Source organism: Streptomyces sp. NPDC041940 (genome assembly GCF_055589465.1).
On record NZ_JBVJBP010000014.1, the window covers coordinates 57,243 to 114,913 of the forward strand.

Consider the following 57,671-nt stretch of genomic DNA (forward strand, 5'->3'; position numbering starts at 1 on the left):
CTGTGGTGGGCTCCACCTCGTTTTGGATGGTGAGCGGCCGCCCCCAGAGAACGTAGGGGCGGACACTCCGTGATCCATCCTGGAGCCTGCCGCAGTGACCGCTGTGGTGGGCTCCACCTCGTTTTGGATGGTGAGCGGCCGCCCCCAGAGAACGTAGGGGCGGACACTCCGTGATCCATCCTGGAGCCTGCCGCAGTACCCCCTGCGGTGGGCTCCACCTGTGTCCGTAAGGTACCCGCGCCGCACGCCGCATGCCACCAGCCCTCAGGGTTCACGCACCCCACGCGCCCCCTTTCACAACCGATGCGCCGCCCCCGCAGGCGTCGCCCCCCGCGTGTCCAGGAGCAGCTGAGCCTTCACCGACAGGCCCTGGAGGTCGTACGTGCGGTGCTGCTGGAGGAGGATGGTCAGGTCCGCGTCGGCGGCCGCTTCGTAGAGGGCGTCGGCCCGGGGGACGGGGCGGTCCAGCACGCTCCAGGCGGGGATGTACGGGTCGTGGTAGCTGACCGACGCGCCCAGGTCCATCAGGCGCAGGGCGATCTCCTGGGCGGGTGTGCCCTCCAGGTCGGCCAGGTCGGGCTTGTAGGTGACGCCTAGGAGCAGCACGCGTGCGCCGCGCGCCGATTTGCCGTGCTCGTTGAGGAGCTGGGCGCCGCGCTTGACGACGTAGCGGGGCATGCGGCTGTTGACCTTCTGGGCCAGTTCCACCATGCGCAGGCTGCGGCCGCCGTGGGCGGTCAGGTCCTGCGGGAGGGTGTGGCCGCCGACGCCCGGGCCGGGGCGGAAGGCCTGGAAGCCGAACGGCTTGGTCTCCGCGCAGCGGATCACGTCCCACAGGTCGACGCCCAGGTCGTGGCAGAGCGCGGCCATCTCGTTGACGAGGGCGATGTTGACGTGCCGGTAATTGGTCTCCAGCAGCTGCACGGTCTCCGCCTCGCGCAGTCCACGCGCGCGTACCACCTTGTCCGTGAGCCGTCCGTAGAAGGCGGCGGCCGACTCGGTGCAGGCCGGGGTGAGGCCGCCGATGACCTTCGGGGTGCCGGCCGGGGTGAGGTCGCGGTGGCCGGGGTCGACGCGGCTGGGGGAGTGGGCGAGATGGAAGTCGCGGCCCGCCCGCAGGCCCGAGCCCTCTTCGAGGAGCGGGCGCAGGAATTCCTCCGTCGCCCCGGGGTACACAGGTGACTCCAGGATCACGGTGGTGTGCGGGCGCAGATGGGCGGCCAGGGTGCGGGCGGCCGTCTCCACCTGGCTCAGGTCGAGCCGGCCGTCCGTGCCCGGCGGGGTCGGTGCGCAGATGACCGCGGTGCGCACCCTGCCGAGCTCGGCGGCGTTCGTGGTCGGCCGGAAGCCCTTCGAGAGCATCCGGCGCAGTTCGGCGGCGCTGAGGGAACCGGTCTCGGGTCCGGTCCGGTAGCCGATGGTGGGGACGCCGGCGGCGACGGCGGCCTGAGCCAGGGGCAGGCCGTAAGGGCCGAGTCCGATGACGGCGAGATCTGCGGGCACGGCGTGGCCGTCCTTCCCGTAGCCGAAGTGGGACAGGTGCGCAAGCCCTGTGGACAGGACGGGCGAGTGCAATGTCAGACTAGGAGTAAATATGACCGATATGTGGGATTGCCTGGCCGAGTTTCGGTGAGTGTTCCGTGCGGGTTGTCCACAGGCTGAGGGCTCGTGGTGCTGAAGCCGGGCAACCCGGTCAGAATTTGGGCATGGGGGATACGGACGGGGCCTCACCCGACGGGTGCGGCCGGCGCGACCGATGAGCGGGAGGCAGCGTGAGGACAGCGACACTCGGGCCGGCGCAGCGAGCCGAGTCACTTGCATCCATGGCCGAGCGAGAGCTGGACGTGCTGGTCGTGGGCGCGGGCGTGGTCGGAGCGGGCACCGCCCTCGACGCCGTGACCCGGGGTCTCGCCACGGGCCTGGTCGAGGCCCGCGACTGGGCCTCGGGTACCTCCAGCCGGTCCAGCAAACTGATCCACGGTGGCCTGCGCTATCTGGAGATGCTCGACTTCGCGCTCGTCAGGGAGGCGCTGAAGGAGCGCGGCCTGCTGCTGGAACGGCTCGCCCCGCACCTGGTGAAGCCCGTGCCGTTCCTGTACCCGCTGCAGCACAAGGGCTGGGAGCGCCTCTACGCCGGGTCGGGCGTCGCGATGTACGACGCCATGTCCATGGCGCGCGGCCATGGCCGGGGCCTGCCGATGCACCGCCACCTGACCCGCTCTCACGCCCTGCGTGTGGCGCCCTGCTTGAAGAGGGACGCGCTGGTCGGGGCGCTCCAGTACTACGACGCCCAGATGGACGACGCCCGCTATGTGACCAACCTGGTGCGCACGGCGGTGGCGTACGGCGCCAAGGCCGCCAACCGCGCGAGGGTGACGGGCTTCCTGCGCGAGGGCGAGCGGGTCGTCGGCGCGCGGGTGCAGGACCTTGAAGGGGGCGGGGAGTACGAGATCCGCGCCAAGCAGGTCGTCAACGCGACCGGCGTGTGGACGGACGACACCCAGGCCATGGTCGGGGAGCGCGGACAGTTCCACGTCCGGGCCTCCAAGGGCATCCACCTGGTCGTGCCGCGCGACCGGATCCACTCCACGACCGGGCTGATCCTGCGCACGGAGAAGTCCGTGCTGTTCGTCATCCCCTGGGGCCGGCACTGGATCGTCGGGACCACGGACACCGACTGGGACCTCGACAAGGCCCACCCGGCCGCGTCCAGCGCGGACATCGACTACCTGCTGGAACATGTGAACTCGGTGCTCGCGGTGCCCCTCACCAGGGACGACGTCCAGGGCGTGTACGCGGGCCTGCGGCCCCTGCTCGCGGGCGAGTCGGACGCCACCAGCAAGCTGTCGCGCGAGCACACCGTGGCGCACCCGGTGCCCGGACTCGTCGTCGTGGCGGGCGGCAAGTACACGACATACCGGGTCATGGCCAAGGACGCGGTGGACGCTGCGGTGCACGGGCTCGACATGCGCGTCGCCGAGTGCGTCACCGAGGACGTGCCGCTGCTGGGCGCCGAGGGCTACCGGGCGCTGTGGAACGCGCGGGCCCGGATCGCCGCCCGGACCGGACTGCACGTGGTGCGGGTGGAACACCTGCTGAACCGCTACGGGGCGATGACCGAGGAGCTTCTGGAGCTCATCGCCGAGGACCCGTCGCTGGGCGAGCCCCTGGCGGCGGCCGACGACTATCTGCGCGCCGAGATCGTGTACGCGGCCTCGCACGAGGGGGCGCGGCACCTGGACGACGTGCTGACCCGGCGGACGCGCATCTCGATCGAGACCTTCGACCGGGGCAGCCGCAGCGCACGCGACGCCGCCGGGCTGATGGCGCCCGTGCTCGGCTGGGACAAGGACCAGGTCGAGCGCGAGGTCGAGCACTACCAGAAGCGGGTGGAGGCCGAGCGGGAGTCGCAGCGGCAGCCCGACGACCTCACGGCGGACGCGGCGCGGCTGGGGGCGCCGGACATCGTGCCCCGGTAGGCACCCGCCGCTTCGGGGCCCTCTCCCGACGTCACTCGAACGAGTGTCGCGAGCGGGGATCTCCGTTCGGGGCCCGGTCGTTCTACGAGGTGCGGGGGCAGAACTCGGCCGCGAGCACCGCGGGTTCGAGGTCGGGATCGGCGATCGCGTCCGTGTTCACGCGGAGGGTGAGGACACGCCGGCCGTCGAGGGTGGCTGCGGTGCGCACGTAGCTGCCGGATATGTGCCCGTTGTGCCCCCACACCGTGGTGCCGCACGGAAGTTTCTCGGGGAACAGCCCCATGCCGTACGCGCCGTGTGCGGCACGGGTGTCGAGCATCTCGCGCAGCCAGTGCGGGGGCAGCAGCCGCCCGCCGAGCAGGGCCGCGTAGAAGCGGTCCAGATCGGCGAGCGTGGTCACCAGCTCGCCCGCGGCTCCGGCCACCCGCGGGTCGAGAGCGGTGACGTCGGTTCCGTCGGCGGCGTAGGCGCGGCCGTGCGGGGAGGGCAGCGAGGAGCGGGAGCCGGGGAAGGAGGTGCCCGTCAGGCGCAGGGGGGTGATGATGCGGCGCTCGGCCTCGGCGGCGTACGAGTCGCCGGTGACCTGCTCGACGACCAGGCCGAGCAGGACGTAGTTGGTGTTCGAGTAGGAGAAGCGGCCGCGCGCGGCCGGAGGGTGGGTGAGTGCGATGCGTACGGCCTGACGGGGAGTGACGGGTGCCGATCCGCCGGTGGCCGCGGTGAAGTCGTACAGGCCGCTGGTGTGGGTGAGCAGGGAGCGCAGGGTCAGCGCGCGGCCGTCGTTGCCCGCTCCCCGCACCAGGCCGGGCAGGTGCCGCTCCACCGTGTCGGACAGCGACAGCCGGTGCTCGGCGGCCAGTTGCAGCACGACCGTGGCGATGAACGTCTTCGTGAGGCTGCCGGCGCGGAAACGGTCCGACCGGGCGATTCCGGGACCCGCCTGGGCATAGCGGGTGGTGCGCCCTTCCCGGGCCAGCAGCGCCGCGGCGGGAGCCTTGCCCCGGGTCACCAGCAGCGGCAGTACCGCGTCCGTGGGCGGGGCCGAGAGGGCCGAGGAGTCGGCCGGGGGCAGACCGAGGAGGGCGACGGACACCGGCAGGGCCAGCAACGTCCTAAGCGGCGGCATGCGAGCTCCTCCCTCGTCAGGGCCCATCATGCAAGGCGGCGAGGGGTGCGGCACACCCGGGTTCCGGGGGGACGGGCCCGGCGCCCCGTGCCCAGGGGCCCCCTGGGCACGGGGCACTTGTCGGGTGAGAGACAATGGAGGCTCTGTCAGGGCGGGTTGTATGAGGGGACGCATGTCGGAGGCGGAGCGGGCGGCGGGCACATCTCGTCAGGACACTCGTCAGGACAACAGGGAGCGTCTCCTGGCCGGGCGGTACCGGCTGGGCGAGGTGCTCGGCCGCGGCGGCATGGGCACCGTGTGGCGTGCCGAGGACGAGACGCTGGGGCGGACGGTCGCCGTCAAGGAACTCCGGTTCCCGACGAACATCGACCAGGAGGAGAAGCGGCGGCTGATCACGCGGACGTTGCGCGAGGCCAAGGCGATCGCGCGGATCCGCAACAACAGCGCCGTGACCGTGTTCGACGTGGTCCAGGAGGACGACCGGCCCTGGATCGTGATGGAGCTCGTCGAGGGCAAGTCGCTCGCCGAGGCCATCCGGGAGGACGGCCTCCTCGAGCCGAAGCGGGCCGCTGAGGTCGGGCTCGCCGTCCTCGACGTGCTGCGGTCCGCGCACCGCGAGGGCATCCTGCACCGCGACGTGAAGCCGTCGAACGTGCTGATCTCCGAGGACGGCCGGGTCGTGCTCACCGACTTCGGTATCGCGCAGGTCGAGGGCGACCCGTCCATCACCTCGACCGGCATGCTCGTCGGCGCGCCCTCCTACATCTCCCCGGAGCGGGCGCGCGGGCACAAGCCGGGCCCGGCCGCCGACCTGTGGTCGCTCGGCGGGCTGCTGTACGCGTCGGTGGAGGGAGCGCCGCCGTACGACAAGGGGTCGGCCATAGCGACCCTCACGGCGGTGATGACCGAGCCGCTGGAGGAGCCGAAGAACGCGGGCCCGCTGACGGACGTCATCCACGGGCTGCTCACCAAGGACCCCGCCAAGCGGCTCGACGACGCGGGCGCCCGGGCGATGCTGAACTCCGTCATCCACGCGCCGGAGAAGACCGAGCCGGAGCCGATGGACGCGACGAAGGTCGTGCCGCTGCCCGCGCAGCCGGACAAGGCGTCGCGCAAGGGCAGCCCGTCGGGTGCCGGGAGCAAGCGGGGCGAGGAGGCCGGGGAGCGACTGCGCGGGGCGCTGCGCTCCGTGCGCAAGGCCGCGTCCGGACCGGCCGCGGCGTCGGCGGCGCCCCGTACCGGGACCGAGGACGCCAAGGCCGCCACCGCACCGAAGGACGAGGCGGCCGCCGGGGGCGCGGGTGCGTCCGCGTCGCAGTCGGGTCCGAAGCAGGCCTCGGGGGCGGCGGCCTCCGGGTCCGGTGAGCGGGGCGCGCAGGACGCGAAGGCGACCTCCGAGGGACGGAGTTCGGGGTGGCCCGTCATGCCGCCGCCGGATCTGCCGCCCCGGCAGGTGCCCCGGGCGCCGCTCACCGACGTGGTGTCACGGCGGACCCTGATGATCATCGCCGTGGTCGTGGTGCTCGCCGTGCTCGGCACGGTGCTCACCATCGCGTTCAGTGGGGACGACAAGGGCTCGAACGGAGCGGGCGAGAGCGGCGGCAAGACCGTCGCCACCGCGTCGGGCAGCGCCGACACCAAGGGCGACGAGAAGGGCGGCACGAACACCGACGACACCGCGACGCAGCCGTCGCCGTCGGGGCCCTCCTCGAACACCGAACCGAGCGGCGGGACGAGCGGATCCGCCGGCGACGGTGACAGCGGGTCCGCAGGGAAGGGCACCGCGGCGAAGTCGACTCACCAGGGGAACCAGGGGTACTCGATAGGCCTGCCCAAGGGGTGGAAGTTCCAGTCCACGGGCTCCGCCGGCGACCGGTTCACCGGGCCCGACGGGCAGAAGCTGCTCATCGCCTGGACGTCCACGCCCAAGGGCGACCCGGTGGCGGACTGGAAGAGCCAGGAGCGCTACATGCAGCGCGCGGAGTACAAGAAGATCCGAATAGAGAAGGTGGACTACCGCGGCTGGAACACGGCCGACTGGGAGTTCACCTACCGGGAGAGCGGCACCGAGTACCGCACCATCGACCGAGGGTTCGTCGTCGACGACTCCCAGGGCTACGCGCTGATGTACACGGCGAAGGCGGCCGACTGGGACGGCGACTCACGCAAGGACACCTGGGCGACGCTGACCAAGACCTTCGAACCCAAGTCCTGAGCATGAGGGTCCTGGGGTTTGGGGAGGCAGATCTGGCATCCCCACATTGCGGGTTGCCTGGGGCACGTATCGTAAATATTTGCGGTCCGTGCGCAGCCGGAACGGACCGTGGGGCGAACGGATGTGACCGACCGGGCTGACGGGGGAGGCAACGTGGACGACTATGCGGGCCGGGTACTCGCCGACCGCTACCGCCTGCCGCTGCCGCCGTCCGACGAGTACGAACTCACCGAGACCCGGGCCTTCGACACCTACAGCGGACAGGAAGTCCTGGTCAGGCAGGTGCCGTTGCCGGAGGTGGTCGAGGCGGAGGTCCTCGACGCGGAGGGACTGCCCGACGGCTTCACCGCGCGTGACGGCGGCGCGCGGCGGTCCGGCACGCGTCCGGGCCCCCGGCGGCCCACGGACCCGGTGGTGCGGCGCGCGGTCGACGCCGCGCAGGCCGCAGCGGCCATTCCCGACCATCCGCGGCTCGACCAGGTCTTCGACGTGTTCGCCGAGGGCGGTTCGCTGTGGATCGTCAGCGAGCTGGTGTCCGCGCGTCCGCTGGCGGCGCTGCTCGCCGAGAAGCCGCTGACGCCGTACCGGGCCGCCGAGGTCGCCTCCGACGTCCTCATGGCGCTGCGGGTGCTGCACGCCCACGGCTGGGTGCACCGGAACGTCACCGCGCGGACGGTGCTCGTCTGCGACGACGGCCGGGTGATGCTGACCGGCCTCGCGGTGGGCGCGGCCGAGGAGGCGCTGTGCGGGTACGACCCGGTTCCGGCCTCCGAGGAGCTTGAGCGGGGACCGGGTCACGAGGACGGCGGTGGTGACGTCCGAGGCCCGGGAGGCGGCACCCCGGCCGGCCTCGGTGGCGCGGCCGACCCTGAGGCCGCGCGGCGAGCCGCCATAGAGGCGCGGGAGTCCAGGGGACTGCCCGCGGCCGGAAGCGACACGGCGGGCCGGGGCACGGCCGTGCCGGCCCGCAGGAGTGTGGACGACAGCGGTGACCCACGGGTCGCGCGAGCCGGGGCGATCGCGGCCTACCGGGCGGGTGCCCGGGCCGCCGCACGCGTCCAGGAGGCGCAGGAGGGCGGGCGGGCCGCACTGCCCGGTGCCCGGTCCGCCCCGGACGGCGGGCCCGCGCCCCACAGCAACGGCTCGGCGCAGTCGCCGTACATCCCCGGGCAGGGCACGGCACCCGGTGCGGCCCCGCCGGGCCGGATAGCCGACCCCTACGGCGTGGGCGGAGCCCCCCGGACGGCCGGCTGGCACGGCGCCACGCCCCGGGGCGGAACCGGCGGCGCGACCTTGCCGCAAGGGCAGGGCCAAGAGCAGGCGGCTCTCCCGCCGGCCCCGGACCCCTCCGCCCAGGGCTCGCCCGCCCGGTGGGACGAGCTGGTCGCCGACACCCCCGCACCCCGGCGCGGCCCGGCCACCGCCCTGGCCGCCGAGCGGGCGCGGCAGGCGCGGATGGCCGTGGTGGGTCCCGTGACGGAGCGCTGGGCGCCCGAGCAGGCCGGACCCGTCCACGAGAACTGGCAGTTGGCCGCCCCGATCGGTCCCGCGACCGACCTGTGGGCGCTCGGCGCGCTGCTCTTCAGGGCCGTACAGGGGCATGCGCCCTACCCGGAGGAGTCGACGGCCGAGCTGGTGCAGATGGTGTGCGCCGAACCGCCCGCCTACGCCGAGGAGTGCGGGCCGCTGCGGCCGGTCGTGGAGTCGCTGCTGCGTCAGGACCCCACCGAGCGCCTCGACTTCGAGGAACTGCGCGGCTGGCTGCGCTCGCTCGTGCGTTCGGCGCCCGAGCCGGAGGCCGGGGTGCATGTCGTCGCGGCGCCGCCCGCCGACGCGAGCCGGCTGCCCGTCGTACGCCGCCGGGGCGAGCTCGTGCGCCGGCGCAAGGCCGGACTGCCCGCGCACCACGGGCGGCACAAACGGGCCAAACACGAGTCCCGGTCGGCGAACCGACTCGGCCGCACCCTGCTCCTGCTGGTGCTGCTCGTGATGGCCGCCGCGATCGCCTACGCCATGCTCTTCATGCCCAAGTCGAAGACCGACGGCGCGGAAGGCACGGGCGGCACGGACCGCACCGGTTCCGCCGGTGAGGTCAGCCAGGCGCCCGAGCCCGACGCCAGCAGCGAGCCCCGGCCCGACCAGACGTCGCCCGAGCCGGAGAAGAGCCCGTCGACGTCGGCCGGTTCCGCCGAGACACAGACCGCGGGCCCCGGTGCCGCAGACGGCTTCACCCTGCGCAAGGACGCGGCGGGGTTCCAGGTCGCCGTCGCCAAGGGCTGGGGACACACCCCGCGCAACGGCAGCGGCCAGGTCGTCTACGCGAAGGGCGACTTCGAGCTCATCGTCGTACCGGGCCGGGACAGCGCCGCGGAGTTCGGCCGTGACCCGATGGCCTACCAGCGGGAGAGGGAGCGCGAGTTGCAGCCGTACCGCGACTCCAGCTGGGCCACCTCCACCGGGCTGAAGACGATCGAGGTGGGCGGGCGGACCATGGCCGAGGGGCAGTTCACCTGGACCGGCGGCGACGGCGGCGAGCTGTATGTGCGCAACCTCGCGATGCTGGTCGACGGGCGGTACCACGTGGTCCAGGTGCGCGGGCCGGAGGCCGAGCGGGACGAGGTGACGCGGCTGTACGAGCAGGCGGCGGCGACCTACAAGGCGACGGGCTGAGCGCCCGGCGCGCCGCCTGTACGCGGTAGTTCAACCTCTGGTTGCCTCGCGTCCCGACAGGCGACAACCGTCACAGTGCGGTCACCGTGGTACCCCGCTTGTTCCCTGGGGAGGGGCGGGTCCTTACGCTGACCCTGTCAAGACCATTGCGGGGCAACGTGAATCAGATGCAGGGCCAGCTCGTCGCGGGCCGCTACCGGCTCGCCGACTCCATCGGCAGCGGCGGCATGGGCCGGGTGTGGCGCGCCCATGACGAGGTGCTGCACCGGTCCGTCGCCATCAAGGAGTTGACGGCAGCCCTCTACGTCTCCGAGAGCGAACAGGCCATCCTCCTGGCGCGCACCCGGGCGGAGGCGCGGGCCGCCGCGCGGATCAACCACTCGGCGGTCGTCACGGTGCACGACGTGCTGGAGCACGACGGCCGCCCGTGGATCGTGATGGAGCTGGTCGAGGGCCGCTCGCTGGCCGACGCGGTCAAGGAGGAGGGGCGCGTCGAGCCGCGCGAGGCGGCACGCATCGGCCTCTGGGTGCTGCGGGCCCTGCGCGCCGCGCACACCGCCGGCGTCCTGCACCGCGACGTCAAGCCGGGCAACGTCCTCCTCGGCCGCGACGGACGCGTCCTGCTCACCGACTTCGGCATCGCCCAGATCGAGGGCGACACCACCATCACACGGACCGGGGAGGTCGTCGGCTCCGTCGACTACCTGGCGCCCGAGCGGGTGCGCGGCCAGGACCCGGGCCCGTCCTCCGACCTGTGGGCGCTCGCCGCGACGCTCTACACGGCGGTGGAGGGCCGGTCGCCGTTCCGCCGCACCACCCCGCTGACCACCATGCAGGCGGTCGTCGAGGAAGAGGCCGCCCAGCTGGAGCACGCCGGTCCGCTCGCGCCCGTCATCAACGCCCTGCTGCGCAAGGATCCGGCCACCCGGCCCGACGCGTCCCAGGCCGAGCAGATGTTCGCCGAGGCGGCGGAGGGGCGGCGGCCGAGCGGGGCACAGGCGTACGTCCCGACGCAGTACGGGGGGACGCCGTACCGGGACGTCCACAGCGGCACGGGCACGGCGGGCACGGGCACCACCGGCACGGGCACGGGCCCGTCCGGCACCGGCTCCGGGTCGCACACCCGGACCCCGCTTCCGCCACTGGCCGGCACCCCTGCCACCGGCACCCCTGCCACCGGCACCCCCGCCACCGGCACCCCGGCCCCCTGGGAGCCGGCGTCCGGAACCCCCGTCGCCGGCCACCCGACGACCGGTCCCACCACCATCGGTCCGACGGCGACTGGCCCGCAGGGCTCCGGGCCGCGGCAGACCGGTTCGGGCCGGCGCCGCCGCCGGCTGCGTACGCTCGCCCTCGTCGTCGCGCTCGCGGCCATCATCGGCGGGGGCACCGCCGTGGTGCTCCAGCAGTGGGACGACGGCCGGCAGACGCCGGGCGATGCCTCCGGATCGGCGAGTCCCACGATCACGCAGCAGCCCGGGGGAGTTCCCGACAGCTGGGTCCGCCACGACGACCCCGCGGGTTTCAGCCTCTCCCTGCCCAAGGGCTGGAAGCGCAAGCCCTTCGGCCCGCAGGGCGAGCTCAAGCAGATCGACTACACGCCCGACGGCGGACGGCACTTCGTCCGCATCGCCATCGACACCTCCCCGGACTTCGCCGACCCGTACGCGCACCAGCTCGACCTGGAGCAGCAGATCAAGGATCTGGTCGATTACAGACGGATCACGCTGGAGCGCAACATCTACCGTGACCGGGACGGCGCCCTGTGGGAGTACACCTGGACCGCGCGGGCGAAGGACACCCCGTTCCCCGGCCCGCGCCGCGCCATCGAGGAGACCTACGTCGCCCGCGACGGCACCGAGTACGCGCTCTACATGTCGTCGCCGGTGAAGGACTGGGCGAAGGCGCGCAAGCAGTTCACCTCGCTGCTCCAGGGCTGGCAGGAGAAGACCTCCTGACGCGAGGGCCTCCTGACGTGGAGCCCCTCTGACGCGGGCCGTCTGTTTCGGCCACCCGCGGCCGCGGCCCCGGAGCCATTCCGTCCGGTGGGGCATGATTGCCGCATGGGGACCGAGGGGCACAACGCGCGTGTCATCGCGGGCCGCTACCGGTTCGAGGAGAGACTCGGGCGCGGTGGCATGGGCGTGGTGTGGCGGGCGACCGACCAGCTGCTCGGCCGGGGCGTGGCCGTCAAGGAACTCCCCTACGACGAGACGCTCTCCGCCGCGGAGGCGCGCCGGCAGCGGGACCGTACGCTGCGCGAGGCCCGGGCCGTGGCCCAGCTGAGCCATCCGCACATCATCGTCGTCCATGACGTCGTCGAGGACGACGAACGCCCGTACATCGTCATGGAGCTGATCGAGGGCGGCTCGCTCGCCGACCGGCTCGCCCACCAGGGCCCGGTCGACGCCTCCGAAGCGGCCCGCATCGGCATTGCCCTGCTCGGCGCGCTGAGCGCCGCGCACGCGGCCGGTGTGCTGCACCGCGACCTCAAGCCGGACAACGTGCTGCTGGAGACCGGTACCGACCGCGTCCTCCTGACCGACTTCGGCATCGCCCAGGTCGCCGGAACCCCCACCCTCACCGAGAACAACTCCTTCGTCGGCTCGCCCGAGTACACCGCGCCCGAGCGGATGTCCGGGGCCAGGACCGGGCCCGAGTCCGACCTGTGGTCGCTGGGCGCGCTGCTGTGCGCGGCCCTCAGCGGCGAGTCGCCGTTCCGACGCGACTCGTTGGGCGGCATCCTGCACGCGGTCGTCGCCGCCGAGATCCGGCCACCCGCGCAGGCCGGGCCGCTCCTGCCCGTCGTACAGGGCCTGCTCGAACGCGACCCGGACCGGCGGCTGGACGCGGACCGGGCGGAGCGGATGCTGCGGGCCTTTCGCGACACGGGCCGGACGCCGGAGGCGCCGCCGCCCGGCTACGTGCCGACGGTCCGGGACGCCCCGCGCGGCCGGTCGCGCGGAACACCGCAGGACACCGCGGGCCGGCAGCCGTTCGCACCGCCGGCGGGCATGCCCGCACCGGGCCGGCTCGCCGAGCAGCTGATGCGGCAGCCCACCCGGAGGGTGCTCGTGGCCGCGCTGCTGGTCGCCGCGATGGCCGGGGCGGGGGTGTCCGCGGCGGCGCTGCTCATGGACGAGGGCGGCGAGCCGGGAGGCGGCCCGACGCCGACGAGTTCGGCTCCCGGGACGCCCACGCCCCGGCCCTCCTCCCCGAGCGCCCCCGCCCCCACGACCCCTCCTGTCAGCTCCTCTACCGGTACAAACGGGAGATAAGCCCCAGTCGGGGTCACGGGTCTGTGACCGGTTCGCGGCCTTGGTTGCTACGTAAGCGCTTGGCGCGTTTTGTTCTGCAACCGCCCAACCCGCCGGCACCGGTACCGGGCAACCCCTACGCGACGCCCACCCGGGTCGCGACGCCCCGGTCGGAGGCCGCGGCACCGGCAGTGACGGAAACGGCCGAGGATCCCGGTGCAGGGCGCCTCATCGCCGGGCGATACCGGCTGATCGCCAAGCTCGGGCACGGCGGCATGGGCACGGTGTGTCGGGCCCAGGACGAGACGGTGGACCGGGAGGTCGCCGTCAAGGAGCCCCGCGTCCCGGATCGCGTCCGGCTCGGCCGCCGGGCGTGGACCGGCCTCGGCGCGGCGGTCGTCGCGGCGGCGGTGACGGCGTACCCGCTCATCGCGGACCCGTTCGCCGGGCCCTTGCCCGACGGCTGGCAGACCAAGCGGGAGAAGGGCCTCGCCGCGTCGCCGGCGGTTCCCGGCGGCTACCAGCGGACCGTGCCCGACCGGGAGCGGGACCAGGGGCACTGGGTGACGTACACCGACCTGGACATGCCGGAGAACCTACAGGACTGCCGGCGGCGACATGTACAAGCTCACCGTCAGCTGCCCGGGCGAGGGCGACTTCACCGAGCGCGGCCGTGAGGTGGCGAGCACGGCGATCGCGAACCTGGACATCGACTCGACCTGAACCCGCCGCTCCAACACCCCAGGAAACGACCCGCGTCGACAATCGCCCGCCCCGCACGGTACTGATGGGGCATGAGTAACGACGGGGGCGGGACGGGCGCCCAGGGCCGGCTGATCGGTGGGCGCTACCGGCTGATCGAGCGCATCGGCTCCGGCGGGACGGGCGCCGTCTGGCGGGCCCGGGACGAACTCGTACAGCGCGAAGTCGCCGTCAGGCAGCCCCGGTTGCCCGGCGGCCCTCAGGACGAGAGCCACCGGCGGGCGGCCCACCGGCTCCACCGGGAGGCCCGGGCCGCCGCCCGCGTCGACCATCCCGCCGCCGTCACCATCCACGACGTGGTCGTCGAGGCGGAGCGGCCGGACGAGGGCCCGCGTCCTTCGGGCCCCGACGAGCTGGACGCGGCCGAGGCGCTCGACGGACTCCCCTGGATCGTCATGGAGTCGGTCCAGGGCGAGTCCCTGGACGAGACGCTCCGGCGCGGCCCCGTCGAGGTGCGCGAAGCGGCCCGGATCGGCCTCGCCGTTCTCGGTGCCCTGCGCGCCGCGCACTCCGTCGGCATCGTGCACCGGGACGTGAAGCCCGCCAACGTCCTGCTCGGTCCCGGTCGGCGCGTCGTCCTCACGGACTTCGGCATGGCCCATGTCCAGGGCGAGGAGGCCGGCACGGGCAGCGGGGAGTTCGCCGGCTCGCCGGAGTTCGTCGCCCCCGAGCGCATGTCCGGCCGCACCGCCGGGCCCGCCTCCGACCTGTGGTCCCTGGGCGTCCTGCTGTACGCCGCCGTGGAGGGCTCGTCGCCGTTCCGCCGGACCACGCCGGAGGCCACCCTCGCCGCGATCCGCGCCGCCGAGCCGCCCGAACCGGAGCGGGCGGGACCGCTCGGGCCGCTGATCGTCCGGCTGCTGGCGCACGACCCCGACCGGCGGCCGGACGCCGAAGAGGTCGCGAAGGAACTGGAAGCGGTGGCGGGACCGGCAGCGGCCGGGGAACCTCAGGAGGCCGAGCCCATACGGGAGTTCACGCAGGACGTCGGCACAGCAGGGCCCGAGGAGGGCGCCGAACCGCCGGAGGCCGGCCCCGCGGAGACGCACGACGCACCACCGAAGCGCCAGAGCCTCCTCCGCCCCGCCCCCCTCGCCCTCCTCAGCGCACTGCTCGCCGGCGGCATGGGAGCCGCGACCCACGTCGACGGCGCCGGCAGCGCGGAGAGCGCCGAACAGACCGCCGACACGACGGACACCTGGACCCCGCACCACGAGCCGGACCTCGCGGCCGTCCTCCATCTCCCGCGCCACTACCGCGAACTCGACCGGACCGGCAGCGCGACCGGCCGGCCCCGCACCGTGCTCTACGGCGACGAACGGGGCGGCACCGTCCAGGTCCGCCTCCTCCTCTGGGACCGGGCCCCGGGCTCCCCGATGGACCAGGCCCGCAAGGTACCCGTCGTGCCAGGGGACACCCACTACACCCGCACCGGCGTCCAGGGCCACGAGGCCGTCCTCGCCGACACCGCCTACCACGCGGACGAGGGCCCCAGGCGGGTCACGCGCGTGCTGATCCGCACCGGCGACGACCGCATGTACGAACTGCGCGTCGACATGCCCAGGGGCACGCCGGAGGAGGAGGAAGGCACCGCGGTGTTCCAGGGCGCCCGGGACCGGCTCGGGCTCGGCACGGGATCGTAAAAGGCTGAATTACACCGACTGTCACCGCACAACGCCCTGATCAGGGTGTTTGTTGCCAGCAGCCACTGGCGTCGTGTGTGTACTCGGTGAAGCCGTATTACCGACGGGTACCCAAAGCCTCCGCCGGGGCATACCCTGCGGCTCATGACGGACGCGCACGCCCCGGAGAAGACCGGCACGGCACAGACCGGCACGAACCCCCTCGCCCCCGCCCCGGAGGGCGCCCGCACCGCCGCCGACGTGGTCACCCCAGAGCTGGTCGCCCAGCTCACCAAGGGCGTGGCCGGTTCCGGTCGCACCGCCAACCACACGCCGTTCACCGGGGAGAAGCTGGCCGACCTCCCCGAGTCGACGCCCGAGGACGTGGCGAAGGCCTTCGAACTGGCCCGCACCGCCCAGGCCGTGTGGGAACAGACGCCCGTACGGCAGCGCGCCGCCGTCCTGCTCCGCTTCCACGACCTGGTGCTGGAGCGCCAGGCCGAGGTGCTCGACCTGATCCAGCTGGAGACCGGCAAGGCCCGGCTGCACGCCCACGAAGAGGTCCAGGCCGTCGCGGTCGCCGCCCGGCACTACGGCCGCAAGGCCCCCGCCTACCTCCGGCCCAAGCGGCACGCCGGCGCCATGCCGACCCTCACCAAGGTCACCGAACTGCGCCACCCGCGCGGTGTGATCGGCCAGATCGCCCCCTGGAACTACCCGCTGGAACTGTCGGTCGGCGACGCGATCCCGGCCTTCGTCGCGGGCAACGCGGTCGTCATGAAGCCGGACACCGAGACCTGCCTCACCGCCCTGTGGGCCCGTGACCTGCTCATCGAGGCCGGCCTGCCCGCCGACGTCTTCCAGGTCGTCCTCGGCGACGGCTCGGTCGTCGGCCCCGAGGTCGTCCGGCACGCCGACTACGTCTCCTTCACCGGCTCCACCCGCACCGGCCGCGAGGTCGCCCAGGGCGCCGCCGCCCGGCTGGTCGGCGTCTCCCTCGAACTCGGCGGCAAGAACGCCATGCTGGTGCTGGAGGACGCCGACATCGAGAAGGCCGCCGCCGGCGCCGTCCGCGCCTGCTTCTCCTCCGCCGGCCAGCTCTGCATCTCCATCGAGCGGCTGTACGTCCACGAGTCGATCGCCGACACCTTCCTGGACCGCTTCGCCGCCCGTACGAAGGCGATGCGCCTCGGCACCTCGCTCGCGTACGGCGCCGACATGGGCTCCCTGGTCGGCGAACGCCAGCTGGAGACCGTCACGCGGCACGTCGAGGAGGCGGTCGCCAAGGGCGCGAAGGTCCTCGCCGGCGGGACGGCCCGCCCGGACATCGGCCCGTACTTCTTCGAGCCCACGATCCTCGACGGCGTCGAAAAGGAGATGTCCGTCTGCGCCGAGGAGACCTTCGGCCCGGTCGTCTCGATCTACCGCTTCAAGGACGAGGACGAGGTCATCGAGCGCGCCAACGCCACGGCCTACGGCCTGAACTCCTCGGTCTGGACGAAGAACGGCCGGCGCGGCCAGGAGGTCGCCGCCCGGCTGCGCACCGGCACGGTCAACATCAACGACGGCTACGCCCCCGCGTACGGCAGCGTCCAGTCGCCCATGGGCGGCATGAAGGACTCGGGCCTCGGCCGCCGCCACGGCTCCGAGGGCATCCTCAAGTACACCGAGGCCCAGACGGTCGCCCACCAGAGGGTTCTCCCGATGGCCCCCTCCCTCGGCATGGACGACGAGAAGTACGCCCAGTTCATGAGCAGGAGCCTCCGCCTGATGAAGGCATTCCGGTTCCGGTGATGTCTTAGGGGCGCGAGGAACCGCGCGATCAACCACTGACGGCCCGCACGCGAAACTCAACGAGGAGAACACGTGCCTCAGGACGCTCACGACTACGACGTCATCGTCGTAGGATCCGGCTTCGGCGGCTCCGTGACCGCCCTGCGCCTCACCGAAAAGGGCTACAAGGTCGGCGTCCTGGAAGCAGGCCGCCGCTTCACCCGCGAAACCCTCCCCAAGAACTCCTGGGACCTCAAGAACTACCTCTGGGCGCCGAAACTCGGCATGTACGGCATCCAGCGCATCCACCTGCTGGGCAACGTCATGGTCCTGGCGGGCGCGGGCGTCGGCGGCGGCTCCCTCAACTACGCCAACACCCTCTACGTCCCGCCGAAGCCGTTCTTCGAGGACCCGCAGTGGCGGGACATCACGGACTGGCAGGACGAGCTGAAGCCGTACTACGACCAGGCCCGCCGCATGCTGGGCGTACGGCTCAACCCGACCATGACCCCGTCCGACGTCCACCTCAAGGCAGCCGCGGAGAAGATGGGCTGCGGCGACTCCTTCCACCTTGCCCCGGTCGGCGTCTTCTTCGGCGACGGCGAGGACGCCGACGGCACGGCGAAGGCGAAACCGGGCCAGGAGGTGCCCGACCCGTACTTCGGCGGCGCGGGCCCGGCCCGCAGGGCCTGCGCGGAGTGCGGCGAGTGCATGACCGGCTGCCGCCACGGCGCGAAGAACACTCTCAACGAGAACTATCTGCACCTGGCCGAGAAGGCCGGCGCCGTCGTCCACCCCCTGACGACGGTCGTCTCGGTCACCGACGACTCGCGCGGCGGGTACGCCGTCGCCACGCTCCCCACCGACGACCGCCGCACGGCGAAGGGCCGCACCTACACGGCCCGCCGGGTCGTCCTCGCCGCCGGCACCTACGGCACGCAGACCCTGCTGCACCGCATGAAGGCGGGCGGCCAACTGCCGTACATATCGGACAAGCTGGGCGAGCTGACCCGCACCAATTCCGAGGCCCTGGTCGGCGCCCAGACCGACGACCGGCGCTACCGCAAGGCCCACGGCGCGCGGAAGGCCGACTTCACCCGGGGCGTGGCCATCACGTCCTCGATCCACCCGGACGAGAACACCCACATCGAGCCGGTCCGCTACGGCAAGGGCTCCAACTCGATGGGCGGCCTGTCCATCCTCCAGGTTCCCTACGCCGGCCACGGCTCGGGCACCTCGCGGGTCCTGGGCTTCCTCGCCCACGCGGCGAAACACCCCTTGCTGGTGCTGCGTTCCCTGTCCAACCGGCGCTGGTCGGAGCGGACCATCATCGGCCTGGTGATGCAGTCGCTGGACAACTCCCTGACGACGTATCTGAAACCGTCGGGCGCCGGCCGCGGCCTGCTCACCGCACGCCAGGGTCACGGCGCCCCCAACCCCAAGCAGATCAAGGCCGCCACGGACAGCGCCTCGGCCCTGGCCGCCGAGATCAACGGCTTCGCGGGCTCCAACGTCGGCGAACTGATGGGCACCCCGCTCACCGCCCACTTCCTGGGCGGCTGCCCCATCGGCGCCTCCCGCGAGACCGGCGTGATCGACCCGTACCACCGCCTCTACGGTCACTCCGGCATCTCGGTGGTCGACGGCGCCGCGGTCTCCGCCAACCTGGGCGTCAACCCGTCCCTCACCATCACCGCCCAGGCCGAGCGGGCGATGTCGTACTGGCCCAACAAGGGCGAGCCCGACCTCAGGCCGCGGCAGGGCGGGGCCTACGAACGTCTCCAGCCGGTCGAGCCCAAGCACCCGGCGGTCCCGGCGGACGCGTTCGGCGCACTGCGGCTGCCGTTCCTGGGCATGCCGGCGGTGCCGCCCAAGAACTGAAGCCGCTGGGCAACAGAAGTGGGGGGGGGGGGGGGGGGCACCCCCCCCCCCCCCCCCCCCCCCTCTTCCCCCCCCCCCCCCTTCCCTCACTCCCCTCTCCACCACGTCCAACCCCCCCCCCCCCCCCCCCCCCACCCCCCACACCCCCCCCCCCCCCCCCCCCCCCCCCCCCCCCCCCCCCCCCACTTCCGTCTTGCGTAAAGCTCTGGCGTGTTACGCCTCGACACCGGCCTTGCGGCGACGCACCACGAAGATCGCACCGGCACCGGCGACGACCGCGGCACCGCCGACGAGGCTGATCATCGGCAGGGCGGAGCTGGAGCCCGTCTCGGCGAGGCTGCCGGTGACCTCCGGCGTGGTGCCGCTCGGCTTCTTGTCGGTGACGGGCGCCTTGCCGCCTTCCTGCGGCTTGGTGCCACCGGTGTCCGTACCGGCGGAGACGATCTGGAACTTGTACGAGATCTCACCGACGCCTGTGCACTCGGCGTCGTGGTCGCCGTAGATCGTCGCGCCGAGCGAGAAGCCGGCGCCGACCGGGGCGGACTTGCTGACGTTGAGGCGCAGCGGGATGTTGACCTGGTAGTCGGGCCTCAGCTCGTCGGTGTAACCGACATAGCCGACCGCGAGGCCGCCCTGGTTGAGGTCGACCCAGATCTTGTCCTGGGGGTCCCAGGCCTGGAGCTGGACCTGCTTGCTGGAGAACAGGTCCTGGCCGTACTTGTCGGCGGAGGCGCCGGCGTAGAAGTCGAGGTCGTTCAGCGTGGAGTCGGAGTTGTTGAGCACGTTCAGCGAGAACTTGTGCCAGCCGCTGCCCGCCGAGATCTTGCCGGGCAGACCGCTGATGCTGACGTCGAGCTTGGTGTCCTCGCAGACCGAGGGCTCGGGGGCCGGGGACTCGGACTCCTCGGGCTCGGAGGTGGTCGGCGCGGGCGAGGACGGGCTCGTGGAGGTGCTCGGCGAGGTGGACGTCTGAGGAGCGGACTCGCTCACGGACGTGCTCGGGGCCGGCGTCGTCTCGGCGGGCTCGGACTCGGTCGCCGACGGCGAGGGGCTGTTGCTCTCGGGCGCCGACTCGCTCACGGAGGTGCTCGGCGTGGGCGTCGGTTCGTCGGTCGCGTACGCGGCCGGTGCCGCGAGCAGTGCCACCGGGGCTATGACCGCCGTAGCGGCCGCTGCTGCCATGGCGCGGCGAAGCTTCATGAAGACCTCGGGGAGTCCGGCGTACCGCAGGGTGCGGCACGAACGTTGCGGGAGGCCTCCGCGTGTGGGGCGCGGGAGTGCCCGTGGTTCTGCAGGTTTGATCCGTGAAACCTGTGAATGGTTGCGCTGGCATTCACAAAATTCTTATGTGGCCTGAGTCACATCCATGACCTTCTTGTGAAGGCGCTTGCCGAACGCCTAGAACTGTCGCTCGTGTCTGACAAACCGTCCGACGATCATCCGTCGGCCTCCGAGATCCCCGACGACGTCTGGGAACAGTTCATCCGCGACTCCGAACGGGACATCCGCGGCTCCGCCCCGAAGGAGCCGTCCGCGCGGGCGCGCATGGTGACCGAGCGGTTGCGCCGGCAGGAGGAGCGGGGTGAATCGCCCCCGGGCTGGCGTACCGGCCCCGTGTCGCCGGAGACGAACCGCCGGGCGGGTCGCCGCCGCACCCTGTGGACCGTTCTCGGTGTGGCGGTCGCCGTAGCCGTGACCGTGGTGGCCCTGAAGCCGTCGCTGCTGCCCGGTGACCCTTTCGGCACGGGTGAGCCCGGGGCGGCCGGGGCCTCACCTCTGCCCGCCGAGACGGCGGCGCCCACCGCCGCACCCGGGGCGTCGGACCCCGAAACCCCCACCCTGGACGAGCCCTTCGCCGGTTCCCCGGCGCTGCGCTGGGCCGACGGTGAGGCCGGCATCGTCCTGCCCGAGGCCAAGGCCGTCGGCCCGGTCTCGAAGGACCGTGTGGAACAGGCCCTGAAGCTGACGAAGAAGCTGCTGGTCGCCGCCAACCTCGACCCGGCGACGGTACGCGGCGAGCGTCCCGGGGCGGCGCTCAATGTGCTCGATCCCAAGCAGCCGGGGCTCCTCGACGATCTGAACACCGCCCTGCGCTCCCCGAGCGACAAGCACGACCCGTTGACGATGTTCAGCCGTTTCGACCCCGACGAGATACGGCCGGCCGGTGACGTGATCAAGACGCGCGGGCGCATGACGTTCGAGAAGGGCTCGCACGCGGGGGTCGCCGTGCGCGCCGACTACACCTTCGTCTACCCCGTCACGCGCGCCGACGGTTCGACCGAGGTCGCCCGCACGATCGTGCGCAGGGTCCTCGACGTCGAACTCGCCGACCCCGTTCGCTACCGGGCCACCGAGGGCCGGCTGATCGTCCGGGAGTACGACGAGGAGGTCGGCAACACCGCCTGCGACATCCACGACGGCTATCTGCACCCGCAGTTCCGGACGAGCCGGGACGAGGGGGCCGACCCGACCGGTCCGACGACGGATCCGTACGACCGCAGCAGGAGCATCGACGACGGTGGCCCCTGCGGAACGGTGACCCGCACCTGAGCAGGCGCGGCAAGCATGAGCGAAGGGCCCCGCGGGATGGAGCCGCGGGGCCCTTCCTCTCGTCAGCACCGACGTCAGGGCAGCGCCGGTGCCTGGAAGCGGCGCCGGGGGGTTGCGCCGCTGGTCTCGACTTCTGGCAGTCTCCGCCGGGCGGCCCCGGGCGTCCCCGGAGCCGTCCGTTCTCTTGGGTGACCGGGCTGCTGTCCCCTGCCGTCCGGTCACTTCCCTGGAGCGAGGTCCCACGACGCACGGCACGACCCGTACGTCTCATCGCTCCAGTGAGCCACGCGTGGTTCTTTCGGGCCCGCCCCTGGCTGGCACGGACAACGAGACCAACGAGGGGGCCCGGGGCCGGTCACGCGCCGTACGGGTGAGAGGCGTGCGTACGTCTGTCCCGGGAACGCGGATTCCTCCGGCGGATTCAGATCTTGCGGATTCAGATCTTGCCCCGGCACAGCTCCAGCAGGGTCATCGCGAGGGCCGTGCCCGGCTTGCCCAGCGCGTCCCTGTAGTGGCCGAGCACCTCCATCTCGCGGGAGAGGTTCACCCGCCGGCCTCCGGAGGTGATCCGCGCCTCCTGGATGACGGCCGAGACGGCCACCCGTTCCTGGATCAGGCCGATGATCCGGTCGTCGAGCGCGTCGATCCGCTCACGCGCGCCGGTGATCACCTCGGCGGCCTCGGGGCTACGGGCGCCGGTCACGTCGGTGGCGGTCGTGGGAACGGTCATGGGAAAGGCTCCTCGTCGTCTGGGGGTGCCCCGGAGCGGCAAGGCCCGGACGACGACAGACGCCCCGGGCCTTGTCGGCCCGGGGCGCCTGGGAAGTCGCTTGTCAGTTGCTCAAGCAGCACGACCATGGCAGCCGGCGGGCCGGATGCCATAGGTAAAGCGGAAGGTCTGGTGCGTGAGCATGGCGCCCAGTATGCCCCGGGGCGGCGCGGCGTCCAAGCGGGCGTCCGAACGGTTCGCATGGTGAGACACGGGTGCCGGAGCCCGGACCGTCCGTGAGTGGGACGCTCCCCACGAGCACCTCGGTAGAATCGGGTGGCACAAGACCCCCGCCCCACCGCCGGAAGGCACCCCGTGTCATCAGCGACTCCCGCTGCGAACGCCCCCGACACCGTTCTGGTCGTCGACTTCGGCGCGCAGTACGCCCAGCTCATCGCCCGTCGTGTCCGCGAGGCGCGGGTCTACAGCGAGATCGTGCCGAGCACCATGCCGGTCCAGGAGATCCTCGCCAAGAACCCCGCGGCGATCATCCTCTCCGGCGGTCCCTCGTCGGTCTACGAGGAGGGCGCCCCGAGCCTCGACCGCGCGATCTTCGAGGCCGGCGTCCCCGTCTTCGGCATGTGCTACGGCTTCCAGCTGATGGCGCGCACCCTCGGCGGCACCGTCGACAACACCGGAGCCCGCGAGTACGGCCGCACCGGCCTGCACGTCTCCAAGTCGTCCTCCACCCTCTTCGAGGGCACCCCCGACGAGCAGGCCGTCTGGATGTCGCACGGCGACGCCTGCTCCGCCGCCCCCGAGGGCTTCTCCGTCACGGCCTCCACGGACGTCGTCCCGGTCGCCGCGTTCGAGAACGACGAGAAGAAGCTCTACGGCGTCCAGTACCACCCCGAGGTGATGCACTCCACGCACGGGCAGCAGGTGCTGGAGCACTTCCTGTACCGGGGCGCGGGCCTCACGCCGAACTGGACGACCGGCAACGTGATCGAGGAGCAGGTCGCCGCGATCCGCGAGCAGGTCGGTGACCGGCGCGCCATCTGCGGCCTGTCCGGCGGTGTGGACTCCGCCGTCGCCGCCGCCCTTGTCCAGAAGGCCATCGGCTCCCAGCTGACCTGCGTGTACGTCGACCACGGCCTGATGCGCAAGGGCGAGACCGAGCAGGTCGAGAAGGACTTCGTCGCCGCGACCGGCGTCCAGCTCAAGGTCGTGGACGCCGAGGAGCGGTTCCTCAAGGCGCTCGCCGGGGTCTCCGACCCCGAGGAGAAGCGGAAGATCATCGGCCGTGAGTTCATCCGGGTCTTCGAGCAGGCCCAGGCCGAGATCATCGCCGACCAGGGCCCGGCGGTGGAGTTCCTCGTCCAGGGCACCCTCTACCCGGACGTGGTCGAGTCCGGCGGCGGCACCGGCACCGCCAACATCAAGTCCCACCACAACGTGGGCGGCCTCCCCGAGGACCTCGAGTTCAAGCTGATCGAGCCGCTGCGCCAGCTGTTCAAGGACGAGGTCCGGATGGTCGGCCAGGAACTCGGCCTGCCGGACGAGATCGTCCAGCGCCAGCCGTTCCCCGGCCCGGGCCTCGGCATCCGCATCGTCGGCGCGGTCAGCAAGGAGCGCCTGGACCTGCTGCGCGAGGCCGACGCCATCGCCCGCGAGGAACTGACGGCGGCCGGCCTCGACCGGGACATCTGGCAGTGCCCGGTGGTCCTGCTCGCGGACGTCCGCAGCGTCGGCGTCCAGGGCGACGGCCGTACGTACGGCCACCCGATCGTCCTGCGCCCCGTCTCCTCCGAGGACGCCATGACGGCCGACTGGTCGCGTCTGCCGTACGACGTGCTGGCGAAGATCTCGACCCGGATCACCAACGAGGTGCGCGACGTCAACCGGGTCGTCCTCGACGTGACCTCGAAGCCGCCGGGGACCATCGAGTGGGAGTGACCCCCGGGCCTATGTGCGCTTGATCGTGCGCAGGGCCTCGCCGGGCGTCCAGACCTGGACGACGAGATACGTCTCGTCCTCCACGTAGGTCCGCACGACCTCCGTCAGCTCGGTGCGGAAGAGGTGGAACGGCTCCGGCGGTTCCACCTCTTCGACGTACCCGGCCTTGGTCCGGGCGTCGTCGACCTCGACCGCCCGGCCGCTGATCCGGACGTCGCCACCGCCCATCCGCGTGCCCTCCCCGGTGTTCGCCTGGAGCGCGAAGCGCGGGTCGCGGCGCAGGTCGAGCGCCTTGAGCGAGTCCGGCATCATGCCGAGCCACAGCTCGCCGTTCAGGAACCGCACCTCCAGGCCGCTGGTGCGGGGCGAACCGTCCTTGCGGAGAGTGGCGAGGACATGGTGGGTGTAGGCGCCGAAGCGCTTCTCGATCGTGTCGGCCAGGTCCGGTTCGGCGGTGGCGAAAGCCGCCCAGTTCGCTGTCATACGGAGAGTGTGGCGCCGAAATCCGACATCTTCTGTCGGCTATTCGTGGGGTAGGGGAGACCGGGGGCACAAGGGTGCGCACAGGGTGGTCACAGGGGCGCTCGCCGCATCTTTACGAATCGGTTCTGTTCTTCCCTGCCTCACCGACGGTAACTTCCGCCTCGTACGAAGAATCAGCGCTGGAGGACCTATGCACGGGCCCACCCCGCCCCTGCCGCTGCCCACCGACCGGCTGCGGTTCGCGATGCCGCCCATGCACGAGTCGGTCGAGGACGAACGCCGGCACCGCAAGGAACGGCTCGCGGGCGCCCTCAGGATCTTCGGGCGGCTCGGCTTCGAGGACGGCGTCTCCGGTCACATCACCGCCCGCGACCCGGAGTTCACCGACTGCTTCTGGGTCAACCCGTTCGGGCTGCCCTTCCGGCACGTCACCGTGAGCGACCTGGTCCTCGCCAACCAGGACGGCCAGGTCGTCGAGGGCCGCTACCACGTCAACCAGGCCGCGTTCACCGTGCACGCCCAGGTGCACGCCGCCCGCCCCGACGTGGTCGCCGTCGCCCACTGCCACTCGGTGCACGGCCGGGCGCTCGCGGCCCTGGGCGGGCTGCTGGAGCCGATCACCCAGGAGAGCTGCGCCTTCTACGAGGACCACACCCTCTACGACGCCTACACCGGTGTCTCCGTCGACGCCGAGGAGGGACGGCGCATCGCGGACGCGCTCGGCTCCCGCAAGGCACTCGTGCTGCGCAACCACGGCCTGCTGACCGTCGGCGACTCGGTGGACGCGGCGGCCTGGTGGTTCGTGTCGATGGAGCGGTCCTGCCAGGTGCAGCTGACGGCGCAGGCGGCCGGGCGGCCGGTCCGGATCGACCACCGGATGGCGGTGGCGACGCGGGAGCAGCTGGGCGGCGACCTGGTGGCGTGGATCAACTACCAGCCGATGTGGCAGGACGTCAGCCGGAGCGAGCCGGATCTGCTGAGCTAGGTGGCTGTGGCTGTGGCTGTGCGGATGATCTAGGCCATAGGGGAATTCTCCCGGTCAGGTCAACACGGCACGCCGAAGTTCACCCGTGTTGACCAGACCGAGCGGACGCGAACCGGCTGGTGTAGGGCACAATTCGCTGTCGTCGCAGGGGAGTTGTACAGCGGTGTTTCCGGGGTCCGGAAGGCCGACGGTGGTTGGGTCGCGGGAAGGCGGGCGTCGGGCGTGGCGGTGCGCGAGGGACAGGGCGGCGCGGACGCGGGTGGGTACGCGGACGCGGGGGCGTATGCGGGCCGGTACGCGAGCGGACACGGCAGTGCTTATGGGAGTGCTCACGCAAGTGCCCATGGTGGTGCCCACGGCAGTGCTCATGAAGGCGGGTGCGCCTGTGGGGACTGCCCGCACGGGGCGCGTGAGGGGCACCGGCGGGCCGTCGCCGCGTTTCTGCGCAGGCGCGACGAGTTCGCGGCCGGGCAGGGGCTGCCCGCCGCGGTGGCCCACTCCGCCTCGGCTTCCCGGCAATGGGTCTCGGAGGAACTGGCGCAGTCCGCGGAGTCCGTCGCCGAGCGCGGCCGGGCCGAGGGCCGGGCCTGGCTGACGGGCCTGTGGCGCCGCACGGCGGCTGTGGTGTGGGCGGCCGTCGTGCTGTTGCTGCTCGGGCAGTGCCTCACCGCGGTCGGTGCGGGCTGGACGGCGGCGCGTACGGCCGGGCTGGCCGCGGCGCTGGCGGTGGCCGGTGCCGTGACCGCGGCGTCGTGGTTCCACCGGTCGAAGGGGGGTGCGCTGGCGCCCGTGATCGGCGACGACAACCGGCTGTCCACCTCCCGCACGGTCGCCGCGGCGTGGGTGCTGTTCGTGGCCTACGCGGTGCTCGTCCTGGCGGGGCGGCTGGCGGCCGCCTCCCGGCACCGCGAGCGGGACGCGCTGATCTCCGGGCTGGAACTCGCCCGCGGCGCCGGGGTCGTGACCGTGCTCGCCGTGGTGTGCGGGATCGCCGTGCTCGTGCGGCGGGTGGTCGGGCTGCGGGTGCTGGGGCAACGGCTGCAGAAGACGCGCGCCGACCGGCCGCGCGCCGCCGACCTGCTGACCGACGACGCGGGCCGGGGCACCTTCGCCGACATCCAGTACGTCGTCATCAGCGGTGTCGCCCTGGTCTTCGCGGCGGTGCGGCTGGCCAGGCGCCCGGACCAGTTGCCGGACCTGCCGTGGGGTCTGGCGGTCGTGGTCCTGGTGTCGGCGGCGACCTATCTGGCCGGCAAGTACGCGGAGGGCGGCCGGCCGGTCATCCTCTCCGTGGTCCGGGCCCGGGAGGCGGGCGACCTCGACGGGCCGATCCGCACGGGCGACGACATCGAGATCCGGGGCGCCGGATTCGTGCCGCCGGGTGCGCAGGGCGCCGACCGGCTGGCCCGGATGGTCGTCCGGGTGGGTGCCGTGCACGTCCACGTCCCGCTGGTACCGGTACCCGGCGGCTTCAGCAACCCGGCGGACACCCTGCTGACGGTGCCGGTGCCGGCGGATGTGGAACCGGGGCGGGTGGACGTACAGGTGGTCACGGCGGCGGGGGTGGAGACGAATCGGTACGCGGTTGACGTGACGGAGTGACGGTCGCCTGCGGCGGTCGGGCCAAAACGTGAGCGCGGTCTGTTCGTCGTACGTATGGTCTGTTGAGGGGGTCTCGGCACCGGCGGCGAGAGGCGGCTTGCAGCGATGACTCACAGTATGCGAACGGACACGAACGCCCCCCACTTCCGAGGCGACGGAGGCTGGCGGGACACCCTCGGCCGCTATGCCCTCATCCCTCTGCGCATCTTCCTCGGCGTCACCTTCATCTACGCCGGCCTGGACAAACTCACCGACAGCGCCTTCATGAAGGACTCCGGCGCCGGGTCGATCGGCGACATGATGCGTGCCGTCCGCGACTCCTCCGCCATTCCCGCCCTGGTCGACCTCTCCCTGAAGAGCCCGGTCGGCTTCGGCTACGCCATCGCCTTCGGAGAACTGGCCGTCGGCATCGGCACCCTGCTCGGTGTGCTCGCCCGTCTCGCCGCACTCGGCGGCGCGCTGATCTCCCTCAGCCTGTGGCTGACCGTGAGCTGGGCCTCCGATCCGTACTACTACGGCAACGACCTCCCCTACCTCATGGCCTGGACCCCCCTCGTCCTGGCGGGCGCGCCCCTGCTGTCCGTGGACGCCGCCCTGCGGTCGCGACGACGGCAGAGGCGGGAGTACCGGTAGCCGGAATGCCGGTGGCCGGGGGGCCGGGGCACGGGTGACCGGTGCCCCGGCGGGCACTAGTCGGTGGCGGTCCGGTCCGTCGTGCGGTGTCGGCGCAGCCGGCCCGTCAGGAACGCCACCGCACCGGCCAGGAACAGTCCGCCCGTGACGAGGGGGATCGCCACGAACCACGGGATCTCCCAGGCGCCGCCCGCGTCACCGGCGTAGAGGACGCCCGTCAGGACGAGGACGACACCGGCGACCAGCTGCCCGGGCCGGGGCTCATGACGCAGCACGGGTCACCTCCGCCTGTCCCATGCCGACCTGGAGGTCCAGGTCGATGGTGCCGGACCTCTCGACGCCCTTGGCGGGGGAGAGGGTGATCCGCTTCTGCTGGCCCGGTCTCACGTCCACGTCCTTCGTGTCGTCGCCCGGCAGCTGGAGGTCGCCGAGCCCCACGTCGACGCTCAGCCGCACGGTCACGTCCTCGGGCACGAGCACCTTCACCCGGCCGATGCCCACATCGGCGCTTGTCGTCACGGTCTGTCTCCCGGCCACGTCCAGCCCGGTCAGGTCGAGGGTGCCGACGCCGATGCCCAGTTCGTACTGCTGCCGTACGTCCGCCACCGTGGCGGGCCGCCAGGTCGTGCGGGCCCACTGGGTGCCGATGTCCTTGGGCAGTGCCGCCGAGGCGGCGAGCAGTCCGGCCGTGATGATCGCCAGGAGGATCGAGCCCGCCCCGGTCCGTCCCAGGAAGGCGCTGACGGCTATGCCCAGGCCCAGGACGGCGAGCGCGCAGGACAGACCCGTCTGCAGGCTGGTGCCCAGCGGGTGATCGTCCCAGGTCAGGTCGGTGCCCAGGGCGCCGGCGAGCAGGGCCAGCAGGAAGACCCAGCCGCCGATCCAGCGGGGGCCGCGTGCCGCGGGTGGCCGGCCGCGCGGGACGGATATGTCCTGGCGGCCGCCGGCCCGGGTGCCGAGCCCGATGTTGACGGCTGCCGCGACATCCGGGTCGCGTGCGTCGCGGGGGCCCCACAGATAGCCCGTGCCGCCGATGTGGGTGCCGTCCTTGACGATGGGGTCGCGCCACCAGGAGGGAGCGGTGATGAAGACCGGCGGCGCCTGGGGTTCGGGCGGGGCGTCGGCGGCGGCCTGGGCGGCCAGCGGGTCGGGGCTGGGGGCGCCGCGCTGGCGTGACCAGTATCCGGAGCCGGCCAGGAGTATGGAGAGGACGAAGGCGAAGGTCAGCACTCCGCCGTTGTTCAGCAGGGTCAGGAACACTCCGCAGCCGACCAGCGCGAACAGCACGGCCGTCAGGGCCTGGCCGTCGACGCGGCCGGTCAGCAGCTTGCGCACCTCGTTCTCGTCCTCGTCGTCGTAAGGGACGAGGAGCCAGACGAAGCCGTAGAAGAGCAGACCGATGCCGCCGGTGACGGAGAGCACCGCGAGCGTGATCCGGAAGATCACCGGGTCCAGGTCGCACTGCCGCCCGAGCCCGGCGCAGACGCCGGCCAGGGTCTTGTGGCGGCGGTCGCGACGGAACGCGCGCGGAGGGTCGGGCGGGCCGGGCGGGCCGGGCGGGCCAGGTGGGCCAGGTGGGCCGGTCGGGCCGGGCGGGGTGGCTTCTGCGGCCGGGCCGGCCGCGTCGGGGGCTCCTCCCTGTTCTCCCGCGCCCGCACGCCCTTGCGCGGAGGAGCCGGCGGGCGCGGCATCCCGCGGCCCGGCGCCCGGTGCGGGGCCCGGGCCGGAGCCGGGTCCCGGACCCGTCGCGGCGTGCTCGTGATCGGTCATGGGTCCATGGTGACGGGCGCGGCGCCGCCGCGGCAGTCGGAACGACCCTGGCCGGACCCTGATATCGGCCCTGAGGAGCGGCTCGGGAAGCGTTCGACAGGCCGGGGTCCGGAGATCAGGGGAGTCTCCGGGGTCGACCCTGATGCTCCGGCCTCACGGCCGTGTGACCATCAATGGCATGTCGGAAGCCGCAGCAGCGCCACTCGCCGAACCGCGGCCGCCGCGCAAGCTCTACCGCAGCAGTGACGGACGCTGGCTCGGTGGCGTGGCGCGAGGTCTCGCCGGGCACCTCGGGCTGCCCGTCGTCTGGGTGCGGCTCGTGTTCGTCGGCCTGTTCATGGCCGACGGTCTCGGTGCGCTGCTGTACGCCGCGTTCTGGTTCTTCGTCCCGCTCGGCGTCGGCGGAGTCGACGCGCAGAAGCCGCCGGCCGCCTCGGAGACCGCGCCCGACGGCCGCCGCAGACTCGTCGCCCGCAAACCCGACAAGGGCCAGATAGTGGCCCTGCTGCTCATGGTCGCCGTGGCGCTGGTGTTCGTCGGCAATGTGAACCTCAGCGGCGGGGCCCGGGCCTATCTCTGGCCGGCGGTGCTCGTCGGCGCGGGTGTCGCCCTGGTCTGGCGGCAGGCGGACAACGCCCGCCGGGCCCGCTGGGTCGAGGTCGGCCGCCGTCGGCGCACGGTCACGCTGCTGCGCGCGGGGGGCGGGGTGCTGCTGGTGACGGCCGGCGTCTCCGGCATCTTCGTCATGCAGGGCTCCGCCGCCCACCTCGGCTCCGTCCTGCAGGCGGCCCTCGCGGTCCTCGTCGGGATCACGCTCCTCGCCGGGCCGTATCTGGTGCGCATGACGCAGGACCTCTCCGAGGAGCGCCTGATGCGCATCCGTGCCCAGGAGCGCGCGGAGGTCGCCGCCCATGTGCACGACTCGGTGCTGCACACCCTCACCCTGATCCAGCGCAACGCGGAGAACGCGAACGAGGTGCGCCGCCTCGCCCGCGCCCAGGAGCGCGACCTGCGCACCTGGCTCTACAAGCCCGAGGGCACCGGCAAGGACGAGGCAGACGAACCCACCACGCTCGCCGACGCCGTGCGGCGCAACGCGGCCGAGGTGGAGGACAAGCACGGAGTGCCCATAGAGGTCGTCGTGGTGGGGGACTGCCCGCTCGACGAGGGGACCGGCGCACAGATGCAGGCCGCACGGGAAGCAATGGTGAACGCCGCCAAGTACGGTGGCGAGGGCGGAGCCGTACAGGTCTACGCCGAGGTCGAGGGGAAGACGGTCTTCGTGTCCGTCCGGGATCGCGGCCCCGGCTTCGACCTCGACTCGATACCCGCCGACCGCATGGGTGTCAGAGAATCGATCATCGGCCGCATGGAGCGCCACGGCGGCACGGCGCGACTGCGCGCGGTGCCGGACGGCGGCACGGAGGTCGAGCTGGAGATGGAGAGGGCGGAGAAGACGTCATGAGCGACCCGACCGAGGCGAACGGTACGGCGGGACCGGCGGAGGCGGCCGGGCCCGCGGAGTCGGGCGGCGGCACCGGCGGGCGCCGTGTGCGCGTGGTCCTCGTCGACGACCATCGCATGTTCCGTACGGGGGTCCAGGCCGAGATCGGGCAGACCGAGCAGACCGGTGTCGAGGTCGTCGGCGAGGCCGCGGACGTCGACCAGGCGGTCACGGTCATCACCGCGACCCGGCCGGAGGTGGTCCTCCTCGACGTGCATCTCCCGGGCGGCGGCGGGGTGGAAGTGCTGCGCCGCTGTGCCCCGTTGATGGCCGACGCCGAGCAGCCGGTCCGTTTCCTCGCGCTGTCCGTGTCGGACGCGGCGGAGGACGTGATCGGCGTGATCCGCGGCGGGGCCCGCGGGTACGTCACCAAGACGATCACCGGCACGGACCTCGTCGACTCCGTCTTCCGCGTCCAGGAGGGCGACGCGGTGTTCTCCCCGCGGCTGGCCGGGTTCGTCCTCGACGCCTTCGCCTCCACCGACGCGCCTCCGGTCGACGAGGACCTGGACCGGCTGACCCAGCGCGAGCGCGAGGTGCTGCGGCTCATCGCCCGGGGATACGCGTACAAGGAGATAGCCAAGCAGCTGTTCATCTCCGTGAAGACGGTCGAGTCGCATGTCTCGGCGGTCCTGCGCAAGCTGCAGCTCTCCAACCGGCACGAGCTGACGCGGTGGGCCACGGCTCGACGGCTGGTGTGACCCGGGGCCCCGGCCCGGCGGCCCGTCAGACCACCCGCGTCGCCCCCGCGTACGGCATCTCGTCGAGCGGGGCGACCCGTACCGGGGCCGAGGAGTTCGGGGCGTGGATCATCTGCCCGTTGCCCACGTAGATGCCGACGTGACTGATGCCGGCGTAGTAGAAGACCAGGTCGCCGGGGAGGAGTTCGGAGCGGGAGACGCGGCGGCCGGCGGCGATCTGGGAGTACGTCGTGCGGGGCAGCGCGACGCCCGCGGAGCGGTACGCGGCCTGGACGAGGCCCGAGCAATCGAAGGCGTTCGGGCCGGTCGCGCCCCAGACGTAGGGGCTGCCGAGCTTCTGGTAGGCGTAGGAGACGGCGGCGGCCGCGCGGGCGTTGGGCGCCTGCGAGGCGGCGGAACCGGGGGCCGCCAGGGTGTCCCGGAGGCCCGCCGAGGAGCGTGAGGCGCGGTTCGTACCCGGCCCTTCGCCCAGGCCGGCACGTTCCTGCGGGGTGAGCCGGGACAGCAGCCGCCGTGCGGAGCCCAGCTTGCCGGTGATCGTCTTCTTGTGCCGCTTCAGCTCCGTCTGCCGCGACTTGAGGGACGTCAGCTCGATGTGGGCGGCCCCGCGCAGCTGCTCGATCTCCCGGAGCTGCTTGCGGACGCCCGCCACGGCGGACTTCTGCCGGTTCCCGGCCCGCTCCACGAACTCGGCGTTCTCGAGGTACCGGTCGGGGTCGTCGGACAGGGCGAGCCGGAGGGCGGGGTCGATGCCGCCGTCCCGGTACTGCGCGGCGGCGACCGAGCCCAGGGCGTCGCGGGCTGAGTTGAGCCGTTCCTCCTTGCGGGCGGCCTGGTCCTGGAGGTTCCTGAGCCGTTCTCCGGCGGCGTCGGCCTTCTCCTTCGCGCCGTTGTACCTCTCGGTGGCGACCTCCGCCTCCTGGTACAGCTTGTCCACCTCGGCCTTGACCTGGCCGGGGGTGAGCTGCGGTTCGGCGTGTCCGGTTCCGTCGAAGCCCGTCGCGGTCGCCGCGCCGGCGAGCGCGATCGTGGCGGCCGTCCGGGCCGTGTTGCCGCTCGCGGTGCGCTGTCGGGGCTTGCGGTGCGCTGCCACCTTGGGAGCCACGTCCTTTCCTGCGACCGCCCAGGTGCGTGCGACGGCCGCCGTGGGGAGCGGACGGGCGGCCTGCGCGTCCGGCGGCGGCCCGCACAGGGGAAGCGGGCCGCCGCCGGACCTTCTGGCGGTGGTGCCCGACTGCCGCCCCTGGCCCGGGCGGCGGTGGGGAGCCGGTCACCTGGAGCAGGACGCTAAACCTCGCCATGGCGGGCCCGCGGCCGGTGCGCGGAACTGTCCCGAGAGGACCGACGGTGACCGTATGCGACCGTGATCCCGCCGTGGCGCCGTCGTCTTAACTCAGCGTGATGACCGAAGCGTCGATTTCATGGGCGAGTGTCGGTGATCGGGTGCTATGGGGCGCATATATGCAGCGGTGGGCCGGTGTCGGGCGGATCGGACCCCCTGATTAGGCTCCGGCCTCATGGACGTTCTCATCCACCTCTTCGTCGGCCTCCACATCATCGGCATCGCCTCGCTCCTGGGCGGCTTTCTCACCCAGATGAAGGCGATGGGCGAGGGCACCGCCCGCTACACCCCGGCGATGCTGCACGGCGCGCTGACGATGCTGGTCACCGGTGTGATCCTGGTCGGTCTCAACCAGGCCGACGACCAGTCCGTGAACGACATCAAGATCGGCGTGAAGCTGGCCCTGCTGATCGTGATCCTCGGCCTGGTCTACGTGAAACGGGACGACGAGAAGGTGGACAAGGGCCTGTTCGGCCTGGTCGGGCTGCTGACCACGGCGAACGTCTTCATCGCCGTGCTCTGGACCTGACACGGCGGCCGCGCCGGGTACCGGACCCGCCACCGGACCGGGCCGAGGCGGCCGTCCAGAGGGCGGCCACGAGCCACGCGGCCACCGCGATCCACAACAGCGCCTCCCCGAAGCCGTCGAGCCAGGAGACGTCCAGGGCGACGGCGACGGCCAGTGCCGCCGTCGCCGTCTTGGCCCAGGTGAACACGGTCGCCCAGCGGCGGACGTCATGGCGGGGCCGGGGCCACAGGAACTCGGCGGCGAGCAGCACGGCGCAGCAGACCAGCGCGAGCACGAGCAGCGCGACGGTCACCGTGTGCAGGACGTCCCGGTCGTCTTCGTTCCACAGGTACAGACGCGCGCTGTCGGCGCTGAGCAACCGCGCCCCGGCGAGCGCCGAGAGAGCGAGCGCCCCGCCCGCGAGCCAGTGATCGCCGGCCCCCTCGGCCACCTGCCGCACATCGAAACGGACCAGGGCGAGGACGTACAGCACCAGACCCAGCCAGAACAGCACCAGAGCCGCGTGCGCGAGCCACGCCTCCGACTCCGCCGCGGCCAGCGTGGCGCCGAGCACGGCGAGCCCCTGGGTGGCCATGCAGCGCGCGAACACCGTCCCGGGTCCGCGCCGCTCCCCGCCCTGCGGGACGAGGACGAGCGGCACCGGCCAGAGCAGTACGGCGAGCACCAGCAGAGTCACGGCCGGCGCCTGCGAGCCGGCCGCCGAGAAGGCGGTGCCCAGGACGGCCGTCGCCGCCACGGTGGTGAGGGCAGTCGTCGTCACGCTCTCGAGAACGCCCGGCCTGCGCGTGTACGCCCGCCACCTGGTCCCGGCCCGCAGCAGCCGCCGGGTGAAGTCCGCGGCGAACAGCAGCCAGGCCGCGCAGGCCAGGCCGAGGGCGATGCGGGAGAGGACCTCGTGCCCCGCCAGATCCAGACCGACCGACAGGGTGCCGGTCGCCAGTACGGCGGCACTGGCCGCCGGAGCACGCTGCGCCCACCAGGCGACGGAGGGGGAGGGGCCGGGCATGGGGCCGATGCTAGGAGGCCCCGCGCGCGTTACGGGCAGGGCACGCGCGCGGGGTCCCAAAAACCTGCGAGACCCGTCAGGCCGGCCGCACCACGCTGTGGATCGACGACTCGCCGTCGTAGTAGATCGACTCCTCGCGCACGTACGTGCCGGGCTTCGGAGCGTGGATCATCATGCCGTTGCCGATGTAGATACCGACGTGGGTGACATCGTCGTAGAAGAAGACCAGGTCACCGGGCCGGGCGTCGGCCAGGGGGACCGTGGTGCCGGCGTTGACCTGGTCGTACGTCGTGCGCGGCAGGGTCACCCCGGCGGCCTTCCAGGCGGCCTGGGTGATGCCGGAGCAGTCGTAGGAGCCGGGGCCCGTGGCGCCCCAGACGTACGGCTTGCCGATCTGGGCGCGGGCGAAGGCGAGCGCCTTGTCGGCCTTGGTGGCGTACGAGGAGTCGGGCGCGGTGGACGACGAGGACGAACCGGCCGAGGACGAGCCGCTGCCCTGCTGCTGGGCGGCTTCCCGCTCCTGTTCCCGCTCCTTCTGCTGCTCGGCCTGCTGCCGGGCCAGCTCGGCGGCCTTGCGGGCGGCCTCCTGCTGCTTCTCCTTCTCGATCGCCGCGAGCCGCGCCTTCTCCTCGGCGGTCAGCTTCGACAGCAGCTCGCGCGCGTCGGCTAGCTTCCTCTGTACGGTCGCCTTGGCCGTCTTCAGGTCGCCCTGTGACTCGGTGAGCGTCTCGAGGCTCTCGGTGGCCTCCTGACGCTTCTCCATCGTCTCTGACTGCTGGGTGACGTAGTCGTCGACCGCCACCTTCTGACGGCCGGTCATCCGGTCCATCAGCTGGGTCTGGTCGAAGTAGTCCTGCGGGGTGTCCGCGAGCAGGAACGTGGCGGTGTCCGGGGCGGAGGCGCCGGTGCGGTACTGGGCGGCGGCGAAGGTGCCCAGCTCCTCCCGTGCCTCGTTGAGCTTCTCGGTGCGCTGGGCGACGTCGTCGAGGAGGGTGTCTACGCGCTTGCGCTGCTTGGCGGTCTTCTCCTTGGCCCCGTTGTACTTCTCGGTCGCGGACCCCGCCTGGCGGTAGAGGTCGTCTACCTTCTTCTCGACTTCCTCCAGGCTGGGCTTGTCGTCGGCCTCGGGGGCGGCGTTGGCCGACTGGGACAGCAGGGCCACGGAGGTGAGGGCCGCCGTTGCGAGGGCGGGGGTCCGTATTCCTGCCACGCGCGAACCCGTAGGACGCGACTTGCGGTGCGACGCCAAGGGAGGCGACTCCTTCCATGCTCCGCCTACCGGGTTAGCTGTCGGGTTCGGGCGGGTGCTTCGGAAGGGTTGCCCTACGGCCTGCTCCGGAAAGGGAGTCGGGCCGATTCACCCCGGGGGTCTCGGTGGGTCCCCGGCTCTGGCTGCCGCTGCGGCACGCCGGACTCGGCGGAGGCCACGCGGCCCGGCGACGTTCGCCGGTGGGGGTCGTGTGACCTCCTCGCACGGTAGCCAACTCGTGTGGCCCTTGTGAAGGTTGATGGGTGATATGCCCGATACATTTCCGTGACCTTGCTCATGAACATCGCCGAGAGTGATCAATCGAGGGGGATTGGTCACCGTTCGGGAGTAATTGTGAAGGCTGTAGCGGCCTGTGTTCGAGCGCTCCTGGAGGGTGACAGGGGGGTCGTTTCGGCGATGTTCTCAGGGCGGCGGCGGGCTGTCAGTGCGGCGCCCTAGACTCGGAGAGCGATGAGCAGCCTCTTTGACGACAGCTTCCTGGCGGACCTCCAGGCCCAGCGGGGCCCCGCGGACGAGCCCCCGCCGCCGCCCGAGGACGATCACGGACCGGAGCACGTTCCGGACGATCTGTTCGGCGGGAAGTTCGACGTGCCGCCGGACCGCGACGCCTACTACCGGGACGGCGCCGCCCGCCCGCCGGTGGACGCCGCCGCGCTCCTGGAGGGGCTGAACGACAACCAGCGCGCCGCCGTGACGCACTCCGGCTCCCCGCTGCTCATCGTGGCCGGCGCCGGCTCCGGCAAGACCCGCGTGCTCACGCACCGCATCGCCCACCTGCTCGCCGAGCGGCACGTCCACCCGGGCCAGATCCTCGCCATCACCTTCACCAACAAGGCCGCAGGCGAGATGAAGGAGCGCGTGGAGCAGCTCGTCGGCCCGCGCGCGAACGCCATGTGGGTGATGACGTTCCACAGCGCCTGCGTGCGCATCCTGCGCCGGGAGAGCAAGCGGCTCGGCTTCACGTCGAGCTTCTCGATCTACGACGCCGCCGACTCCAAGCGCTTGATGGCCCTGGTCTGCCGCGACCTGGACCTCGACCCCAAGCGCTTCCCGCCGAAGTCCTTCAGCGCCAAGATCAGCAACCTGAAGAACGAGCTGATCGACGAGGAGGACTTCGCCGCCCAGGCCGCCGACGGCTTCGAGAAGACCCTCGCCCAGGCCTACGCGATGTACCAGTCGCGGCTGCGCGAGGCGAACGCCCTCGACTTCGACGACCTGATCATGACGACGGTCAATCTGCTGCGCGCCTTCCCGGACGTCGCCGAGCACTACCACCGCCGCTTCCGCCACGTCCTCGTGGACGAGTACCAGGACACCAACCACGCCCAGTACGCCCTCGTCCGGGAGCTCGTGGGCACCTCCGAGCACCCCGTCGACGTACCGCCCAGCGCGGACGACCTGCCGCCCGCCGAGCTGTGCGTGGTGGGTGACGCCGACCAGTCGATCTACGCCTTCCGCGGCGCGACGATCCGCAACATCCTCCAGTTCGAGGAGGACTACCCGGACGCGACGACGATCCTGCTGGAGCAGAACTACCGCTCCACGCAGACGATCCTGAGCGCGGCCAACGCGGTCATCGAGCGCAACGAGTCCCGCCGCCCCAAGAACCTGTGGACCAACGCGGGCACGGGCGCGCAGATCACCGGCTACGTCGCCGACACCGAGCACGACGAGGCGCAGTTCGTCGCCGACGAGATAGACCGTCTCACCGACGCGGGCGAGGCGAAGGCGGGCGACGTCGCCGTCTTCTACCGCACCAACGCCCAGTCCCGTGTCTTCGAAGAGATCTTCATCCGCGTCGGCCTGCCCTACAAGGTCGTCGGCGGCGTCCGCTTCTACGAGCGCAAGGAGGTCCGGGACGTCCTGGCCTACCTGCGCGTGCTGGCCAACCCGGAGGACTCGGTGCCGCTGCGCCGGATCCTCAACGTGCCCAAGCGGGGCATCGGCGACCGCGCCGAGGCGATGATCGACGCCCTCTCCCAGCGGGAGAAGATCAGCTTCCCGCAGGCACTGAAGCGCGTCGACGAGGCGTACGGCATGGCCGCGCGCTCCACCAACGCCGTCAAGCGGTTCAACACGCTGATGGAGGACCTCCGTACGGTCGTCGAGTCCGGCGCCGGCCCCGCCACCGTGCTGGAGGCGATCCTGGAGCGCACCGGGTACCTCGCCGAGCTGCAGGCCTCCACCGACCCGCAGGACGAGACCCGGATCGAGAACCTCCAGGAACTCGCCGCCGTCGCCATGGAGTTCGAGCAGGAGCGCGGCGAGGACGCGGCGACACCAGGGGCTGCCGCCCCGGGGGGCACCCTGGCCGACTTCCTCGAGCGGGTCGCGCTGGTCGCCGACTCCGACCAGATCCCCGACGAGGAGGACGGCGACGGCGTCATCACGCTGATGACCCTGCACACCGCCAAGGGCCTGGAGTTCCCGGTCGTCTTCCTGACCGGCATGGAGGACGGCGTCTTCCCGCACATGCGCGCCCTCGGCCAGACCAAGGAGCTGGAGGAGGAGCGGCGCCTGGCGTACGTGGGCATCACGCGCGCGCGGGAACGGCTGTATCTGACGCGCTCCACCCTGCGCAGCGCCTGGGGGCAGCCGTCGTACAACCCGCCCTCCCGGTTCCTGGAGGAGATCCCGCCGACCCACCTGGAGTGGAAGCGGACCGGTGCGACCGCGCCCGCGTCCTCCGAGCCGGTCTCCGCCGTGGCGGCCTCGCTGTCGTCGTCCCGTTCGCGTTCGTCGGTGTCGGGCGCCTCCGGTTTCGCCACACGCCGCTCCGCCGAGAAGCCGGTCGTGTCACTGGCGGTCGGGGACCGGGTCACGCACGACCAGTTCGGGCTCGGGACCGTCGTGGCGGTCAAGGGCACGGGCGGGAACGCCGAGGCGACGATCGACTTCGGGGACAAGCCGAAGCGGCTGCTGCTGCGGTACGCGCCGGTGGAGAAGCTGTAGCCCGGTGAGGCGGTAGTCCTGTGAGGTGAGCCTCCGCCGGCCGGACCGGCGGGGGCTGCCGGGACGTTACGTCGGGTCGACGCCGTGGCTGCGCAGCCACGGGAGCGGGTCGATCGGCGAGCCGCCGGCCGGACGCACCTCGAAGTGCAGATGAGGGCCGGTCGAGTTGCCGGAGTTGCCCGAACGCGCGATTGCGTCGCCGGCCTTCACGGACGTACCGGAGGGGACCGTGTAGGTGGAGAGGTGGCAGTACCACGTCTCCGTGCCGTCCTTCGCGGTCAGGATCAGCATGTTGCCGTACGCGCTGTTCCACTGCGTGCGGACGGTGCCGTCGGTCGCGGCCATCACGGTCGTGCCGTACGAGACGGGGAAGTCGATGCCGGTGTGCAGGGACATCCAGTTGATGCCGGACGAGCCGTACTGGGCGCTGAGTCCGTGGCGGGCGACCGGCATGGCGAACTTCGGACGCAGCCGCTCCTTGCGGGCCGCCTCCTCCGCCGCCCGCTTCTTCTCGGCCACCTGCTGAGCCTTGAGGTCGATACGTTCCTGCGTACGACTGGCCCGGTCGGCGAAGTCGTCCGCGCCGGCGGAGAGACTCTGCAGCTGTGTGTCCAGCTTGTTGTTGGCGGCGGCCGGCTTCACCGGCTGCGCGTCCGCCGCGGTGGTCTGCGCCTCCGCGGCACTGTCCTCGGTGAGGCTGCCGACGGACGCGGCGGCGATCCCCGCGACGCCCATCACACACGCCGAGGGCACCGCGATGGTCATCAGCGCCGAGCGCTTGGGGGGTGTACGGCGGCGGGACCGGGACCCGGCGCGCGAGGCCGCCCGTGCGGCGGTGCGCGGGCCGACCTCTTCCTGGCCGTCCAGGAGCGGGGCGACGGTGGGCAGTTCGCCGGTGGCGGCCGGCTCACCGCCGTCCGCGGCGGGGTCGTCGTAGGAGGCCCCGGTGGCCTCGTCGTAGCCGAGCTGCTCGAACGTCGCCGTCTCTTGCTGGTGGAAGGCGTCCGCGTGCTGCTCGTACCCGTCGGGGGGCGGCGCGGCGGAGCCGTCGGAGTTCCACTGCGTGGCGTCGTAGGTGCCGGTGTCGAAGGCCTGCGTGCCCCATTCCCACTGCTGGGTCTGGTCGGCGGGATTGCCGGACTGGTCGGGCTGGAGCCAGGCGCCGGTGTCCCACTGGCCGCTGGCGTCCGGGGACGCGGCCTGCGGCGGGATGACCGACAGCGGCTGCTGCTGGGCCGGCCAGGAGGTCGTGTCGTAGACGCCGGTGTCGTAGGCGGCGTGGTGCTGGGCCGCGTACGCGTCGTAGTGCGGGTTCTCGTGCGTGCCCGTGGGCCAGTGACCGGTGTCGTACGTGCCCGTGTCGGGGCCGCTGCCCGGGAGGTTGCCGAAGAGGGGGTCGCTGGCGAAGCTCGCGGTGGTGTGCCCGGTGGCGTCGAATCCGGTGGCGGCGTAGTCGCCGTACGTGGTGAAGTCGCCGTACGGGGCTTCCTGGGTGCCGTACGACGCGTAGTGCGCCGAGGCGGCCTCGGAAGCCGGAGCCGGGGGCATGGTCCCCGACGGGTGACGGTCGTTCACCAACTTCTCTTTCGCCTCGACAACAGGGGCTGCCAGAGCAGTGCGGCGACTGTACCCGGCGGTACGCGGGCACGACAATCTTCGGCAGGTTTCGCGCGCGCATGAAACGGGCATTCGGCCGTGTTTTGGCGGACGGCGGGCGCGGGTTTGGCTTTGTGTTCGAAGTTTGTTCGACATTTCGATGCGAGGCGCGCATCGGTCGGGTCCGGTTTCAGGCCACCGTGAGGCCGCCGGTGTGATCGACGGACGGTTCACCCGGGTGGGCCGTGTCGAGGACCTGCCGTATTCCGTTGGCGACTGCGGGGTGCACGGGCAGCGCGAGATGGCCGATACCGGTCACCCGCACGTTCTGCACCGTCAGATCGGGATGGTCGATACAGGCCGTCTCCAGCGGGTCCATCACGGTGTCCAGGTCGCTCCAGTAGCTGACGAAGTGCGTACGGCAGTCAGGGGCGGGCCGAGTGAGCTCCTCGAGCACCGGTGAGCCGGGGCGCATCTGGCGCACGATGGGGTGCGCGTCCGCCAAGGGCGCGACCCGGGTGCCGGAGTGCGGCGTGCCGAGGGTGACGAGGGTCCGGACGCGGGCGTCACCGCCGAGCCGCTGCACGTAGTAACGCGCTATCAGGCCGCCGAGGCTGTGCCCGACGACATCGACCTGCCGGGCCCCGGTGCGCTCGCAGATCTCCTCGATGCGCTCGCCCAGCAGCTCGGCCGCGGCGCGTATGTCGCAGGTCAGCGGCGAGTAGTTGAGGGATTCGATCTGCTGCCTGCCGTGCTGGGCGAGGCTGCGGCGCAGCAGGACGAAGACCGAGCGGTTGTCGATGAAGCCGTGCAGCAGGACGACCGGGGGCTTGGCCTCCGTGGGCAGTTGGGCGGCACCGTCCGCCGGGGGCAGTGCCGGGGCGGGGGCCCGTCGCTCCTGGGTGATGCCGGAGGGGTAGAGGAGGAGGTGCCCGGCCAGGATCGCGATCTCGAGGGCGGTGGCCTTCAGAAGTGCCACGGAGAGTCCCGTCAGCCGGCTCGGCAGCAGGCGCTGGCAGAACGGAAGAAAGGGCAGAGCAGCCCTGGTGACCTTCATGGCCGACCTCCTGTCGGCACGCGGAAGGACGGCTCCGCCCCCCGTGTGCCCTCATGGAAAGCTGCTGCGAAGACGGCCGGCGATGACCATGTGAGCGGCCTGAGCCGCGTGTGCCGTGGGGCCTGAGTGAGGCGTGTGGCGTGTGTGGCGCCAGTGGTCCCCTGGGTGCGGTACGTGCCGTCCGTGCGGTTCTTGCCCTGCGTGTCTTCGCCGAAGTGCCGTACCGCCGCTGTGCGTGGTGGGTGGGGCGGCGGTACGGCGACTTCGTCGCGGCTCCCCTTGCGCTTGTCCCACCGTGTGATTTCCCCCTCGGTCCGCAGCGCGAAACTGCCGGTTGCGGGATCCTGGAGATAACGTTCGTTCACTTGCCCGGACGATGCGGGGCGGGGTGTCCGTGCGGTGCGGCGTGTACGGCGTGCCCGATGTGTGCGGTACTTGTCGGTACGGATGGATGTATTCGCTTCATGGAGGCAGTGATGGGTGTGGCAGCCGGTCCGATCCGCGTAGTGGTGGCCAAGCCGGGGCTCGACGGCCACGATCGCGGGGCCAAGGTGATCGCGCGGGCCCTGCGTGACGCCGGTATGGAGGTCATCTACACGGGGCTCCACCAGACTCCCGAGCAGATCGTCGACACGGCGATCCAGGAGGACGCCGACGCGATCGGGCTGTCCATCCTCTCCGGTGCGCACAACACGCTCTTCGCGGCGGTGATCGAACTGCTCAAGGAGCGGGACGCGGCGGACATCCTGGTCTTCGGCGGCGGGATCATCCCCGAGGCGGACATCCCGCTGCTGAAGGAGAAGGGCGTCGCGGAGATCTTCACGCCCGGCGCGACGACGACGTCGATCGTGGAGTGGGTCCGGACGAACGTGCGTCAGCCGGCCGGGGCGTAGGCCTCCGGCGGTTCGGCGGGGACGACTTCGGCCGGCCGGAGCCGGAGCCGGATCCGGTGCCGGTGCCGGTGTCGTGGCTGGTGGGCCTGGTGTCGGCCGGGGCCGGTTCCTTGCGCAGTCGTCGGGTGCGTTCCTACCTACGACGCGCCCAGTTCCTCCGTCATCGCCGCGCGCAGCCGCAGGGTCGTGACCAGGCGCTGGAAGGCCTCCGCCCAGTAGCCGCCGGCTCCGGGTGACGCGTTCTCCGGTTCGTCCGGTACGGCCAGCAGAGCGTCGAGACGGCCGGCTTCGGACGGGTCGAGGCAACGCTCGGCCAGGCCCATGACCCCGCTGAAACTCCATGGATAACTCCCTGCGTCCCGAGCGATGTTGAGCGCGTCCACCACCGCCCGGCCGAGCGGCCCGGACCACGGCACCGCGCACACCCCGAGCAGCTGAAAGGCCTCGGACAAGCCGTGCGTCGCTATGAAGCCGGCCACCCACTCGGCCCGTTCGGCGGCACCCAGCGTGCCGAGCAGCTTGGCGCGTTCGGCCAGGGACACCGCGCCCGGGCCGCCCGCCTCCGGTGCCGAGGACTCGCCGAGCAGCGCACGCGACCACTCCGCGTCCCGCTGGCGCACCGCCGCCCGGCACCACGCCGCGTGCAGTTCGCCCTGCCAGTCGTCCGCCACCGGCAGTGCCACGATCTCCCGGGGTGATCGCCCGCCCAGCCGACGCGACCAGGTCCCGAGCGGTGCCGCCTCCACCAACTGGCCGAACCACCAGGACCGTTCTCCCCGTCCCGCCGGGGCCTTCGCCACGACGCCGTCGCGCTCCATCGCCGGGTCGCACTCGTGGGGTGCTTCGACGGCGATCGTCGGCGCGGTCGGTGCACTCGGTGCGGCCTGGGCAGTCTGAGCCGCCGGTGCGGCCTGTGGGGTCTGTGTGTGGTCGATGGCCACACATGCCTCCGCCCTGACCGCCATCCGCGCGGCGAGCGCCGAACCGGGCAGCGCCGACAGCAGCTCCGCCGCCGTCGCCCGGACGTTGCGGCTGCGGTCGGCCAGGGCCTGTTCCAGGAACGGCTCGTCGTGCGGGCCCAGGCCCGCGCGCAGGGAGTCGAGGAACATCAGCCGGTCCTCGGCCCGTTCCGTCGTCCAGGTCGCGGCGAGCAGTTCGCGTGCGGCGGCCGGTTCGCGGGAGCGCAGGGCGGAGAGGAGGGCGACCCGTTCGGCGAACAGGCCCTCCTGCCACAACCGCTGGATCCGGTCGTCGTCGACCTGTGGCAGGGCCGCTCCACCGCCCGGTGCCGAGCGCAGGGCGAACCGCCAGTCCTGGTTCAGCCGCGCCAGCCACAGGGCACGGGGCCCCGCGAACTCCAGCACCGCCGGACGCAGGTCGGTACGCCCCCGGGCCGCGTCCAGCAGCGCGGGAAGCGCGGGTGGAGGCGGCGCGAAACCACGGGCGTTGGCCGCCGCGAGCCACTGGGGCAGCAGCTCCATCAGGTCGGGCGCGGCGCCCCGGCGGCCACCGCCGGACGGGCCGGGGCGGTCGGCCAGCAGCAGGGCGAGTCTGCGGGCCGCCGCGGGCGGCAGCGGCGGACGAGGGTCGTCCGGGGCCGCCTGCGGGCGCTCCGCCGCCCGCGCGGGACGCAGACCGGCCCGACGCCGCACGGTCTGCGTCGCCGCCGCGTCCAGCAGGGCCACCGGTGCCTCCGGGCCCGGCCCGGAGCCCGGCGGGGTGCGCCGGTCCGTGCCCAGCAGCGCCGTGGTGACGAGCCCCTCCCAGTCGCCCGTGACGGGCGCGTCCACAGCGGCGGAGGTCCTGGTCATGAGCGTCCTTTCCGCGGGGCGCCCGTGAGTGGTTGAAGTCTCACCCTCATCGGTTGTCCCGTGATGCCTGAAAGATGCGTTGATTTGGCTGATTCATGGGAAGGGTGGGGCGGATCGGAACGGCCGGCCCGCCGTCGGTTCAGCACAGGGCCACCGCGTCGCCCGTCCCCTCGGGCCAGGCCGTCAGCGGGGTGAAGCCCTGGTGGCCGCACTCGCCGAAGACCCTGACCGGGGCGCCGCCCGACAGGGCGACCAGCCGCCACAGGCCGGGCCGGGAACGCGCGGCGGGTGTGAGCGGCAGCGCCGCGTCCTCGTCGGCGTCCGCCAACTGCCAGGAGCCGCCGTCCGGAGTGGGGACGACCCGGTCCAGCGTCACCGGGACGGACTCCAGCCAGGGATCGTCGCGCAGGGCGTCGCCGTAACGGGCCGCCGCCTGCGACGTCGTGATCCCCGGCGGACGTATGTCCGAGGGCGTGGGCGGTGCGAACCGCTCGCCCAGGGCCACCCGCGACTGCCCCGCGCCCGGGTAGACGGACATCTCGGCATCCAGGGTCAGGCCCACCGGCAGCGCCAGCTCCGGGGCGCGGCCGGCGGCGCCGTAGGAGAGGAGCAGCACGGTGCGGTGCGAGCCGGCGCCGTGCAGCCAGATCCTGCGGGTCGTCAGGCGTGGGTCCGTCGTGTCGTACTGGGCGAGCACCAGCCAGCGGTCCCGCACCGGCGGGCCGTCCGCGGAGGCCGGCAGGCCGATCCGGGAATGGACCGTGGCGGCGAGGTCGTCCGGCAGCCGCTCGCGGCGCAGCCAGCCCTGGCCGAGGAGATGCAGCAGCGCGCACTCCTCCAGCAGCCGCACCGGCCAGCCCGGACCGGTGGACGGAATCGTCCCCAGCTCCCGGACCCGCGCGGCAAGGCCCTGCGCCTGCGCGTCGACCATGCGGGCCGCCGTCTCCTCCCACAGGCCGTAACCGGACTGCTCCGCTGTCGCCAGGCCGCCGCGCAGCAGGTCCGCCAGGCGCTGCTCCAGCTCCACCGCACCCGCCGTGACCCGCTCGGCCCGTCGCTCCGCCCGGCGCCGCGCCGCTTCCGGATCAGCGGACCCGGACGGCGCGGCCGGGCTCTCTTCCGCGCTCTTCTCCTCCGCGCGCTTGCGCCGTCCCGCTAGCCACTGCCCGGCCCACTCCGGTGCCTGCCCCGGTGGCACCGCTCCCTCGCCGCCCGCCCAGAGCAGCAGCAGCCCGAGAGCGTGCTTGCACGGGAACTTGCGGCTCGGGCAACTGCACTTGTACGCGGGCCCGGAGGCGTCCGCGATGTCGACGACCGTCTGATACGGCTTGCTCCCGCTGCCCTTGCACAGCCCCCACACCGTCCCCTCGTCGGAACTCCCCGCCTCGGACCACGGCCCCGCCGCGCCGAGTTTGCTTCCCGCTTTGCGTGAAGCGGTGTCAGGCGCCAGTGCCAGCACCTGGTCCGCCGTCCAGCGCACCCCCTGCTGAGTCATGTCATCGAAGGTAGATCCCACCACTGACAATCGGGTCCGCGAGCGGCTCCGACGGAGCATTTGCGCAGGTCAGAACGCATTGTCAGTGGTGTGGTGCAACGTGGTCACCAGATCCGAACCGGCCGAGCTGGAGGGGGACTCAGCCATGCCTGTGTCCGTTGAACCGACGTCGCAGACCGATGGTGCCGAGGCGCTGCGGCCGCACGCCGAGGACGCTTTCGCCGGCGAACTCGCCGCACTCGCCGCGCAGGACGACCGCCCGCGCCCGGCCCGCTGGAAGCTGTCGCCGTGGGCCGTCGCGACCTACCTGCTCGGCGGCACGCTGCCGGACGGCACGGTGATCTCACCGAAGTACGTGGGCCCGCGCCGCATCGTCGAGGTCGCGGTCACCACGCTCGCCACCGACCGCGCCCTGCTCCTGCTCGGCGTGCCCGGCACGGCGAAGACCTGGGTGTCCGAGCACCTGGCCGCGGCGGTCAGCGGCGACTCCACGCTGCTGGTGCAGGGCACCGCCGGAACACCGGAGGAGGCCATCCGGTACGGCTGGAACTACGCGCGGTTGCTCGCCCACGGCCCGAGCCGCGACGCCCTCGTGCCCAGCCCGGTCATGCGGGCGATGGCCGACGGCATGACCGCCCGCGTCGAGGAACTGACGCGTATTCCGGCCGATGTGCAGGACACGCTCATCACGATCCTGTCGGAGAAGACGCTGCCGATACCGGAACTGGGCCAGGAGGTGCAGGCGGTCCGCGGCTTCAATCTGATCGCCACGGCCAACGACCGCGACCGCGGGGTCAACGACCTGTCGAGCGCCCTGCGCCGCCGCTTCAACACGGTGGTGCTGCCGTTGCCGGAGAGCCCCGAGGCCGAGGTCGACATCGTCTCGCGCCGCGTCGACCAGATCGGCCGCTCCCTGGACCTCCCGGCCGCGCCGGACGGCCTCGACGAGATCCGCCGGGTCGTCACGGTCTTCCGGGAGCTGCGCGACGGGGTCACGGCCGACGGCCGGACGAAGCTGAAGTCGCCCAGCGGCACGCTGTCCACGGCCGAGGCGATCTCGGTGGTCACCAACGGACTCGCCCTGGCGGCCCACTTCGGTGACGGCGTGCTGCGGCCGAGCGACGTCGCCGCGGGGATTCTCGGCGCGGTGGTCCGCGACCCGGCGGCCGACCGCGTCATCTGGCAGGAGTACCTGGAGACGGTCGTCCGCGAGCGCGACGACTGGAAGGACTTCTACCGGGCCTGCCGTGAGGTGAGTGTGTGAGCGGTACGAGGAGGGGCCGTCAGAGGTGCGCGTGGAAGGGAGGGGGTCGGTGTGACAGGCGTGGAGAGGGCTGAGGGCCGGGGGGCCGGGGCCGGGCCGCTGCTGCTCGGGGTGCGGCATCACGGGCCGGGCTCGGCCCGGGCGGTGCGAGCCGCGCTGGAGGAGGCCCGGCCGCGGGTCGTGCTGATCGAGGGTCCGCCCGAGGCCGATGCCCTGATCCCGCTCGCCGCCGACGAGGAGATGCGGCCTCCGGTCGCCCTGCTCGCCCATGCCGTGGACGAACCCGGCCGCTCGTCGTTCTGGCCGCTGGCCGAGTTCTCCCCGGAGTGGGTCGCCATCCGCTGGGCCCTGGCACACGACGTCCCGGCCCGCTTCATCGACCTGCCGGCCACGCACACGCTGGCCTGGGGGAGGCAGGAGGACGCGGCGGGGACCGACAGCGACGGTGGCGGCGATGGCGACCGCGATGACGAAGGCGCAGGCGACGGCGGTTCGGCCCCCGGCTCCGCCGGCCTGCGGATCGACCCGCTCGGCGTGCTCGCCGAGGCCGCCGGCTACGACGATCCGGAGCGGTGGTGGGAGGACGTCGTGGAGCACCGGGGCCTGGGGAAGGGCGACGCGCTCGCGCCGTTCACCGTGCTCGAGGAGGCCATGGGGGCGCTGCGCGAGACCTACGGCGTCGGGGGACACGACCGGGACCTGGTGCGGGAGGCCCATATGCGGCTCCAGGTGCGGGCCGCGCAGCGGGAGTTCGAGGACGGCGTGGCCGTCGTCTGCGGCGCCTGGCACGTGCCCGCCCTGCGGCAGAGGACGACCGTCGCCGCCGACAAGGCGCTGCTGAAGGGGCTGCCCAAGGTCAAGACGGACATGACCTGGGTGCCGTGGACCCACCGCAGGCTGTCCCGGACCAGCGGGTACGGGGCCGGCATCGAGTCGCCGGGCTGGTACGGGCATCTGTTCAGCGCCCCGGACCGGCCGGTCGAACGGTGGCTGACCAAGGTGGCAGGGCTGCTGCGCGCCGAGGACCGGATCGTCTCCTCCGCGCATGTCATCGAGGCGGTGCGGCTGGCCGAGACACTCGCCGCGATGCGCGGCCGTCCGCTGCCCGGCCTGAGCGAGACGACCGACGCGGTGCGGGCGGTGCTGTGCGAGGGCTCGGACGTGCCGTTGGCGCTGGTGCACGACCGGCTGGTCGTGGGGGACGTGCTGGGGGAGGTGCCGCCGACGGCGCCGGCGGTTCCCTTGCAGCGGGACCTCGCCCGGCTCCAGCGCAGGCTTCGGCTGAAGCCGGAGGCACTGGAGCGGGAGTTGGAGCTCGACCTGCGCAAGGAGACCGACGCCGGCCGCAGCAGACTGCTGCACCGGCTGCGGTTGCTCGGAGTCGCCTGGGGCGAACCGGCGGCCTCGCGGGGCAGCACGGGCACGTTCCGGGAGACCTGGCGGCTGCGCTGGGAGCCCGAGCTGTCGGTGCGGGTCGCCGAGGCCGGAGTGTGGGGGACGACCGTACTGTCCGCCGCGACCGCGAAGGCCGAGGCGGACGGGGTCGCCGCGCAGGGCCTCGCCGACGTCACCGCGCTCGCCGAACGCTGCCTGCTGGCCGAACTGCCCGACGCCCTGCCCACGGTGATGCGGATCCTCGCCGACCGGGCGGCCCTCGACACGGATGTCGGCCATCTCGCCCAGGCGCTGCCGGCCCTGGTCCGCTCCCTGCGCTACGGCGATGTGCGCGGCACGGACACCGGGGCCCTGGGGGAGGTCGCCGCGGGCCTGGCCGAGCGGGTCTTCGTCGGCCTGCCCCCGGCCTGCGCCGCGCTCGACGCGGACGGCGCCGAGGAGATGCGGCGTCATGTGGACGCCGTGCACGGGGCGGTGGGGCTCCTGGGCGACGCGCCCGCGACGGGACACGGCGATCTGAGAGGCCGCTGGCAGTCGGTGCTGCGCGTGCTGTGCGGGCGGGACACCGTGCCCGGGGTGATCCGGGGGCGGGCGGTGCGGCTCCTGCTCGACGACGGGGAGCTGGCGCAGGACGAGGCGGCGCTGCTCATGGGGCTCGTCCTGTCACCGGGCACGCCGCCCGCGGACGCGGCCGCGTGGATCGAGGGCTTCGTCGGAGGAGGCTCCGGCGGCGGGATGCTCCTGGTGCACGACGAGCGGCTGCTCGGGCTGGTCGACGCCTGGCTGACCGGGGTGCCGGCGGAGGCGTTCACGGACGTGCTGCCCCTGCTGCGGCGGACGTTCTCGGCGTACGAGCCCGGGGTGCGCCGGACGCTGGGCGAGCTCGTCCGACGCGGGCCCGGGGCCGGGGGCGGTTCGGCGGCGGCCGGCTCCGGCATACCCGGTTTCGCGGCCGAGCTGGATGCGGCGCGCGCGGATGCCGTGCTGCCGGTCGTGCGGCTGCTGCTCGGGCTGGACGACGTGGACGAGGAAACCGGTATCGACCTGGCAGGGGTGACGGGATGACGACCGACGCACTGAGGGAGCAGGCTCCGAGGACGGAAGCGGCGGACACCGTCGGCAACGGGCCCCGGGCGGAAGGCCGGCCGACGACGACCGTGCCGGTGATCCCGCTGTGGGAACGGCTTCGCGGGGGAGGACGCGGATGACGACCGAGGTGACGGACCCGGCGCAGGAGCGGTTGCGGCGGTGGCGGCTGGTGCTCGGGGGCAACGCGGCGGACGGCACCGGATGCGCGCTGTCGGGGCAGGACGCGGCGATGGACGGGGCGCTCACCGCGCTCTACGGAAAGGGGGAGAAGCCACAGGGGGGCCGGGACCGTTCGGCGGGGCTGGGAGCGTCGGCGCCGTCCGTGGCGCGCTGGCTCGGGGACATCCGGACGTACTTCCCGTCCTCCGTCGTGCAGGTCATGCAGCGCGACGCCATCGACCGGCTCGGACTCGCCACACTGCTGCTGGAGCCGGAGATGCTGGAGGCGGTGGAGGCCGACGTGCATCTCGTCGGCACGCTGCTCTCGCTCAACAAGGCCATGCCGGAGACGACGAAGGAGACGGCACGGGCCGTCGTGCGCAAGGTCGTCGAGGACCTGGAGAAGCGGCTCGCCACCCGGACCCGGGCCACCCTCACCGGTGCCCTCGACCGCAGCGCTCGCATCAGCCGGCCCCGTCACCACGACATCGACTGGAACCGCACGATCGCGGCCAACCTCAAGCACTACCTGCCCGAGTACCGAACGATCGTGCCGGAGCGGCTCATCGGGTTCGGGCGGGCGTCCCAGTCCACGAAGAAGGAGGTCATCCTCTGTATCGACCAGTCGGGATCCATGGCGGCATCGGTGGTGTACGCGTCGGTGTTCGGAGCGGTGCTCGCCTCGATGCGGACGATCTCCACGCGACTCGTCGTCTTCGACACGGCGGTCGTCGACCTGACGGACCAGCTGGACGACCCGGTCGACGTGCTCTTCGGCACGCAACTGGGGGGTGGTACGGACATCAACCGGGCCCTCGCGTACTGCCAGTCGCAGATCACCCGGCCCGCGGAGACGGTGGTCGTGCTGATCAGCGATCTCTACGAGGGGGGCATCCGGAACGAGATGCTCAAGCGGGTCTCGGCGATGAAGGCATCGGGGGTGCAGTTCGTGACCCTGCTGGCGCTCTCGGACGAGGGGGCGCCGGCCTACGACCGGGAGCACGCGGCCGCGCTCGCCGCGCTGGGGGCACCGGCGTTCGCCTGCACGCCCGATCTGTTCCCGGAGGTGATGGCGGCGGCGATCGAGAAGCGGCCGCTGCCGATACCGGACGCGGTGTGACGATTTGTCGACGCATCGTCGTCCGATTCGGTCCGGCAAAACGGATATGACGGGCCATCAGTCAAGAGGGGCTTGCGCGACCTCCGCACTCCCGTGCGAGGATCGGCGCCTGCTCGGCAGGGCGCCGCGCCGCGCCGGGCAGTGTCGCGTTGTGCCGACTCGTTGCCCGTGACGCGTGATGCGTTCCGCACTTGTTCCGTCGCACGGGAGGAAGCTCCCCCTCTTGTCCTCGTCAGCAGCTCTGTCCGGTGCCGCTGTGCGCATGCTGCGCACGGTGGCCGGGCGGCGTGCGCTCCAAGTGGCGCTGCTGGTGGGCGGTGTGCTCGTCATCGGGCTCCTGTGCGGCGAGCGGGCGTATGCGGCGGACGGTGTGCGGGCGTCGGCGGACAGCACGGCCGGGCGGTCGGCGAGTGGGCAAAGGGGCGAACGCTTCCTGTCCGGAGCCGGTGGTACTCAGCTCGTCCGGGCCGTGGGTGCGCGGGCCGGACGAGTGGCCGATGACGCGCGGGAGTCGGTCGGCGGGGAGCTGGCGAAGGCGCCGGCGAAGCTGCCGGCACCGCCGAAGGCTCCCTCGCCGCCGGATCGGCCGGATCGGCCGGACCTGTCGGATGGGCCGGCCCTGCCCGTACCGCCGAAGGCACCGGCTGCGCCTGCCCTGCCCGCCCTGCCCGACCTGCCGACCCTGCCTGACGCGTCGGCGATGCCCGGGCTGCCCGGGCTGCCGGGCCCGTCCGCTCCGCCTGATGGTGACGTAGCGGCTCCGGGAGTGCCCGTTGTGCCCGGGGTTCCCGGCTACCCGGCGTTCCCGAGTCACCCCCTGCCCGCGCCCGGCACGGTCGGGCCGCAGCCGGGCGGGGCGACGGTGCCGTCGGTCGGTACACCTGCCTCCCCGGCCCGAACCGGAGCTGCGGACCCCGTGGCGCACGGCGTGCATGGCGACCAGTACCGATCCCAGCACCCCGACCTCGCAGACCCCGACCTCGCAGACCACGGTCACGAGGGCCACGACCGCGCGCACCACATCAGACGCGTGGCCCATCCGGGACCGTCCGCCGGCGTCGGAGGCGCCGCCCCGGTCGGCCACGTGCCCGGAGATCGTCCGGACGGCACGCTCGGCAACCGTTCCACGGCCGACAACGGCACACCACGTCACGGCGACACCCACGCCGTCACGCCCAGCAGCCGGGCTCCGCTGAGCCTCGTGCGCGGTGCCGCTGCCCGCACCTGCGCGGCCGGCACCCGGGACAGCCACCGGGACATTCCCGTCCTCCCCGGCTAGCAGCCGCCCCCAGGACTCCGCGAGCCCTCACGCCCGGACGGTCGAAAGCCGTCGACGGTCCGAGGCCGAAACCTCGTGGATGAGGTCGGCCGGCCCCCATTGGGGTGGGGACCAACCGACCCGCGCCCCCGAGAGCAGGACCCTGAACCGGGTTTCTGTGCTCATTCGGAGGTGTTCGGCGGGCCTCACCGGGCTTACCCCAGCCCGGTGAGGCCCCTCACTCCAGGCACGCTGTGCCAGAGAGCGCGGCATCATGTGACAGGTATCACCGCTCAGGTGTGACCCTCGATTTAGGGGCCTCCTGCAAGCAGCGATAACCTGCGAGACGGACATGCCGCGCGCTCGGACACCGTGTGCGCCTCCCTTGTGACAGACAGCGGACGTCACGTTGCCCTCGCGGCACGCCCACGCAGACAACGAACCGCGAGATCACTGATAGGGACGGAAGCGCGTGGACCTGTTCGAGTACCAGGCGAGGGACCTCTTCGCCAAGCACGATGTACCGGTGCTGGCCGGTGAAGTCATCGACACGCCTGAGGCGGCCCGCGCAGCCACCGAGCGCCTCGGTGGCAAGTCCGTCGTCAAGGCCCAGGTGAAGGTCGGCGGCCGTGGCAAGGCCGGCGGCGTGAAGCTGGCTGCGACCACCGACGAGGCGGTCGAGCACGCGACCAACATCCTCGGCATGGACATCAAGGGCCACACGGTCCACAAGGTGATGATCGCCGAGACGGCCCCGGAGATCCTGGAGGAGTACTACGTCTCCTTCCTCCTGGACCGTGCCAACCGCACCTTCCTCTCCATCGCGTCCGTCGAGGGCGGCATGGAGATCGAGGAGGTGGCGGAGACCCGCCCCGAGGCCGTCGCCAAGACGCCGATCGACGCCAACGTGGGTGTGACCCCCGAGGTCGCCCGCCAGATCGTCGAGGCCGCGAACTTCCCGGCCGAGGTCGCCGACAAGGTCGCGAACATCCTGGTCACCCTGTGGAAGACCTTCGTCGAGGAGGACGCCCTCCTGGTCGAGGTCAACCCGCTGGCCAAGGTCGCCTCCGGTGACGTCATCGCCCTGGACGGCAAGGTCTCCCTCGACGAGAACGCCGAGTTCCGTCAGCCGGAGCACGAGGCCCTCCAGGACAAGGACGCGGCCAACCCGCTCGAGGCCGCCGCCAAGGAGAAGAACCTCAACTACGTCAAGCTCGACGGTGAGGTCGGCATCATCGGCAACGGCGCGGGTCTCGTCATGAGCACCCTGGACGTCGTCGCGTACGCCGGTGAGGCCCACGGCGGCGTCAAGCCCGCCAACTTCCTCGACATCGGTGGTGGCGCCTCCGCCGCCGTCATGGCGAACGGCCTGGAGATCATCCTCGGCGACCCGGACGTCAAGTCCGTCTTCGTCAACGTCTTCGGTGGCATCACCGCCTGCGACGAGGTCGCCAACGGCATCGTCCAGGCGCTGCAGCTGCTCAAGGACAAGGGCGAGGACGTCACCAAGCCCCTGGTCGTCCGTCTGGACGGCAACAACGCGGAGCTGGGGCGCAAGATCCTCTCCGACGCCAACCACCCGCTGGTGCAGCGCGTGGACACCATGGACGGAGCGGCCGACAAGGCCGCCGAGCTCGCGGCTGCGAAGTAAGGGACGAGGGACTAAACAGCCATGGCTATCTTCCTCAACAAGGACAGCAAGGTCATCGTCCAGGGCATGACCGGTGCCACGGGCATGAAGCACACCAAGCTCATGCTGGCCGACGGCACGAACATCGTGGGTGGCGTGAACCCCCGCAAGGCGGGCACGTCCGTCGACATCGACGGCAACGACATCCCGGTCTTCGGCTCGGTCGCCGAGGCGATCGAGAAGACGGGCGCCAACGTGTCCGTCCTCTTCGTGCCGCCGGCCTTCGCCAAGGCCGCCGTCGTCGAGGCCATCGACGCCGAGATCCCGCTCGCGGTCGTCATCACCGAGGGCATCGCCGTCCACGACTCGGCCGCGTTCTACGCCTACGCCGTGTCCCAGGGCAACAAGACCCGCATCATCGGCCCGAACTGCCCCGGTCTCATCACCCCGGGCCAGTCGAACGCCGGCATCATCCCGGGCGACATCACGAAGCCGGGCCGCATCGGCCTGGTCTCGAAGTCCGGCACGCTGACGTACCAGATGATGTACGAGCTGCGTGACATCGGCTTCTCGTCCGCCGTCGGCATCGGTGGCGACCCGGTCATCGGCACCACGCACATCGACGCGCTCGCCGCGTTCGAGGCCGACCCCGACACCGACCTGATCGTGATGATCGGTGAGATCGGCGGCGACGCCGAGGAGCGGGCCGCGGCCTTCATCAAGGAGAACGTGAAGAAGCCGGTCGTCGGCTACGTCGCGGGCTTCACCGCGCCCGAGGGCAAGACCATGGGCCACGCCGGCGCCATCGTCTCCGGCTCCTCCGGCACGGCCGCCGCCAAGAAGGAGGCCCTCGAGGCCGCCGGTGTCAAGGTCGGCAAGACCCCGACCGAGACGGCGAAGCTGGCCCGCGCCATCCTCGCCGGCTGAGCAGCGCCTCACGGCTCACAGGTGGGCCCGCTCCCCGCACGGGGGGCGGGCCCACCGCCGTTTCGCCAAGTTTCGCCAAGGCTGTTCACCGCGGCTGCGGCAGCAGCCGGTCCGGCCCCTTCTGCTGCTCCTTGCGCAGCTTGGACCGCAGGTCCCGCTCCGACTCCGAGAGCGGTCCGGGCGCGACCGGCGGCGGCACGCCCTGGACGGTCTCGCCCGGCGGTACCGGCGGCTCGTAGCGCGTCGGGGCCGTGCGCACGGTGAGCACCGTGGTCCCGATCAGCAGGGCCGTGAAGGCGATGGCGGCCCGGGTCCACAGGCGGGCCCGGCGTTCCCCGGCCTGCCGCACCACCAGCGGCTTGGCGGCCCGCAGCCGCTCGGTGGAGGCGAGTTCGACCAGCCGCCAGTGCAGGACCTCCGGGTCCGCCAGCTCCGGCAGCCGCTCGGCGACCGCCTCGCGCGCGTGCATCAGCCGGTTCACGGTGGCGCGGGTGCTCGCCTCCGTCTCCGCCGCCGTCTCCGGCAGGCCGAGACCGACACCGTCGTAGAGCAGCAAGGTCCGGCGGTACGACGGCGGCAGCCTCAGCAGGGTGTCCATCAGCGCGCGGTCGAACGCGTCGGACGGTGGCGGCTCGGGGTGCCGGTAGCGGGGCCGGAGCCGGTGCCACGGGGAGAGCGCGCACTCGTACGCCACCGCGCGCACCCAGCCCGCCGGGTCCCGGTCGCGGGCCACCTCGGGCCAGCGCTGCCAGGCGGTCTGAAAGGCCCGCTCGACGGACTCCCGGGCCAGCTCACGGCGCCCGGTCAGCAGATAGGTCTGCCGGACCAGCGCGGGGGCGCAGAAGGCGTACAGCGCGTCGAAGGCCTGTTCAGGGTCGAGAGCGGAGGTCGCGTCGTCCGGCCGGTGCGGGGTCTTCGTACGGCCGGGGGCCCGGTTGCGGTCGGCGAGGGTGACGCGGGCGGTGGTGCGGCCGCGGTCGGGGGCGGGGGCGCGGCCTCGCTCGGCGAGACGGGTGCGGTCCCGGTCCCTGGCCGGCGGGCGGCTCCTGGCGCTCCTGCCCGGGGCGGAGGTTCTGCCTCGGTCGCTCGTGGCGACGCTCGTATGAGGCTCCGTCACCTCCCGCTCCCCGCCCAGTGAGTGCAGCAGCCGCGCGTACTTCTCCCCCTTCCGGCCGCGCGGCGTCGCGCGGCCGGTCTCCCATCCGCGCACCGTCTCGCTGGTGACGCCCACCCGGGAGGCCAGCTGAGCCCGCGTCAGCGAGGCGGTCTCGCGCAGGCGTCGGCGTTCCTTGGGTGGAGGCAGCGGGAGGGCAGGGCTCTGTGTCACAGGGCGCCCCTCGGTACGGAAAAGTACATAAACGTATATTGAGCGACACAACGGTGGTTCGCCTGTTACGACGGGAAAGCGCGTGTCGTTGGGAGCATGACGGGCGTGATCAAGATGACCGCAACCGCTCGCCGCCGTCTGCCGGCGTTCCTGCTCACCCGGGTGCGGGACCGTTCGCCCGGACTGGGCGACGCCCTTGTGAGTGGTGCGGTGGCGGCGGGCCTGGGGCTCGCGTGGTGCGCCGTACTGGTGATGATGCTGTGGATCACCTCGCCGTACCCCGACAGCGGGCCCGGCGGCGTGCTGCACGTCACGGCGGCGCTGTGGCTGCTGGCCCACGGAGCCGAGCTGGTCCGTGTCGACACGCTCTCCGGAGTGCCCGCCCCCGTGGGCATCTCGCCGCTGCTCCTGCTCGCGCTGCCCGTGTGGCTGCTGCTCCGGGCGGCACGCGACGCCACGGACGGCGGGGCGGGGGACGGGGACGACGTCGGCGGCTTCAAGGCCCTCGCGACCGTCGAGGACATCGAGGACATCGGGGGTCGCGAGGAGGTCGAGGACATCCAGGGCGCGGGACCGCCGCTGGTCGCCGCCCGTACGGCGTGGACGGGCGTCGTCCTGGGCTACTTGGCCGTCGCCCTGCCCGCCGCGCTGTTCGCCGGCGGCGGTGTGCTGCGGCCGTCGTGGCTGTGGACGGCGGTGTACGTGCCGCTGGTCGCCGCCGTGGTGGCGGGGGTGGGCGTGTGGTCGGCGTACGGCCGTCCGGGCGGTCCGCTGCGGCTGCTGCTGCGGGTACTGCCGGTGGGCCTGCGGCCGCTGGTCCACGCCCCGGACGGGCGCCCTGGTGTCGCCGCCCGGGCCGCGGCGGCCGGAGTGGCGGTACTGCTCGGGGGCGGCGCGCTGCTGGTGGCGGTGTCGCTGGTGGTGCACGGCACGGAGGCCCAGGGGTCGTTGCTCCGGCTGACCGAGGGGTGGTCGGGGCGGTTCGCGGTCCTGCTGCTGTGTGCGGCCCTGGTGCCGAACGCGGCGGTGTGGGGTGCCTCGTACGCCCTCGGCCCCGGCTTCGTCCTCGGCGCCGGCCATGTCGTGGGGCCGTTGTCCTCCGCGCCGCCGCCGTTCCTGCCGACGTTTCCGCTGCTGGCGGCGGTGCCGGAGGCGGGGCAGGGGGTGTGGGTGCACTGGGTGGCCGGGGTCGTGCCGGTGGTCGCCGGGGTGGTGCTGGGCCGGACCGTGGTGAAGGGTGCGGCTCCCGGCGGGCGGGGCGTCGGCTGGTCGCCGTGGCGCGGTGCCCGCGCCGCCGCTCTGGCGGCGCTGCTGTGCGCGGCCGTGCTCGCGGGGCTCGCCGCGCTTGCCGGCGGGCCGCTCGGGGTCTCCGTACTGGCCCGTTTCGGGCCGGTGTGGTGGCAGGTGGGCGCGGCGACCCTGGCGTGGCTGACGCTGGTCGCGGTCCCGACGGCGGTGGGGGTGGGGATCTGGCGCTGCCGGTCACCCCGCGAGGAGGAGCCGGTGATCGGCAGACAGCGTGAGGAGACGGCCGAGGGCACCGACAGGGCCGGGAGAACACGCCGCCGGGGCGGTTGGTTCGCGCGCGGCAGATCCCCCCGGACCGCAGGGGCCGCCACACGCACCGCAGGCGCCGACGGCAAGGGATCCGCCCGGGAGGCCGGGGGAGTCGGAACTGCCCGGGGCACCAAGGGACCCGGAACCGCTGAGCAATCCGGCGCCGCCTGGGGTGCTGGACTGGCGGGGGATGCCGGAGCCGTCTGGGGCGCCGAGGGAGCCGGACCCGCCAGGGATGCCGGAGCCGCCCGGGGTGCCGAGAGGGCCGGAGTTGCCGGGGAAGCCGGAGCCGTCTGGGGTACCAGCAATGCCAGGA

At 72.5% G+C, this 57,671-nt stretch carries 41 protein-coding genes and 1 riboswitch (1 of these 42 only partly in view); of the genes, 26 read left to right on the plus strand and 15 right to left on the minus strand.

What is annotated here, in order from left to right; genetic code table 11:
* Positions 1-294: 294 nt before the first annotated feature.
* The gene (locus tag ACZ6I3_RS23580; RefSeq protein WP_469417105.1) at positions 295-1,503 is read right to left on the minus strand and encodes a nucleotide sugar dehydrogenase; all 1,209 of its coding nucleotides are present in this window, start codon (positions 1,501-1,503) and stop codon (positions 295-297) included.
* A gap of 269 nt (positions 1,504-1,772) precedes the next feature.
* On the opposite strand from ACZ6I3_RS23580, the gene ACZ6I3_RS23585 reads away from it, so the two are divergent.
* A complete protein-coding gene (locus ACZ6I3_RS23585) occupies positions 1,773-3,479 on the plus strand; it encodes a glycerol-3-phosphate dehydrogenase/oxidase (RefSeq protein ID WP_469417107.1) in 1,707 nt (568 codons plus the stop codon).
* Between the two features lie 82 nt (positions 3,480-3,561).
* Here the strand turns inward: ACZ6I3_RS23585 and ACZ6I3_RS23590 are convergent, their stop codons facing one another.
* On the minus strand, positions 3,562-4,605 hold the full coding sequence (locus ACZ6I3_RS23590) for a serine hydrolase domain-containing protein (protein ID WP_469417109.1): 1,044 nt from the start codon (positions 4,603-4,605) through the stop codon (positions 3,562-3,564).
* A 172-nt stretch (positions 4,606-4,777) separates the two neighbouring features.
* Between ACZ6I3_RS23590 and ACZ6I3_RS23595 the strand changes: the two genes are divergently transcribed.
* The 8 genes from ACZ6I3_RS23595 to ACZ6I3_RS23630 all read left to right on the plus strand — a co-directional run bounded on the left by ACZ6I3_RS23595 (position 4,778) and on the right by ACZ6I3_RS23630 (position 18,785).
* Positions 4,778-6,820: a serine/threonine-protein kinase gene (locus tag ACZ6I3_RS23595; protein WP_469417111.1), complete on the plus strand. Its 2,043-nt coding sequence runs from the start codon at positions 4,778-4,780 to the stop codon at positions 6,818-6,820.
* Between the two features lie 153 nt (positions 6,821-6,973).
* Positions 6,974-9,490: a protein kinase gene (locus ACZ6I3_RS23600; RefSeq protein WP_469417113.1), complete on the plus strand. Its 2,517-nt coding sequence runs from the start codon at positions 6,974-6,976 to the stop codon at positions 9,488-9,490.
* 167 nt (positions 9,491-9,657) lie between these two features.
* Entirely contained in the window at positions 9,658-11,448 is a 1,791-nt protein-coding gene (locus tag ACZ6I3_RS23605) for a serine/threonine-protein kinase (RefSeq protein WP_469417115.1), read from the plus strand.
* Positions 11,449-11,553: 105 nt separating this feature from the next.
* Positions 11,554-12,768, plus strand: a complete 1,215-nt coding sequence (locus ACZ6I3_RS23610) for a serine/threonine-protein kinase (protein ID WP_469417117.1) — start codon at positions 11,554-11,556, stop codon at positions 12,766-12,768.
* 170 nt (positions 12,769-12,938) lie between these two features.
* Positions 12,939-13,424, plus strand: coding sequence for a hypothetical protein (locus tag ACZ6I3_RS23615; RefSeq protein ID WP_469417312.1), 486 nt, complete (start codon positions 12,939-12,941; stop codon positions 13,422-13,424).
* Between the two features lie 117 nt (positions 13,425-13,541).
* Positions 13,542-15,152 carry a serine/threonine-protein kinase gene (locus ACZ6I3_RS23620; protein ID WP_469417118.1) on the plus strand — a complete coding sequence of 537 codons (1,611 nt, stop codon included), beginning with the start codon at positions 13,542-13,544 and terminating at the stop codon, positions 15,150-15,152.
* 144 nt (positions 15,153-15,296) lie between these two features.
* Positions 15,297-16,925: a succinic semialdehyde dehydrogenase gene (locus ACZ6I3_RS23625; protein ID WP_469417120.1), complete on the plus strand. Its 1,629-nt coding sequence runs from the start codon at positions 15,297-15,299 to the stop codon at positions 16,923-16,925.
* A gap of 72 nt (positions 16,926-16,997) precedes the next feature.
* A complete protein-coding gene (locus ACZ6I3_RS23630) occupies positions 16,998-18,785 on the plus strand; it encodes a GMC family oxidoreductase N-terminal domain-containing protein (protein ID WP_469417121.1) in 1,788 nt (595 codons plus the stop codon).
* Positions 18,786-18,998: 213 nt separating this feature from the next.
* Here the strand turns inward: ACZ6I3_RS23630 and ACZ6I3_RS23635 are convergent, their stop codons facing one another.
* A complete protein-coding gene (locus ACZ6I3_RS23635; RefSeq protein WP_469417123.1) occupies positions 18,999-19,985 on the minus strand; it encodes an LAETG motif-containing sortase-dependent surface protein in 987 nt (328 codons plus the stop codon).
* Between the two features lie 213 nt (positions 19,986-20,198).
* On the opposite strand from ACZ6I3_RS23635, the gene ACZ6I3_RS23640 reads away from it, so the two are divergent.
* Positions 20,199-21,335, plus strand: coding sequence for a hypothetical protein (locus tag ACZ6I3_RS23640; protein ID WP_469417125.1), 1,137 nt, complete (start codon positions 20,199-20,201; stop codon positions 21,333-21,335).
* 436 nt (positions 21,336-21,771) lie between these two features.
* On the opposite strand, the gene ACZ6I3_RS23645 is transcribed toward ACZ6I3_RS23640, so the two are convergent.
* Positions 21,772-22,065 carry a chorismate mutase gene (locus ACZ6I3_RS23645; protein WP_469417126.1) on the minus strand — a complete coding sequence of 98 codons (294 nt, stop codon included), beginning with the start codon at positions 22,063-22,065 and terminating at the stop codon, positions 21,772-21,774.
* 354 nt (positions 22,066-22,419) lie between these two features.
* On the opposite strand from ACZ6I3_RS23645, the gene guaA reads away from it, so the two are divergent.
* Complete coding sequence (guaA, locus tag ACZ6I3_RS23650) at positions 22,420-24,000, plus strand: glutamine-hydrolyzing GMP synthase (RefSeq protein ID WP_382827677.1); 1,581 nt, start codon at positions 22,420-22,422, stop codon at positions 23,998-24,000.
* Between the two features lie 9 nt (positions 24,001-24,009).
* Here the strand turns inward: guaA and ACZ6I3_RS23655 are convergent, their stop codons facing one another.
* Positions 24,010-24,483, minus strand: coding sequence for a pyridoxamine 5'-phosphate oxidase family protein (locus tag ACZ6I3_RS23655; RefSeq protein ID WP_469417127.1), 474 nt, complete (start codon positions 24,481-24,483; stop codon positions 24,010-24,012).
* Between the two features lie 190 nt (positions 24,484-24,673).
* Between ACZ6I3_RS23655 and ACZ6I3_RS23660 the strand changes: the two genes are divergently transcribed.
* The 3 genes from ACZ6I3_RS23660 (at position 24,674) to ACZ6I3_RS23670 (ending at position 27,703) form a co-directional block, all read left to right on the plus strand.
* Positions 24,674-25,468, plus strand: coding sequence for a class II aldolase/adducin family protein (locus ACZ6I3_RS23660; protein ID WP_469417128.1), 795 nt, complete (start codon positions 24,674-24,676; stop codon positions 25,466-25,468).
* A 222-nt stretch (positions 25,469-25,690) separates the two neighbouring features.
* On the plus strand, positions 25,691-27,070 hold the full coding sequence (locus tag ACZ6I3_RS23665; RefSeq protein WP_469417130.1) for a hypothetical protein: 1,380 nt from the start codon (positions 25,691-25,693) through the stop codon (positions 27,068-27,070).
* 105 nt (positions 27,071-27,175) lie between these two features.
* The gene (locus ACZ6I3_RS23670; protein ID WP_469417132.1) at positions 27,176-27,703 is read left to right on the plus strand and encodes a DoxX family protein; all 528 of its coding nucleotides are present in this window, start codon (positions 27,176-27,178) and stop codon (positions 27,701-27,703) included.
* Positions 27,704-27,759: 56 nt separating this feature from the next.
* Here the strand turns inward: ACZ6I3_RS23670 and ACZ6I3_RS23675 are convergent, their stop codons facing one another.
* Both ACZ6I3_RS23675 and ACZ6I3_RS23680 read right to left on the minus strand, forming a co-directional pair.
* Positions 27,760-27,978, minus strand: coding sequence for a hypothetical protein (locus ACZ6I3_RS23675; RefSeq protein WP_469417133.1), 219 nt, complete (start codon positions 27,976-27,978; stop codon positions 27,760-27,762).
* Complete coding sequence (locus ACZ6I3_RS23680) at positions 27,965-29,473, minus strand: PspC domain-containing protein (RefSeq protein ID WP_469417134.1); 1,509 nt, start codon at positions 29,471-29,473, stop codon at positions 27,965-27,967. Before ACZ6I3_RS23680 ends, ACZ6I3_RS23675 begins: the two co-directional genes overlap by 14 nt.
* A 178-nt stretch (positions 29,474-29,651) precedes the next feature.
* Here ACZ6I3_RS23680 and ACZ6I3_RS23685 point away from each other — a divergent pair, with 178 nt between their 5' ends.
* A complete protein-coding gene (locus ACZ6I3_RS23685; RefSeq protein ID WP_469417135.1) occupies positions 29,652-30,938 on the plus strand; it encodes an ATP-binding protein in 1,287 nt (428 codons plus the stop codon).
* Positions 30,935-31,678: a LuxR C-terminal-related transcriptional regulator gene (locus tag ACZ6I3_RS23690; RefSeq protein ID WP_469417137.1), complete on the plus strand. Its 744-nt coding sequence runs from the start codon at positions 30,935-30,937 to the stop codon at positions 31,676-31,678. The genes ACZ6I3_RS23685 and ACZ6I3_RS23690 overlap by 4 nt, the downstream gene beginning before the upstream one ends.
* A 25-nt stretch (positions 31,679-31,703) precedes the next feature.
* Here ACZ6I3_RS23690 and ACZ6I3_RS23695 read toward each other — a convergent pair whose 3' ends face one another.
* Positions 31,704-32,771 carry a C40 family peptidase gene (locus ACZ6I3_RS23695; RefSeq protein WP_469417298.1) on the minus strand — a complete coding sequence of 356 codons (1,068 nt, stop codon included), beginning with the start codon at positions 32,769-32,771 and terminating at the stop codon, positions 31,704-31,706.
* Between the two features lie 424 nt (positions 32,772-33,195).
* Between ACZ6I3_RS23695 and ACZ6I3_RS23700 the strand changes: the two genes are divergently transcribed.
* On the plus strand, positions 33,196-33,549 hold the full coding sequence (locus tag ACZ6I3_RS23700) for a hypothetical protein (protein ID WP_469417138.1): 354 nt from the start codon (positions 33,196-33,198) through the stop codon (positions 33,547-33,549).
* Here the strand turns inward: ACZ6I3_RS23700 and ACZ6I3_RS23705 are convergent.
* The gene (locus tag ACZ6I3_RS23705; protein ID WP_469417140.1) at positions 33,527-34,555 is read right to left on the minus strand and encodes an SLAC1 family transporter; all 1,029 of its coding nucleotides are present in this window, start codon (positions 34,553-34,555) and stop codon (positions 33,527-33,529) included. The genes ACZ6I3_RS23700 and ACZ6I3_RS23705 overlap by 23 nt on opposite strands.
* A gap of 76 nt (positions 34,556-34,631) precedes the next feature.
* Positions 34,632-35,804: a C40 family peptidase gene (locus ACZ6I3_RS23710; protein WP_469417142.1), complete on the minus strand. Its 1,173-nt coding sequence runs from the start codon at positions 35,802-35,804 to the stop codon at positions 34,632-34,634.
* 8 nt (positions 35,805-35,812) lie between these two features.
* A riboswitch (cyclic di-AMP (ydaO/yuaA leader) is annotated at positions 35,813-35,971 on the minus strand.
* A 304-nt stretch (positions 35,972-36,275) separates the two neighbouring features.
* Between ACZ6I3_RS23710 and pcrA the strand changes: the two genes are divergently transcribed.
* On the plus strand, positions 36,276-38,777 hold the full coding sequence (pcrA, locus tag ACZ6I3_RS23715) for a DNA helicase PcrA (protein ID WP_469417144.1): 2,502 nt from the start codon (positions 36,276-36,278) through the stop codon (positions 38,775-38,777).
* 66 nt (positions 38,778-38,843) lie between these two features.
* On the opposite strand, the gene ACZ6I3_RS23720 is transcribed toward pcrA, so the two are convergent.
* Both ACZ6I3_RS23720 and ACZ6I3_RS23725 read right to left on the minus strand, forming a co-directional pair.
* Complete coding sequence (locus tag ACZ6I3_RS23720; protein WP_469417146.1) at positions 38,844-40,466, minus strand: M23 family metallopeptidase; 1,623 nt, start codon at positions 40,464-40,466, stop codon at positions 38,844-38,846.
* Positions 40,467-40,563: 97 nt separating this feature from the next.
* The gene (locus tag ACZ6I3_RS23725; RefSeq protein ID WP_469417148.1) at positions 40,564-41,430 is read right to left on the minus strand and encodes a lipase family alpha/beta hydrolase; all 867 of its coding nucleotides are present in this window, start codon (positions 41,428-41,430) and stop codon (positions 40,564-40,566) included.
* A gap of 476 nt (positions 41,431-41,906) precedes the next feature.
* On the opposite strand from ACZ6I3_RS23725, the gene ACZ6I3_RS23730 reads away from it, so the two are divergent.
* Positions 41,907-42,323: a cobalamin B12-binding domain-containing protein gene (locus ACZ6I3_RS23730; protein ID WP_469417149.1), complete on the plus strand. Its 417-nt coding sequence runs from the start codon at positions 41,907-41,909 to the stop codon at positions 42,321-42,323.
* A gap of 137 nt (positions 42,324-42,460) precedes the next feature.
* Here ACZ6I3_RS23730 and ACZ6I3_RS23735 read toward each other — a convergent pair whose 3' ends face one another.
* Both ACZ6I3_RS23735 and ACZ6I3_RS23740 read right to left on the minus strand, forming a co-directional pair.
* On the minus strand, positions 42,461-44,134 hold the full coding sequence (locus tag ACZ6I3_RS23735) for a DUF5691 domain-containing protein (protein WP_469417151.1): 1,674 nt from the start codon (positions 44,132-44,134) through the stop codon (positions 42,461-42,463).
* 139 nt (positions 44,135-44,273) lie between these two features.
* Complete coding sequence (locus ACZ6I3_RS23740; protein WP_469417152.1) at positions 44,274-45,629, minus strand: SWIM zinc finger family protein; 1,356 nt, start codon at positions 45,627-45,629, stop codon at positions 44,274-44,276.
* Positions 45,630-45,774: 145 nt separating this feature from the next.
* Here ACZ6I3_RS23740 and ACZ6I3_RS23745 point away from each other — a divergent pair, with 145 nt between their 5' ends.
* The 6 genes from ACZ6I3_RS23745 (at position 45,775) to sucD (ending at position 54,471) form a co-directional block, all read left to right on the plus strand.
* Positions 45,775-46,893 (plus strand): ATP-binding protein, encoded by a 1,119-nt coding sequence (locus ACZ6I3_RS23745; protein ID WP_189722763.1) that lies wholly within the window; start codon positions 45,775-45,777, stop codon positions 46,891-46,893.
* A 51-nt stretch (positions 46,894-46,944) separates the two neighbouring features.
* The gene (locus ACZ6I3_RS23750; RefSeq protein WP_469417154.1) at positions 46,945-49,353 is read left to right on the plus strand and encodes a DUF5682 family protein; all 2,409 of its coding nucleotides are present in this window, start codon (positions 46,945-46,947) and stop codon (positions 49,351-49,353) included.
* A gap of 139 nt (positions 49,354-49,492) precedes the next feature.
* Entirely contained in the window at positions 49,493-50,656 is a 1,164-nt protein-coding gene (locus ACZ6I3_RS23755) for a VWA domain-containing protein (protein WP_469417156.1), read from the plus strand.
* A 223-nt stretch (positions 50,657-50,879) separates the two neighbouring features.
* Positions 50,880-51,935 carry a hypothetical protein gene (locus ACZ6I3_RS23760; protein WP_469417157.1) on the plus strand — a complete coding sequence of 352 codons (1,056 nt, stop codon included), beginning with the start codon at positions 50,880-50,882 and terminating at the stop codon, positions 51,933-51,935.
* Positions 51,936-52,386: 451 nt separating this feature from the next.
* Entirely contained in the window at positions 52,387-53,565 is a 1,179-nt protein-coding gene (gene sucC / locus ACZ6I3_RS23765) for an ADP-forming succinate--CoA ligase subunit beta (protein ID WP_184591287.1), read from the plus strand.
* A 21-nt stretch (positions 53,566-53,586) separates the two neighbouring features.
* A complete protein-coding gene (gene sucD / locus ACZ6I3_RS23770) occupies positions 53,587-54,471 on the plus strand; it encodes a succinate--CoA ligase subunit alpha (protein ID WP_359887117.1) in 885 nt (294 codons plus the stop codon).
* Positions 54,472-54,556: 85 nt separating this feature from the next.
* Here sucD and ACZ6I3_RS23775 read toward each other — a convergent pair whose 3' ends face one another.
* Complete coding sequence (locus ACZ6I3_RS23775; protein ID WP_469417159.1) at positions 54,557-55,798, minus strand: helix-turn-helix domain-containing protein; 1,242 nt, start codon at positions 55,796-55,798, stop codon at positions 54,557-54,559.
* 96 nt (positions 55,799-55,894) lie between these two features.
* Here ACZ6I3_RS23775 and ACZ6I3_RS23780 point away from each other — a divergent pair, with 96 nt between their 5' ends.
* On the plus strand, positions 55,895-57,671 hold the 5' portion of the coding sequence (locus ACZ6I3_RS23780) for a cell division protein PerM (protein WP_469417161.1). 254 nt of this gene lie beyond the right edge of the window; the window shows 1,777 of its 2,031 coding nt (coding positions 1-1,777); its start codon is at positions 55,895-55,897; the stop codon falls past the right edge of the window.

What these genes read in the sequence shown, in the direction of transcription:
- ACZ6I3_RS23745 (WP_189722763.1), top strand. Translation starts at nt 45,775, where the DNA reads ATGCCTGTGTCCGTTGAACCGACGTCGCAGACCGATGGTGCCGAGGCG.
- ACZ6I3_RS23700 (WP_469417138.1), top strand. Translation starts at nt 33,196, where the DNA reads ATGGACGTTCTCATCCACCTCTTCGTCGGCCTCCACATCATCGGCATC.
- ACZ6I3_RS23740 (WP_469417152.1), bottom strand. Translation starts at nt 45,629, where the DNA reads ATGACTCAGCAGGGGGTGCGCTGGACGGCGGACCAGGTGCTGGCACTG.
- ACZ6I3_RS23735 (WP_469417151.1), bottom strand. Translation starts at nt 44,134, where the DNA reads ATGACCAGGACCTCCGCCGCTGTGGACGCGCCCGTCACGGGCGACTGG.
- ACZ6I3_RS23690 (WP_469417137.1), top strand. Translation starts at nt 30,935, where the DNA reads ATGAGCGACCCGACCGAGGCGAACGGTACGGCGGGACCGGCGGAGGCG.
- ACZ6I3_RS23590 (WP_469417109.1), bottom strand. Translation starts at nt 4,605, where the DNA reads ATGCCGCCGCTTAGGACGTTGCTGGCCCTGCCGGTGTCCGTCGCCCTC.
- ACZ6I3_RS23605 (WP_469417115.1), top strand. Translation starts at nt 9,658, where the DNA reads ATGCAGGGCCAGCTCGTCGCGGGCCGCTACCGGCTCGCCGACTCCATC.
- ACZ6I3_RS23755 (WP_469417156.1), top strand. Translation starts at nt 49,493, where the DNA reads ATGACGACCGAGGTGACGGACCCGGCGCAGGAGCGGTTGCGGCGGTGG.
- ACZ6I3_RS23595 (WP_469417111.1), top strand. Translation starts at nt 4,778, where the DNA reads ATGTCGGAGGCGGAGCGGGCGGCGGGCACATCTCGTCAGGACACTCGT.
- ACZ6I3_RS23725 (WP_469417148.1), bottom strand. Translation starts at nt 41,430, where the DNA reads ATGAAGGTCACCAGGGCTGCTCTGCCCTTTCTTCCGTTCTGCCAGCGC.
- ACZ6I3_RS23620 (WP_469417118.1), top strand. Translation starts at nt 13,542, where the DNA reads ATGAGTAACGACGGGGGCGGGACGGGCGCCCAGGGCCGGCTGATCGGT.
- ACZ6I3_RS23670 (WP_469417132.1), top strand. Translation starts at nt 27,176, where the DNA reads ATGACTCACAGTATGCGAACGGACACGAACGCCCCCCACTTCCGAGGC.
- ACZ6I3_RS23705 (WP_469417140.1), bottom strand. Translation starts at nt 34,555, where the DNA reads ATGCCCGGCCCCTCCCCCTCCGTCGCCTGGTGGGCGCAGCGTGCTCCG.
- ACZ6I3_RS23720 (WP_469417146.1), bottom strand. Translation starts at nt 40,466, where the DNA reads ATGCCCGTTTCATGCGCGCGCGAAACCTGCCGAAGATTGTCGTGCCCG.
- ACZ6I3_RS23625 (WP_469417120.1), top strand. Translation starts at nt 15,297, where the DNA reads ATGACGGACGCGCACGCCCCGGAGAAGACCGGCACGGCACAGACCGGC.
- ACZ6I3_RS23685 (WP_469417135.1), top strand. Translation starts at nt 29,652, where the DNA reads ATGTCGGAAGCCGCAGCAGCGCCACTCGCCGAACCGCGGCCGCCGCGC.
- ACZ6I3_RS23655 (WP_469417127.1), bottom strand. Translation starts at nt 24,483, where the DNA reads ATGACAGCGAACTGGGCGGCTTTCGCCACCGCCGAACCGGACCTGGCC.
- sucD (WP_359887117.1), top strand. Translation starts at nt 53,587, where the DNA reads ATGGCTATCTTCCTCAACAAGGACAGCAAGGTCATCGTCCAGGGCATG.
- ACZ6I3_RS23635 (WP_469417123.1), bottom strand. Translation starts at nt 19,985, where the DNA reads ATGAAGCTTCGCCGCGCCATGGCAGCAGCGGCCGCTACGGCGGTCATA.
- ACZ6I3_RS23645 (WP_469417126.1), bottom strand. Translation starts at nt 22,065, where the DNA reads ATGACCGTTCCCACGACCGCCACCGACGTGACCGGCGCCCGTAGCCCC.
- ACZ6I3_RS23730 (WP_469417149.1), top strand. Translation starts at nt 41,907, where the DNA reads ATGGGTGTGGCAGCCGGTCCGATCCGCGTAGTGGTGGCCAAGCCGGGG.
- ACZ6I3_RS23660 (WP_469417128.1), top strand. Translation starts at nt 24,674, where the DNA reads ATGCACGGGCCCACCCCGCCCCTGCCGCTGCCCACCGACCGGCTGCGG.
- ACZ6I3_RS23680 (WP_469417134.1), bottom strand. Translation starts at nt 29,473, where the DNA reads ATGACCGATCACGAGCACGCCGCGACGGGTCCGGGACCCGGCTCCGGC.
- ACZ6I3_RS23610 (WP_469417117.1), top strand. Translation starts at nt 11,554, where the DNA reads ATGGGGACCGAGGGGCACAACGCGCGTGTCATCGCGGGCCGCTACCGG.
- pcrA (WP_469417144.1), top strand. Translation starts at nt 36,276, where the DNA reads ATGAGCAGCCTCTTTGACGACAGCTTCCTGGCGGACCTCCAGGCCCAG.